At 57.3% G+C, this 55,358-nt stretch carries 59 protein-coding genes and 1 tRNA gene (2 of these 60 only partly in view); 24 read left to right on the forward strand and 36 right to left on the reverse strand.

Annotated features, from left to right (window positions below):
• The 5 genes from G482_RS0114185 to G482_RS20500 form a co-directional block, all read left to right on the forward strand.
• On the forward strand, positions 1–1,225 hold the 3' portion of the coding sequence (locus G482_RS0114185; RefSeq protein ID WP_028450582.1) for a GGDEF domain-containing protein. 80 nt of this gene lie to the left of the window's left edge; the window shows 1,225 of its 1,305 coding nt (coding positions 81–1,305); the start codon falls outside the window, past its left edge; its stop codon occupies positions 1,223–1,225.
• 84 nt (positions 1,226–1,309) lie between these two features.
• The gene (locus tag G482_RS0114190; protein WP_028450583.1) at positions 1,310–2,950 is read left to right on the forward strand and encodes an NAD(P)/FAD-dependent oxidoreductase; all 1,641 of its coding nucleotides are present in this window, start codon (positions 1,310–1,312) and stop codon (positions 2,948–2,950) included.
• A 264-nt stretch (positions 2,951–3,214) separates the two neighbouring features.
• Positions 3,215–4,060 (forward strand): hypothetical protein, encoded by an 846-nt coding sequence (locus tag G482_RS0114195; RefSeq protein WP_028450584.1) that lies wholly within the window; start codon positions 3,215–3,217, stop codon positions 4,058–4,060.
• Between the two features lie 137 nt (positions 4,061–4,197).
• Positions 4,198–6,312 carry a M13 family metallopeptidase gene (locus G482_RS0114200; RefSeq protein WP_034619755.1) on the forward strand — a complete coding sequence of 705 codons (2,115 nt, stop codon included), beginning with the start codon at positions 4,198–4,200 and terminating at the stop codon, positions 6,310–6,312.
• Positions 6,313–6,386: 74 nt separating this feature from the next.
• Positions 6,387–6,947, forward strand: coding sequence for a hypothetical protein (locus G482_RS20500; protein WP_211227634.1), 561 nt, complete (start codon positions 6,387–6,389; stop codon positions 6,945–6,947).
• 96 nt (positions 6,948–7,043) lie between these two features.
• Here the strand turns inward: G482_RS20500 and G482_RS0114210 are convergent, their stop codons facing one another.
• The 4 genes from G482_RS0114210 to queE all read right to left on the reverse strand — a co-directional run bounded on the left by G482_RS0114210 (position 7,044) and on the right by queE (position 9,683).
• Complete coding sequence (locus tag G482_RS0114210; protein WP_028450586.1) at positions 7,044–7,856, reverse strand: hypothetical protein; 813 nt, start codon at positions 7,854–7,856, stop codon at positions 7,044–7,046.
• A 290-nt stretch (positions 7,857–8,146) separates the two neighbouring features.
• Positions 8,147–8,223: transfer RNA gene (locus G482_RS0114215), tRNA-Gln, on the reverse strand.
• A 73-nt stretch (positions 8,224–8,296) separates the two neighbouring features.
• The gene (queC, locus tag G482_RS0114220; protein ID WP_028450587.1) at positions 8,297–8,980 is read right to left on the reverse strand and encodes a 7-cyano-7-deazaguanine synthase QueC; all 684 of its coding nucleotides are present in this window, start codon (positions 8,978–8,980) and stop codon (positions 8,297–8,299) included.
• 58 nt (positions 8,981–9,038) lie between these two features.
• Positions 9,039–9,683 (reverse strand): 7-carboxy-7-deazaguanine synthase QueE, encoded by a 645-nt coding sequence (gene queE / locus G482_RS0114225; RefSeq protein ID WP_028450588.1) that lies wholly within the window; start codon positions 9,681–9,683, stop codon positions 9,039–9,041.
• Positions 9,684–10,005: 322 nt separating this feature from the next.
• Between queE and G482_RS18880 the strand changes: the two genes are divergently transcribed.
• Entirely contained in the window at positions 10,006–11,208 is a 1,203-nt protein-coding gene (locus G482_RS18880; protein ID WP_034619756.1) for a Bcr/CflA family multidrug efflux MFS transporter, read from the forward strand.
• Positions 11,209–11,277: 69 nt separating this feature from the next.
• On the opposite strand, the gene G482_RS0114235 is transcribed toward G482_RS18880, so the two are convergent.
• The 16 genes from G482_RS0114235 to G482_RS0114315 all read right to left on the reverse strand — a co-directional run bounded on the left by G482_RS0114235 (position 11,278) and on the right by G482_RS0114315 (position 23,864).
• The gene (locus G482_RS0114235) at positions 11,278–11,562 is read right to left on the reverse strand and encodes a GlsB/YeaQ/YmgE family stress response membrane protein (protein WP_051259056.1); all 285 of its coding nucleotides are present in this window, start codon (positions 11,560–11,562) and stop codon (positions 11,278–11,280) included.
• Positions 11,563–11,599: 37 nt separating this feature from the next.
• Positions 11,600–11,977 carry a hypothetical protein gene (locus tag G482_RS0114240; protein ID WP_028450590.1) on the reverse strand — a complete coding sequence of 126 codons (378 nt, stop codon included), beginning with the start codon at positions 11,975–11,977 and terminating at the stop codon, positions 11,600–11,602.
• A gap of 26 nt (positions 11,978–12,003) precedes the next feature.
• Positions 12,004–12,648: a hypothetical protein gene (locus tag G482_RS0114245; protein WP_034619757.1), complete on the reverse strand. Its 645-nt coding sequence runs from the start codon at positions 12,646–12,648 to the stop codon at positions 12,004–12,006.
• 48 nt (positions 12,649–12,696) lie between these two features.
• Positions 12,697–14,166 (reverse strand): N-acetylglucosamine-specific PTS transporter subunit IIBC, encoded by a 1,470-nt coding sequence (nagE, locus tag G482_RS0114250; RefSeq protein ID WP_028450592.1) that lies wholly within the window; start codon positions 14,164–14,166, stop codon positions 12,697–12,699.
• Between the two features lie 60 nt (positions 14,167–14,226).
• The gene (locus tag G482_RS0114255; RefSeq protein ID WP_028450593.1) at positions 14,227–14,619 is read right to left on the reverse strand and encodes a hypothetical protein; all 393 of its coding nucleotides are present in this window, start codon (positions 14,617–14,619) and stop codon (positions 14,227–14,229) included.
• 169 nt (positions 14,620–14,788) lie between these two features.
• Positions 14,789–15,418 (reverse strand): LexA family transcriptional regulator, encoded by a 630-nt coding sequence (locus G482_RS0114260; RefSeq protein ID WP_028450594.1) that lies wholly within the window; start codon positions 15,416–15,418, stop codon positions 14,789–14,791.
• Between the two features lie 209 nt (positions 15,419–15,627).
• Positions 15,628–16,371, reverse strand: coding sequence for a tol-pal system protein YbgF (ybgF, locus tag G482_RS0114265; protein ID WP_034619759.1), 744 nt, complete (start codon positions 16,369–16,371; stop codon positions 15,628–15,630).
• Between the two features lie 121 nt (positions 16,372–16,492).
• A complete protein-coding gene (pal, locus tag G482_RS0114270; RefSeq protein WP_028450596.1) occupies positions 16,493–17,035 on the reverse strand; it encodes a peptidoglycan-associated lipoprotein Pal in 543 nt (180 codons plus the stop codon).
• A gap of 45 nt (positions 17,036–17,080) precedes the next feature.
• On the reverse strand, positions 17,081–18,358 hold the full coding sequence (tolB, locus tag G482_RS0114275; protein WP_028450597.1) for a Tol-Pal system beta propeller repeat protein TolB: 1,278 nt from the start codon (positions 18,356–18,358) through the stop codon (positions 17,081–17,083).
• A 41-nt stretch (positions 18,359–18,399) separates the two neighbouring features.
• Entirely contained in the window at positions 18,400–19,272 is an 873-nt protein-coding gene (gene tolA / locus G482_RS19805) for a cell envelope integrity protein TolA (protein ID WP_028450598.1), read from the reverse strand.
• A complete protein-coding gene (locus G482_RS0114285; protein WP_028450599.1) occupies positions 19,269–19,685 on the reverse strand; it encodes an ExbD/TolR family protein in 417 nt (138 codons plus the stop codon). Before G482_RS0114285 ends, tolA begins: the two co-directional genes overlap by 4 nt.
• Before the next feature lie 12 nt (positions 19,686–19,697).
• Positions 19,698–20,372, reverse strand: coding sequence for a protein TolQ (tolQ, locus tag G482_RS0114290; RefSeq protein WP_441302973.1), 675 nt, complete (start codon positions 20,370–20,372; stop codon positions 19,698–19,700).
• A 208-nt stretch (positions 20,373–20,580) separates the two neighbouring features.
• Positions 20,581–21,630, reverse strand: a complete 1,050-nt coding sequence (ruvB, locus tag G482_RS0114300) for a Holliday junction branch migration DNA helicase RuvB (RefSeq protein WP_028450601.1) — start codon at positions 21,628–21,630, stop codon at positions 20,581–20,583.
• A 62-nt stretch (positions 21,631–21,692) separates the two neighbouring features.
• A complete protein-coding gene (gene ruvA / locus G482_RS0114305; RefSeq protein ID WP_028450602.1) occupies positions 21,693–22,286 on the reverse strand; it encodes a Holliday junction branch migration protein RuvA in 594 nt (197 codons plus the stop codon).
• Positions 22,287–22,467: 181 nt separating this feature from the next.
• Entirely contained in the window at positions 22,468–22,998 is a 531-nt protein-coding gene (ruvC, locus tag G482_RS0114310; RefSeq protein ID WP_028450603.1) for a crossover junction endodeoxyribonuclease RuvC, read from the reverse strand.
• Positions 22,995–23,864, reverse strand: a complete 870-nt coding sequence (locus G482_RS0114315) for a cell envelope integrity TolA family protein (protein ID WP_051259057.1) — start codon at positions 23,862–23,864, stop codon at positions 22,995–22,997. The genes ruvC and G482_RS0114315 overlap by 4 nt, the downstream gene beginning before the upstream one ends.
• A gap of 133 nt (positions 23,865–23,997) precedes the next feature.
• Here G482_RS0114315 and G482_RS0114320 point away from each other — a divergent pair, with 133 nt between their 5' ends.
• From G482_RS0114320 to aroG, 4 genes are all read left to right on the forward strand, one after another.
• Positions 23,998–24,303 (forward strand): c-type cytochrome, encoded by a 306-nt coding sequence (locus tag G482_RS0114320; protein ID WP_028450605.1) that lies wholly within the window; start codon positions 23,998–24,000, stop codon positions 24,301–24,303.
• A 150-nt stretch (positions 24,304–24,453) separates the two neighbouring features.
• Positions 24,454–24,870: an RNA polymerase-binding protein DksA gene (gene dksA, locus G482_RS0114325; RefSeq protein ID WP_028450606.1), complete on the forward strand. Its 417-nt coding sequence runs from the start codon at positions 24,454–24,456 to the stop codon at positions 24,868–24,870.
• Between the two features lie 9 nt (positions 24,871–24,879).
• Positions 24,880–25,296, forward strand: a complete 417-nt coding sequence (locus G482_RS0114330) for a Fur family transcriptional regulator (RefSeq protein ID WP_028450607.1) — start codon at positions 24,880–24,882, stop codon at positions 25,294–25,296.
• Positions 25,297–25,577: 281 nt separating this feature from the next.
• Positions 25,578–26,648, forward strand: coding sequence for a 3-deoxy-7-phosphoheptulonate synthase AroG (gene aroG / locus G482_RS0114335; RefSeq protein WP_028450608.1), 1,071 nt, complete (start codon positions 25,578–25,580; stop codon positions 26,646–26,648).
• Between the two features lie 144 nt (positions 26,649–26,792).
• On the opposite strand, the gene G482_RS0114340 is transcribed toward aroG, so the two are convergent.
• The 3 genes from G482_RS0114340 to G482_RS0114350 all read right to left on the reverse strand — a co-directional run bounded on the left by G482_RS0114340 (position 26,793) and on the right by G482_RS0114350 (position 29,418).
• Positions 26,793–27,410, reverse strand: a complete 618-nt coding sequence (locus G482_RS0114340) for a chemotaxis protein CheD (protein WP_169721085.1) — start codon at positions 27,408–27,410, stop codon at positions 26,793–26,795.
• Positions 27,411–27,467: 57 nt separating this feature from the next.
• Positions 27,468–28,688 (reverse strand): zinc metallochaperone GTPase ZigA, encoded by a 1,221-nt coding sequence (gene zigA, locus G482_RS0114345; RefSeq protein WP_028450610.1) that lies wholly within the window; start codon positions 28,686–28,688, stop codon positions 27,468–27,470.
• A gap of 136 nt (positions 28,689–28,824) precedes the next feature.
• Positions 28,825–29,418 carry an FMN-dependent NADH-azoreductase gene (locus tag G482_RS0114350; RefSeq protein WP_028450611.1) on the reverse strand — a complete coding sequence of 198 codons (594 nt, stop codon included), beginning with the start codon at positions 29,416–29,418 and terminating at the stop codon, positions 28,825–28,827.
• A gap of 104 nt (positions 29,419–29,522) precedes the next feature.
• Here G482_RS0114350 and G482_RS0114355 point away from each other — a divergent pair, with 104 nt between their 5' ends.
• On the forward strand, positions 29,523–30,422 hold the full coding sequence (locus G482_RS0114355; protein WP_034619760.1) for a LysR substrate-binding domain-containing protein: 900 nt from the start codon (positions 29,523–29,525) through the stop codon (positions 30,420–30,422).
• On the opposite strand, the gene G482_RS0114360 is transcribed toward G482_RS0114355, so the two are convergent.
• Both G482_RS0114360 and G482_RS0114365 read right to left on the reverse strand, forming a co-directional pair.
• Positions 30,423–31,403: a TDT family transporter gene (locus tag G482_RS0114360; RefSeq protein ID WP_028450613.1), complete on the reverse strand. Its 981-nt coding sequence runs from the start codon at positions 31,401–31,403 to the stop codon at positions 30,423–30,425.
• Between the two features lie 169 nt (positions 31,404–31,572).
• Positions 31,573–31,776 carry a DUF2061 domain-containing protein gene (locus tag G482_RS0114365; protein ID WP_028450614.1) on the reverse strand — a complete coding sequence of 68 codons (204 nt, stop codon included), beginning with the start codon at positions 31,774–31,776 and terminating at the stop codon, positions 31,573–31,575.
• Positions 31,777–31,988: 212 nt separating this feature from the next.
• Between G482_RS0114365 and G482_RS0114370 the strand changes: the two genes are divergently transcribed.
• The gene (locus G482_RS0114370; protein WP_028450615.1) at positions 31,989–32,714 is read left to right on the forward strand and encodes an MgtC/SapB family protein; all 726 of its coding nucleotides are present in this window, start codon (positions 31,989–31,991) and stop codon (positions 32,712–32,714) included.
• Positions 32,715–32,780: 66 nt separating this feature from the next.
• Here the strand turns inward: G482_RS0114370 and G482_RS0114375 are convergent, their stop codons facing one another.
• Both G482_RS0114375 and G482_RS0114380 read right to left on the reverse strand, forming a co-directional pair.
• Positions 32,781–33,389: a nitroreductase family protein gene (locus G482_RS0114375; protein WP_028450616.1), complete on the reverse strand. Its 609-nt coding sequence runs from the start codon at positions 33,387–33,389 to the stop codon at positions 32,781–32,783.
• Positions 33,390–33,393: 4 nt separating this feature from the next.
• A complete protein-coding gene (locus G482_RS0114380) occupies positions 33,394–34,209 on the reverse strand; it encodes a sugar phosphate isomerase/epimerase family protein (RefSeq protein WP_028450617.1) in 816 nt (271 codons plus the stop codon).
• A gap of 116 nt (positions 34,210–34,325) precedes the next feature.
• Here G482_RS0114380 and G482_RS0114385 point away from each other — a divergent pair, with 116 nt between their 5' ends.
• The gene (locus tag G482_RS0114385) at positions 34,326–35,210 is read left to right on the forward strand and encodes a LysR family transcriptional regulator (protein WP_169721086.1); all 885 of its coding nucleotides are present in this window, start codon (positions 34,326–34,328) and stop codon (positions 35,208–35,210) included.
• A gap of 196 nt (positions 35,211–35,406) precedes the next feature.
• Here G482_RS0114385 and G482_RS0114390 read toward each other — a convergent pair whose 3' ends face one another.
• Positions 35,407–35,793 (reverse strand): VOC family protein, encoded by a 387-nt coding sequence (locus G482_RS0114390; RefSeq protein ID WP_028450619.1) that lies wholly within the window; start codon positions 35,791–35,793, stop codon positions 35,407–35,409.
• A gap of 180 nt (positions 35,794–35,973) precedes the next feature.
• Between G482_RS0114390 and G482_RS0114395 the strand changes: the two genes are divergently transcribed.
• Entirely contained in the window at positions 35,974–36,861 is an 888-nt protein-coding gene (locus tag G482_RS0114395; RefSeq protein ID WP_028450620.1) for a fructosamine kinase family protein, read from the forward strand.
• A 65-nt stretch (positions 36,862–36,926) separates the two neighbouring features.
• On the opposite strand, the gene G482_RS0114400 is transcribed toward G482_RS0114395, so the two are convergent.
• Positions 36,927–37,571 (reverse strand): NAD(P)-dependent oxidoreductase, encoded by a 645-nt coding sequence (locus G482_RS0114400; RefSeq protein WP_028450621.1) that lies wholly within the window; start codon positions 37,569–37,571, stop codon positions 36,927–36,929.
• A 113-nt stretch (positions 37,572–37,684) separates the two neighbouring features.
• Here G482_RS0114400 and G482_RS0114405 point away from each other — a divergent pair, with 113 nt between their 5' ends.
• Entirely contained in the window at positions 37,685–38,566 is an 882-nt protein-coding gene (locus tag G482_RS0114405) for a LysR family transcriptional regulator (RefSeq protein ID WP_028450622.1), read from the forward strand.
• A 902-nt stretch (positions 38,567–39,468) separates the two neighbouring features.
• Here the strand turns inward: G482_RS0114405 and G482_RS19810 are convergent.
• Both G482_RS19810 and G482_RS0114425 read right to left on the reverse strand, forming a co-directional pair.
• The gene (locus G482_RS19810) at positions 39,469–39,828 is read right to left on the reverse strand and encodes a hypothetical protein (protein WP_051259060.1); all 360 of its coding nucleotides are present in this window, start codon (positions 39,826–39,828) and stop codon (positions 39,469–39,471) included.
• 211 nt (positions 39,829–40,039) lie between these two features.
• Positions 40,040–40,981, reverse strand: coding sequence for a phosphotransferase (locus G482_RS0114425; RefSeq protein ID WP_169721087.1), 942 nt, complete (start codon positions 40,979–40,981; stop codon positions 40,040–40,042).
• A gap of 107 nt (positions 40,982–41,088) precedes the next feature.
• Here G482_RS0114425 and G482_RS19815 point away from each other — a divergent pair, with 107 nt between their 5' ends.
• Genes G482_RS19815 through G482_RS0114450 form a run of 5 tightly spaced genes read left to right on the forward strand, consistent with a single transcriptional unit; the run spans position 41,089 to position 46,404 of the window.
• A complete protein-coding gene (locus G482_RS19815; protein ID WP_028450625.1) occupies positions 41,089–41,979 on the forward strand; it encodes a helix-turn-helix transcriptional regulator in 891 nt (296 codons plus the stop codon).
• 8 nt (positions 41,980–41,987) lie between these two features.
• Positions 41,988–42,767, forward strand: a complete 780-nt coding sequence (locus G482_RS0114435; protein WP_028450626.1) for a sterol desaturase family protein — start codon at positions 41,988–41,990, stop codon at positions 42,765–42,767.
• Positions 42,757–43,638: a fatty acid desaturase gene (locus G482_RS0114440; protein WP_034619761.1), complete on the forward strand. Its 882-nt coding sequence runs from the start codon at positions 42,757–42,759 to the stop codon at positions 43,636–43,638. The genes G482_RS0114435 and G482_RS0114440 overlap by 11 nt, the downstream gene beginning before the upstream one ends.
• Positions 43,622–45,523, forward strand: a complete 1,902-nt coding sequence (locus G482_RS0114445) for a StlD/DarB family beta-ketosynthase (RefSeq protein ID WP_028450628.1) — start codon at positions 43,622–43,624, stop codon at positions 45,521–45,523. The genes G482_RS0114440 and G482_RS0114445 overlap by 17 nt, the downstream gene beginning before the upstream one ends.
• A complete protein-coding gene (locus G482_RS0114450) occupies positions 45,520–46,404 on the forward strand; it encodes a DUF6999 family protein (RefSeq protein WP_028450629.1) in 885 nt (294 codons plus the stop codon). The genes G482_RS0114445 and G482_RS0114450 overlap by 4 nt, the downstream gene beginning before the upstream one ends.
• Here G482_RS0114450 and G482_RS0114455 read toward each other — a convergent pair.
• Positions 46,360–46,845: a biotin/lipoyl-containing protein gene (locus G482_RS0114455; protein WP_084414723.1), complete on the reverse strand. Its 486-nt coding sequence runs from the start codon at positions 46,843–46,845 to the stop codon at positions 46,360–46,362. The two genes, G482_RS0114450 and G482_RS0114455, sit on opposite strands and share 45 nt — an antisense overlap.
• A gap of 159 nt (positions 46,846–47,004) precedes the next feature.
• Between G482_RS0114455 and G482_RS0114460 the strand changes: the two genes are divergently transcribed.
• From G482_RS0114460 to G482_RS0114470, 3 genes are all read left to right on the forward strand, one after another.
• Positions 47,005–48,192 carry an acetate/propionate family kinase gene (locus G482_RS0114460; RefSeq protein WP_028450631.1) on the forward strand — a complete coding sequence of 396 codons (1,188 nt, stop codon included), beginning with the start codon at positions 47,005–47,007 and terminating at the stop codon, positions 48,190–48,192.
• A 204-nt stretch (positions 48,193–48,396) separates the two neighbouring features.
• Positions 48,397–49,212, forward strand: a complete 816-nt coding sequence (locus tag G482_RS0114465) for a BPSS1780 family membrane protein (protein ID WP_028450632.1) — start codon at positions 48,397–48,399, stop codon at positions 49,210–49,212.
• A complete protein-coding gene (locus G482_RS0114470; RefSeq protein WP_028450633.1) occupies positions 49,209–49,580 on the forward strand; it encodes a diacylglycerol kinase in 372 nt (123 codons plus the stop codon). The genes G482_RS0114465 and G482_RS0114470 overlap by 4 nt, the downstream gene beginning before the upstream one ends.
• A 62-nt stretch (positions 49,581–49,642) precedes the next feature.
• Here G482_RS0114470 and G482_RS0114475 read toward each other — a convergent pair whose 3' ends face one another.
• From G482_RS0114475 to G482_RS0114485, 3 genes are read right to left on the reverse strand one after another with little or no spacing between them, the layout of a single operon-like run.
• Entirely contained in the window at positions 49,643–50,059 is a 417-nt protein-coding gene (locus G482_RS0114475) for a DUF2721 domain-containing protein (RefSeq protein WP_028450634.1), read from the reverse strand.
• Complete coding sequence (locus tag G482_RS0114480) at positions 50,049–50,822, reverse strand: LytR/AlgR family response regulator transcription factor (protein ID WP_028450635.1); 774 nt, start codon at positions 50,820–50,822, stop codon at positions 50,049–50,051. Before G482_RS0114480 ends, G482_RS0114475 begins: the two co-directional genes overlap by 11 nt.
• Positions 50,788–51,798 (reverse strand): sensor histidine kinase, encoded by a 1,011-nt coding sequence (locus G482_RS0114485; protein ID WP_051259062.1) that lies wholly within the window; start codon positions 51,796–51,798, stop codon positions 50,788–50,790. Before G482_RS0114485 ends, G482_RS0114480 begins: the two co-directional genes overlap by 35 nt.
• 90 nt (positions 51,799–51,888) lie before the next feature.
• On the opposite strand from G482_RS0114485, the gene G482_RS0114490 reads away from it, so the two are divergent.
• Complete coding sequence (locus G482_RS0114490; protein WP_028450637.1) at positions 51,889–53,382, forward strand: YifB family Mg chelatase-like AAA ATPase; 1,494 nt, start codon at positions 51,889–51,891, stop codon at positions 53,380–53,382.
• A 462-nt stretch (positions 53,383–53,844) separates the two neighbouring features.
• Here the strand turns inward: G482_RS0114490 and parE are convergent, their stop codons facing one another.
• On the reverse strand, positions 53,845–55,358 hold the 3' portion of the coding sequence (gene parE, locus G482_RS0114495) for a DNA topoisomerase IV subunit B (protein ID WP_028450638.1). It continues 460 nt past the right edge of the window; 1,514 of the gene's 1,974 nt are visible here — the last part of the coding sequence; the start codon falls outside the window, past its right edge; its stop codon occupies positions 53,845–53,847.

The raw sequence follows: 55,358 nt of genomic DNA on the forward strand, positions 1-55,358 counted from the left end.
GGGCATGAATAAAGTCTTGCTGATCGATGTGCGCACGCCGTTTCCCGTCAGCGTGGCGGATGATCGTATCAATGGCGGCCTCTCTCAGGCACAGCTGATCCGCACTCCCGATGCCCTGCGCCTCGATTGCGAGCTCGCGGATAAATACGAATGGCCATTTTGCGAGCTCGGTATCACGCTGGGCAAAGTCCCGCATGGCTTAGATCTCACCAATTACGATAGCGTGCGGCTGAAATTCAGTTACAAAGGGCCGGGCAAACATCGGGTGCGCTTCTTTTTACGTAACTACAACCCCGACTACAGCAACCCGCAAGAAAGCACTACTTGGAAGCTCAACGAAATCCAGTTCATCGTGCCCGATGGGGTTGAGCAGACCGTACCGCTGAAAAACTTCAATGTCGCCTCATGGTGGCTGGCCGACCGCAATATCCCGCTTGAGCATTTCGGTGTGGATTTGCGCAATGTGCCCTTGCTGATTATCTCAACCGGGGGCGAGCGCGAAGCTGGCCATCATCAGATTGATGTGCACCAGATTGTGTTTGAAGGCAAATGGGTCAGCCTTGAACACATGCTGATTTTTATCCTTTCGCTGTGGGGGCTGATGGCGCTGGGGGTGAGTATTAATCTGCTCTATAAATTGCACCTGCGCCTGAATGTCATTCGCCAGGAAGCGTCGCAGCTGGTCATGGCCAATGAATCACTGCAGGCCGAGAAAAAACGCATTGCCGATCAGGCCAAGATCGACCCACTGACCCAAGTACGCAATCGCTCCGGCATCCGCAACGACATTGCCCGCGAAATGGCCAATGCCACCGATTTCTCGCCACTGGCGATGATTATTTGCGATATCGATCATTTCAAAGCGGTGAACGACACCTATGGCCACGGGGTGGGCGATGAGGTACTGGTGAAATTTGCCCGCCTGCTCAGCACCCATGTGCGGCATGGCGACTATGTGGTGCGCTGGGGCGGCGAGGAATTCGTGCTCTTTCTGCCTAACGCCCGACTCGAGCACGCCCAGCAAATCGCCGAAAACCTGCGCCAAACCGTGGAAGAAACCCGCTGGCCCAAGGCCATCGCCCTCACGGCCAGTTTTGGGGTGACGGTGATTGGCGAAGATGGTTTTGCCCGCGCATTGGAGCGGGCCGATGCCGCGCTGTATCGCGCCAAGCAAGGTGGGCGCAATCGGGTGGAAACCGGCGAACACGGCCAAAGCGCCGACTGAGCGGCGGCGGTTTTCCCCCCAAGCCGGTGGCAAAGCCCTACAATATGCCCCGTGTTGAATAACCACCAACCCTGAGCATTATTTATGTTACGTATTACCGAACTCAAACTGCCGCTGGATCACAGCGACAGCGAATTACGCGCAGCCGCCTGTCAGCGCCTGGTTATTCAGGAACAAGACCTACTGGATCTGCTGGTCTTCAAGCGCAGCTACGATGCGCGCAAGGGCCAGATGATGCTGACCTATATCCTAGATCTCACCTTGCCGGCCGCCCTGCTGGCCAAGCTCTTGCAGCAAAATGCCAACGATCCGCATATTCTGCCCACGCCTGATACCAGCTATCACTTTGTTGGCCAAGCCCCGGTACAGTTGGCACATCGCCCGATCGTGATCGGCTTTGGCCCCTGCGGGATTTTTGCTGCCCTGCTGCTAGCGCAAATGGGCTTTAAGCCGATTGTGTTGGAGCGGGGCAAGAAAGTACGCGAACGCACCCAAGACACCTGGGGCCTGTGGCGTAAAAATCAGCTCAACCCCGAATCGAATGTGCAATTTGGTGAGGGCGGCGCGGGGACATTCTCCGATGGCAAGCTGTATAGCCAGATCAAAGACCCGCGCCATCTGGGCCGCAAAGTGCTCACCGAATTTGTGAAAGCCGGCGCGCCCGAAGAAATCCTGTACGTGGCCAAGCCGCACATTGGTACTTTCAAGCTGGTGGGCATGGTCGAAAAAATGCGCGCCGAGATCGAGGCACTGGGCGGCGAAATTCGTTTTCAGCACCGCGTAACCGATCTCTTGCTCGAGCCAATGGCCAATGGCCAGCAGCAATTGCGCGGGGTACGCGTCGAAGCTACCCATGCCGATGGCAGCAAACATCACGAAGAATTGCGCAGCGAGCACGTGGTGATGGCGCTGGGGCATAGCGCCCGCGATACCTTCAGCATGCTGCATGAGCGGCAAGTGTTTATGGAAGCCAAGCCATTTTCGGTAGGTTTCCGGATCGAACACCCACAATCGCTGATCGACAAAGCCCGCTGGGGCAAATACGCCGGTCACCCGATTCTGGGCGCAGCCGATTACAAACTCGTACACCACGCCAGCAATGGCCGCGCGGTGTATAGCTTCTGTATGTGTCCGGGCGGCACTGTGGTGGCCGCCACCAGTGAAGAAGGGCGCGTGGTGACCAATGGCATGAGTCAGTATTCGCGCAATGAGCGCAATGCCAATTCGGGCCTGGTGGTGAGTATCAATCCGGAAGACTATCCGGGCGGCGCACTGGCCGGCATTGAATTTCAGCGCCAGCTGGAAAGCCACGCTTATGTGCTGGGTGGCAGCAATTACAACGCGCCGGCGCAATTAGTGGGCGACTTTATTGCCGGGCGCGCATCCAGCAGCGTCGGCAGTGTCGACCCCTCGTACAAGCCGGGCGTCAACTGGACCGATCTGGCCACCAGCCTGCCTAGCTTTGCCATCGAAGCGGTGCGCGAAGCGCTGCCCGCCTTCGGCAAGAAAATCCACGGCTACGATATGCACGATGCAGTGCTCACCGGCGTAGAAACCCGCACTTCATCACCGCTGCGCATTACCCGCGGCGACGATCTGCAATCGCTGAACGTACGCGGTCTGTATCCGGGCGGCGAAGGGGCAGGCTATGCCGGCGGGATTTTATCCGCCGGGGTCGATGGCATTAAAGTGGCCGAAGCCGTGGCGCTCGACATGCTGCGCTAAGGGGTATCAGGCTGCAAGCCTTTTATTTTAAAGCCTACATAGCAATACGGCGGCGGGTATATCCCGCCGTTTTTTATGCGCGCTTAATCCCGGAAATTGGCAATTTTCACTCTTTGTAATACTAAGTGGAACTTTTGCACAAACTACGTAGTAATGTTACTTTTTGGCATGACGTTGTGATTTCGCCGGCGTAATCTTCATTCATGCAATGCAGCAAGACAATTTAATTTCCAATTAAGTTTAATTACGTCATAGGTGAATCAAATGTCAATTCAACACACAATCAGCTGTCGCATTACCACCCTCGCCGTAGCCAGCGCTATTGCTTTTAGCTCAATGACTGCCGGCGCCGCCAATAATGAATTTCAATACCTCACCAATAATGGCATCCAGAATAGCCATAATGCCTTAGAAGGCCGCGGTTATCAGCAAGTGCATAGCGAAATCAATAATAATCAAAATCAAGTCGTATGGTGGAATAGCCAACAAAAAGATTGTGTGGTCACCAATGAACGCTTTGGCAAAACCACTTCTGTTTATGATGTCTCTAAAAGCGATTGCGACCCTTATATTCGCAAAGAATCCGGCATGAGCCCGATGGTAGGTTTATTGGCCGGTGCGGCCGCCATTGCTGGGATTGCCGCCATTGCCAATCACAATAAACATAAACAAGAAGCGCGCGATAATGAAGCCCGGAATAACGAAGATTACGAACAAGGCTATCAAGATGGGCTTGAACGCTATCACCGTTATGGCAGCCATTCAGATGCCTACAATAATGGCTACGAAACCGCCCGCCGTGAACGCGAAGAACGCGCCTCATCACGCTACAGCAATAACTACAATAATTACCACAACGATTACAACCATCACTTTGGCGCCCCGCATGAATCGCGCTATGTCAAAGTAGCCGATTTGTACAATCTGCGCGCCTCAGCCGGGGAGCAAGAATTGATCAATCGCGGTTTTCACGCGATTGATGGCGCCAAAGGCTGGCGCAGCAGCAGTGTGCTGTGGGTGAATGAAGATGCACAAGAGTGCGTGAGCGTCACCACCAAAGATGGCCGTTTCCAAATGCCGGCGATCGTCGCCATGAGTCAGTGTGCTTAAACACAATCGGCTGGTAGCTGGGCGTTAAATTGTCATCTATTTGACCTAGCATTAATCGCGGCGTTAAATTGCAAAGCTCGTCAGGTTTGCCGCAAAACGCCCAGCTGCAGCACCTTCAAACGCCATCGGAGCGAGTGATGATGACCCATCGCAATACCGCCTTCCCCCTGCGCCAGTTGAGCCTAGCACTCACCGTGCTGGCTACGCTGGGGATGCAGGGTTGTAGTAGCGTTCCCCCGCAGCAGGCCATGGGCCCCGCGACTATTGATAACAACTTCGGCCTGCCGGTCGGCTTCTCGACCCAGAAAATGGATCTGACCGCCGACCCGCGTGTGGATTTTGCCCGCTATGCCGGCGGCGGCTTCCTGGCCGCGGCGCAGATTCCCGGTGATTTGCCGCGCATTTCCAGCTTTGATGTCCTTGCGCGTCGTACTGACCGGCAATTACAAGCGCTCATCGAGCAAGCCAGCCAAGTGAGCGCACAAGCCAGCAAGGGCAGTGTGCTGCAACAGGTTGGCGATTTTTACGCCTCAGGCATGAATGAAGCCCAGTTGCGCAAAAACGGTAATGCGCCGCTGCAGCCGTATTTCCAGCGCATCAATCAGGCCACTGCGGGCGCTGATTTTGCCCGCATGCTGGCCGAATTCACTATCACGCTGAATGATTCATTCATGTTTGCCACGCAGGTGGCCGGTGATACGGCCGATCGGCAGCGCAATGCGATCTACTTTGCCGACGGCGGGCTGTTGCTCAGCAGTGATAATTATCTCAAGCCCGACAATGCCGCGATCCGCAGCGCGTATGTGAATTACATTCGTGACAATCTGCAGCTGGCGGGTATCAGCGCCACCGAGGCGCAGCAGCAAGCCGAGCAGATTTTAGCCATCGAGCGTCAGATTGCCGCGAAAAAACTCACCCCAGTGCAAAAGCGCGATCCAAACCTGCGCTATAGCAAAATGCCGTATCGCCAATTGCAGGCTGAACTATCCAATTTTGATCTGGACGCATTTTTCCACACCTTGGGCTTGCCTACCGATCAAGACGTGATTGTGGTGGAGCTGCAGGCGCTGCGCGAACGCAATGCTATTTTGCAGCAATATCCACAAACCACCATTCAGGCCTACCTGCGCTGGGAATTCCTGCGCCATACCAGCGCCTTCCTTGATCCGGCGTTTGATCAGCCACGGCAAGCCTTTAGCGATGCGCTGTATGGCCCTAGCGTTGCGCCAAGCCGCGCCGAGCGCATAGCCCGCTTGCTACCCGCCCAACTGGGGCATCCGCTGTCGAAGCTATATGTCGATCGTTATTTCCCGGCGGCCAATCAGCGCGCAGTTGAAGAAATCACCACGCTGATCAAGCAGGAATACCGCCAACAGCTGGTAAATAATGATTGGCTCAGCACGCAAACCCGGCAAAACGCGCTGGATAAATTCGACCAGATCACGCTGAAAGTGGGCTACCCCAGCCATTGGATCGATTACAGCTCAGTCGAAATTCGCCGGGATGATTTCTTTGGTAATGTGTTGCGCATCAATCGCTTCCAAGCGTTACGCAATCTGCGCCAGTTCAATCAGCCGGTGACGCAAGATGAATTTGCGATGCCTGGGCAAACACTGCCGATCGACATCAATGCCGCTTATGACTCGTCGCGCAACGGCATCGAAATCCCGGCCGCCTTCCTGCAAGCGCCGCTATACGATGCCAAAGCCGACCCGGCGGTGAATTTCTGCGGTATGGGCGCGGTGATTGGCCATGAGCTCACGCACGGCTTTGATGCCACCGGCCGCAATTATGATGGCGGCGGCAATGTACGCAACTGGTGGAGCACGCAGGACGTGCAAAACTTCGTGAGCCGTACGGGCAAGCTCGTGCAGCAAGCCAATCGGTATTCGGCTGGCCCCGGCTTGCAGATCAATGGCGAGCTAGCGGTAGGCGAAAACCTCGCTGATGCCGGCGGGCTGGCGCTGGGCTACCGTGCGCTGCAAACCTATCTGCGCGCGCACCCAGAGCAAAACCGCAGCATTGATGGCTTTACGCAGAGCCAGCGCTGCTTCCTTGCCTGGGGGCAACTCTGGGCATCCAAAGCCAAACCGGAATGGCTGAAACAATCACTGGCAACCGATCCGCACCCACCGGGTAACTATCGTAGCTACGCCCCAGCCCAGCATCTGGATGCCTTCTATCAGGCTTTTAACATTCAGCCCGGCGACCCGATGTGGCTCAACGAAGCTGACCGCGCCAAGGTCTGGTAAACCCCGCTTTCAGGCCAGCACCTGCGGCTGGCCACTTTTTGCAGCACCACGACTTCAATGACAAGGAAAACACCATGAAAACACTACTTCTCGCTAGCGCCGCTATCTTGTGTGCCGGTATCGCCCACGCCGAAATTCCAACCATGAACTACAGCTGCCCGACCGGCATTGAGTTGCATGTCGACCAGGGTGGCTATGCCTACCTGAACGGCAAAAAAGCCAAGCTAAAAGTGACCAGCAAAGATTATTTCACCGTCAGCGGTAATGGCGTGTCGGTGGATGTGATGACCAATCCGGACGGCACCCGCACCGTCAGCTACACCGGCAAACATGGTGCCAATGGCATGTGTTCGGAAGCCAATTTCAGCGCCGCAGCCGCCACCACCCCAGCACCGAAAAAAGCCGGCCCGATGCCAAAAAACATGCCTGCCTATTGCAAAGGCGAAGCCGCTGGCCAGTTTAATACCAAGCCAATTTATATTCAGGTGGGCAAACCTTTTGCCACCGCCACCGGCTACGCCATTAAAGGCACCGGTGATTTAGGCAATCAGGGCAAAAAGCCATTCCAGTGCAATTTTGACCAGAACGGCAAGCTGCAAAATTTTCAATCACTGGTGAATGAAGGCAGTCTGTAAGAGCGTATTGCCTGCAAAGGAAAACAAATAAAGCCCTACAAAGCAATACAGCGGCGGGTATAGCCCGCCGCTGTATTTTAAGGCGCTGGTAAATGCTTATTGTACGGCGGCGACTTTCTGCTCAGCACTTGGGGCACTGGCAGCTGGCGCATTGGCTTTTAGCTTGGCGCGTTGCCATGCCGCCAAGAGCTCGGTGTTGATTTTATCTGCATGCTGCCGTAGCTGACGCTGCGCCATGGCCGGTACTTTCTCCGCATCGGCCAACACCCCAGCCCAGGTCATATAAGTTTCTTCTTTGGCGGGCTGAAACGTCACCAGCTCCTGCCCCAACACAACCCGCGCGGGATTGCCCACCTGCACGCTGTATTTGGTGATCACAATCGGTTTAAACGAATCAGTGGTACCAACTGCGCCATACCCAGTCACGGATTCCAACTCAACCCGCGCCTGCTTATCAGCCAAGGCAGCTGGCGCCGCCGCGCCTGAAGCGGTGCTGGCGCGTGCAAGCAGTTTTACTTGTGCGCCGGTTTCCTGGGCAATCTTGGCACCGATGTATTCAGCCTGCACGCGGTTTACATCCCAGTCGGCCGCTTTGCCTTTAATGGTTTTATCCAGCGCCTCGGTGCGCTCGAGATTTTTCGACGCGACACCGGCTTCCACCGCCTGATCAATGGCTACCGCGGCTAACAAGCCCAATGGCCCTAATAAGCCGCCCAAATTACCCAAGCCAGTGGCCCCACGGCCCGTATATTTGGTGACCAAGGCATAATTAGTGGGCGTATAGCTGATCACCACTTCATTAAATGGCTCAATGCTGGGTTCTACTTTGGCAGTCGGCTTGGTGGATGTGCTCGCACAACCCACGAGCGTGATAGCAAGGGCGGCGGCAGTCAACAGTTTGCAGTTCATAGCAGGTACATCTTTCCCAATAGATTGTTCGTAAGCAAAATGAAATTTTGTAGAGGCAATACATTAGCACAATCTAATATTCAAAAGGGGTAAAAACCGCCGAATTGCTGACAAGGCACGACACTTATCGCATAGCGCAAACGCGCTCATCGTCGCAGCGGGGCCGAACGAAAACAGAAGAAATGCGGTGTACGGAGAGGGCGCAGCACACTAACGGTGCCGCCAAGAGAAGCCAATGCAGGCTGGCGATCGGCAACAAAAAAGCCGCTTCGCAGCGGCTTGTTTGTGAGTGGCAGGGGAAGAAGGATTCGAACCTTCGCATGCCGGAATCAAAATCCGGTGCCTTAACCAACTTGGCGACTCCCCTACACAGGCTGCGCAGTATATATAGCCTAATTCAGCTTGGCAAGCCTTTTTTGAAAATATTTTTGCCCGGCGGTTTAGGCCGCGCGATAACGGGTGGGGTCGGCCACGCCGGCGGCGGAAAAACCGGCGGCGCGCAGGCGGCAGGCATCACACAGGCCGCACGCTTCGCCGGCCTCATTCGCCTGATAGCAGGTGGTGGTGAGGCTGTAATCCACGCCCAGTTTCAGCCCTTCGCTAATGATCTGCGCCTTGGTCAAGCGAATGAGCGGCGTGTGGATATGCAGCGCCGAGCCCTCTACGCCCACCTTGGTCGCCAAGCGTGCCATGGCCTGAAAGGCCGAAATGTATTCGGGGCGGCAATCAGGGTAGCCGGAATAATCCACGGCATTCACGCCGATGTAGATGTCATCGGCTTTCAGCACTTCGGCCCAGGCCAGTGCAAACGACAGCAGCACGGTATTGCGCGCCGGCACGTAGGTCACCGGGATTTCATCTTCCTGCACGCCACTGGTGGGCACTGCGATATTGCCATCGGTGAGCGCCGAGCCACCAAAAGCCGCCAGATCGATTTTCACCACGCGGTGCTCAATTGCCCCGAGGCTCGCGGCCACGCGCTTGGCGGCGGCCAGCTCGGCGTTATGCCGCTGGCCGTAATCAAATGACAGGGCATAGCAGTCAAAACCGGCGGCTTTGGCCATGGCCAGACAAGTGGCCGAATCCAGGCCACCCGATAATAAAATAATCGCTTTTTTGTTCATGTTTGGCTCCTTAGCATGGGTATAGTTGGCAAAGCTAATTAATAAAATACTTAGCGGTCTATACCCCCGGTTTTTCACCCCAAAGGATTTTGTGCAGCTGCACTTGCACGCGCACCGGCAGCTTGTCGGCGATCACCCATTCGGCCAGCTCCACCGGCTTGAGGCTTTCCCATACTGGCGAGAAAATCACCGGGGCTTTGTGATGCAGGGATTGGGTCAGCACCAGCTCGCGCGCCCATTCGTAATCACTACGATCCACCAGCACGAATTTAATTTCATCGTGCTGGTTCACGGCTTCCAGATTGGCCCACAGCATATTGGGCAGTTCGCCGGATTTGGGGGTTTTGACATCCAGAATGCGCGATACACGCGGATCGACGCAATCAATCGGCTGGCCGCCGCCGGTTTCGGTGCTGACGCTATAGCTGGCATCGCATAGGCGCTTAAACAGCAGATGCACCGGCTTTTGCGCCAGTGGCTCGCCACCGGTCACACAGACGGTAGGACAGCCATAGCTTTCCACCTGCGCCATGATGTCATCCAGGCTCATGGTTTTGCCGCCGGTGAAGGCATAGGCGCTATCGCAGTAGGTGCAGCGCATCGGACAGCCGGTGAGGCGGATAAACACGGTGGGCAGGCCCATCCGGCTGGTTTCGCCCTGCAGTGAGTGAAAAATCTCGGTAATACGCAAACTTTCGCGCATAAACACTTCGTCCTTTCCAGAAAAACAGTCTGGGGGAAGCAAACAAAAAAGGCATTGAACGAGGCAATGCCGCAGGCTGGCCGGCAGGCGAATCCCACCCCAGTATGCTCGGCATTTTATACCTGTAAGCGAACAAGATACAGGCAGGATTACCCTAGCCGGCGCCAGGCAGACGACTGTCGGCTGGGCGGTGCTGTATGGATTTTTACACTGGTATGCGCCCGGCATTCGGCGTCTAATAGAGAACCACTCTCATTTTCTCTGCCGCACCACGGGATAGCCCCACTGGCTCTCACCTCCCCAGCCGCGGCAGCATAAACGTATGACCACAACGACCCCACCGCACAGCCGCTTTGCCGGCTGGATTTTATTGCTGGCCGCGCTCACCGCGCTGGGCCCGCTATCGATTGATATGTATTTGCCGGGCTTGCCCGCCATCGGCCATGAGCTGCACGCCGGCGATGGCACGGTGCAGCTCACGCTCGCGAGCTATTTTATTGGCCTGGCTATCGGGCAGATTTTGTATGGGCCGCTGTCCGATCATTACGGCCGCAAACCGCCGCTGTTACTCGGCCTCGGCGTCTATCTGCTTGCCTCACTGGGCTGCGCGCTGGCCAGCAGTATCGAAGCCTTGGTGGCGCTGCGCTTTTTGCAGGCGCTGGGCGGCTGCGCCGGGATGGTGATTGCGCGGGCCGTGGTGCGCGATCGCTGCGACCCGCGTAGTGCAGCGCAGGTGTATTCATCATTGGTTTTGGTGATGGGGATCGCCCCGATTCTGGCACCGCTACTGGGTAGCTGGGTGGTCACCACGCTGAGCTGGCGGGCGATTTTTGGCTTGCTAGCCGGCTTTGCGCTGCTGTGCCTGCTGGCCATGCATTACCTGCTGCCAGAAACCCGCCCCGCCGTGCAAGGGCAGCGGCTCGCACTGGGCGATACTTTGCGCGCCTATCGCGGCTTGCTGCGTGATCGGCATTTTATGGGCTACGCGCTCACCGGCGGGCTGGCGGTCGCCGGCTTGTTTGCCTACATTACCGGCTCGCCGATTGTCATGATGAAGGTGTATGGCCTGAGCCCCACGCATTACAGCCTGACCTTCGGCAGCATCGCCGCCTGCTACATTCTGGCCAGCCAACTGAATGCCCGCGCGCTGAAAACCAGCTCGATTGATCTGCTGCTGCACCGCGCGAGCTTGGCCCTGGGATTGGCCAGCGGCACCTTGCTGGTGTCCAGCCTGATTACACATCCACCGTTCTGGTTGGTGGTGGGCTGTATTTATCTGTATCTGCTGGCGCTGGGCTTTGCCGCCCCCAATGCCACGGCCGGGGCACTGGCTCAGCATGGCCAGCAAGCGGGCCTGGCCTCGGCGCTGATGGGCACGCTGCAGTTTGGCATTGCCACGCTAGCCGGCGTACTAATGGGGGTATGGCACGATGGCAGCAGCCTGCCCTTGGCGAGTACTTTGGCGGTATGCGGCATCGGCGCGCTGCTGGCTTATCGGCTGGTAGCCATCAAATTACAGCCGTAAATGCGACTTAGGGGTATTGCTCTCAAGTCAAATAATATCAATTCTTGCACAGCAATACCCACCAAGAAACTAACGGCTCAGTTGCCGCTGTTGCTGAACTCGACGCCACAGCAGCAGCAAACCCATCGCCCCCAGCACCGCGGCCACCAGTTGCAACACGCCGCCGTGCAAGCCCAGTAATGCGAGCAAGCCACTGGCCAACCAGCTACCGGCAAGCCCCACCAAACAGGTGGCCAACCAGCCGCCCGGATCGCGCCCTGGCAGCAACCACTTCGCCACAGCGCCAATCAGCAAACCTATCAATGCGGCAAAAAATACCCCCATGACACTACCCATTACGATTGCTGTTTCCATGATGCACTCCTTCGATTCGAGCAATTAACAACGAAAACTACCTCTCACTGGTGAATAACCACCAGGTCACCAGCCCCGCCACCAGCAGCACGGCCAGCTGTAATAGCGGCAAAATCACCAAAACAATGGGCCCCTGCGGATCTGGATTGAGATACACCACATCCAGCAGCACAATCGGCCCTTGCACGGCGGCAAGGCTTGCTGCGACTTGCCACGCGCCCCGCCCCTTTGCGCCAATGAAACGCACGCCGGCCAGCATCAGCAAATACGGCCAGCCCAACCAGCACCACCACCCCAGAGGATAATGGCCCAGCTGCGCGAGCAAATATCCAGTCGCACCACCGGTGGCAAGAAGCCAGACACCGCAGCCATACCGGGCCGCCCAACTCTCATCCGGGCTGATCAAGATCCGCATCTGAGCCTCCTTCGTCGCCACCGGCATTACAGGCAGGCACTGTTATCCACCACATTGACATCGCTATACCGCCCCTGCCGGGTAGTCACTTGCACACATTCGCGGGCAGCGCCGTTCCACCACGTGGTGTAGCTGCGATGCCAGCCTTTTTCGCCATCCACATTGTGAAAACCACGCGATTGCAACTCGGATTCACCATAGGAAGCCCGGATGCCTTGCAAATCTTCAACATCCACAAAGTACCGATGCTGTTGCTCATTCATGTCGTCATGTTGATGCTTATGCCGCTGATGATTAATCAAGGCAGCAACGCCGACCGCCGCAGCGACGCCCAATCCGAGGGCAACGGCGTTGCTTTTCGAGCCGCCGCCATCGGCGTATTTTTCGCAATCCGCACGTGGGGTATTGCGCAGCGATTGATAGGTGTAGCCGGTTTGATAGGCGGTGATGCAATCCTGCGTACTGGCATTCCACCAGGTATCCCATTTGTCATCGCCCGAAGTTTCGGTATGCACTTGGCTATAACCCGCCTGCGCTAATTGATCGGCCACTTTGCGATTATCTCGCCCAGCCAGATAGCTAAAATCACGTGCTTGGGCCTGAGCCAGCAGGAATGGATTGGCGAGCAACGCCACCAACAAGCTACTAGCAATCGAGGAGTAGGTTTTCATTTTGATCTCCTTGCTTGAGAACATAGAACTAGCAATGGGTGTGGCAACTTAGCGCGATTCGCCCACGGTCAATAAGGCTTTCATTTCGGTAGCAATCAGCTCGGCCAATGGGCCCAACACAATTTGGATGTGCTGCTGATCGAGCTTGATCACGCCAGCGGCGCCCAAGGCTTTCAGCTGGGCTTCATCAATCTGGGCGGTGTCGTTAACGGTGAGGCGCAGCCGGGTAATGCAGGCATCAATTTGCTGCAGATTCGTAGCCCCACCTACCACGGCCAGATAGGCCATTGCCAGCGCCGTTTTGTCATTACTGGCTGGTGCGCTGGGCACCACTTCTTCGGCTTCCCGCCCCGGGGTTTGCAAGTTAAAGCGCACAATGGCCCAGCGGAAAGCGGCAAAATACAGCCCAAAAAACACCAGCCCCTGCAGCAGCAACATATACCAGCCCGTGGCGAGCGGATTCTGGCTCGACAACAAGAGATCAACGAAACCCGCGCTAAAACCAAACCCCGCCATCCAGTGCATGCTGGCCGCGATATACAGGGAAAGCCCTGTCAGCACAGCGTGCAACACATACAGCGGCGGCGCGGCAAACATAAAGGCGAATTCCAGCGGCTCGGTAATTCCAGTAAAAATCGATGACAACGCCGCAGTGGCCATGAGCGCCCCGACTTTGGCACGGTTTTCCGGTTTTGCACTCTGGAAGATCGCCAGTGCAGCGCCGGGCAGGCCAAACATCATGATGGGAAAAAAGCCCGCCTGGTACATGCCGGTAACCCCTGGAATAGCGCGGCCTTCGGCAATGGCCCGTGCCCCGCCCAAGAAGTTGGGAATATCGTTAATCCCGGCCACGTCAAACCAGAACACCGGATAAAACGCGTGGTGCAAGCCAATGGGAATCAGCAAGCGATTGATCAGGCCAAATAAGCCCGCTCCCACTGCGCCGAGGCTACTGATCTGCTTACCGGCACTGATCAAACCTGCAAACAGCCATGGCCAGATCACCAGTAGCGGCAGGGCCAGCACTAACATGGCCAGCGACACCAGGATGGGTACTAGACGTTTGCCAGAGAAAAAGGCCAAACCCGCTGGCAACTCGGTTTGAGCAAAGCGGTTATACAAGGTCGCCGCAATGACCCCACACAAGATCCCAATGAATTGATTATTGATTTTGCCAAAGGCCGGCGAGACTTGCGCCAGCGGCTGGCCCTGGATCAGAGCCACGGCATGCGGGCTGAGCAAGGTAGTTAGCACCAGAAAACCTACGACCCCGGCCATCGCGGCTGCGCCGTCTTTGTCCTTGGACAGACCATAGGCCACACCAGCGGCAAACAGAATGCTCATATTATCGATAATGGCACTACCGGCCCCGCCCAGCGTGCTGGCAAACGGATGGTCACCCCCACTGGCCGACTGTAGCCAGTAGCCAATCCCCATCAGAATGGCCGCAGCGGGCAGAGTGGCCACGGGCAACATCAACGCCCGCCCGATTCTTTGCATATATCCAATGATATTCATGATGAACTCCTCAAGCGCTTAAGGCAGACGGCTTGACTTAGCCTTCTGCCAAATTTGGTCTTAGCGCCGACACAAGGTACTGAGATTGCGACCCGATGCCGGATTCATCGGTGTGCCATTGATGCGATTCACGATGTGAACGGTATCGGGCTGATCAGTGAAGTAATACGCGCCTACGCCTTCAATCCAGCGGGCGTCGTTGTTGCGGCAATCCACTTCATAAGTACCGATGGTAATAAAGCGCTTGCCATTGAAGTCCCGGGTCACCGCCCAATCTTCAACTACCACGCCGTTGTCCCGTAGATCAACCAGCCGGACAAACTCTTTGTCACTGATTTGGCGCATATCCCGCTCGATACTGCGGGTATTGAAGGTTTGCCCCGGGTAATACTGCATCGCGCTGGCGCCAAATGAAGCCAGACCCAAAACGGCGGCTAAAAGTAGCTGTTTCATGCTGAATTCTCCTGTGTTGTGAATTGACAGAGACATAATATGCCGATCGAAAATTCACTTCAATACACAAACGAATTGTTTTGCATGTAAAAATTGCACAACCACCACGTTGCAGGTAATAAAAAAGCCAGCGCTTTGGCTGGCTGATCTGGCTATCTACATCAAATACTTAACTCAAGGTGCCGCCCCGCCAGACCACGAGGCCCAGCACCAGCAAACTGGCCTGCGCCGGCAGCTGCACTGCAAAGTAGCGGCTGTGGTCGGGATTATCCGGCTGCAGCGTAATGTAATCAGGGCTCAGCCCGATCCGCCGAATCATCACCGCCCCATCCATCGCCACCGCAAAAATCTGTCCAGCACAGAGTTCGGTCCGCGCGCGGTCGATGAGCACCCAGTCGCCTTTTTGAATCGTGGGCGCCATCGACTGATGGGGCGCCACTGCCGCGATCAAAGTAGCCGGATCAGCAGCCAACTGACGGGCTAGCACCGCTGAAAACCCCAGCCCCTGCGCCGCAAAGTGCGGCTGTGTATCCACAAAACCCTCAATGACCGGGATCGCCACCAGCGTTTCTACCGCCGCTTCGGCCACTGCCCGGGCACCTGGGCCGGCCTCGAACTCGCTCACACTAAGCCCCAGTGCATCAATCAACTTGCGCAAGGTTGCCGCCCGCGGCGAGGCAGTATCGCCAGACAAAATACGGTGCACTGTTGGCTGTGGCACACCGGCCCGCTCACCCAGTTGAGCCTGGCTAAGCCCAAAATGTCGCATCCATTGTCGTAATGCTTCAGAATTATTCATTTTCGTATAATCGATGTATTTTCAAACATATTAATACATTTTTCACGCTGCAGGATAACAACCTGCCGTTTATGCCACGTGCCCCCTATCCCGCGCCACCTCTAGATCATCCCCATGCTCAGTGCCCACACCCAAACATCGCCCATAAAAAAGATCGCCCGCAGGCGATCTTTTTTATGGCAGCGGCTTGCCCATCGGCACGCCAATGCTTAGTTCGGCGCCGCCAGTGCCTTTTTGGCCTTGGCTGCCGCTTCGGACTGTGGATAACGCTCGATGATATTGATCAGGTAGCTGCGCGAGCCCTTTTTATCGCCGGTTTGCGCGGCGACCGAGGCAAGGCCCAGTAGCGCATCGGGGGCTTTGGCGTCGTCTGGCGCGTTTTCGACCACGTTTTTAAACGCAATCGCGGCAGATTTATAGTCTTTGTTAAAAGCGTAATTCATGCCCATCCAATACTGCGCGGCCGGCATTTTGTCGCTATTGGGAAAGTCGGCCACAAATTTGGCCCAGGCGGCGCCCGCTTCTTTGAATTTCTTGCCTTGTACCAGCGCGACGGCGGCGTCGAAGCTTTCTTGCTCGGTGGCTTTAACTTCGGCTTTGGCCTCGGCCTTGGCTTGCTCCAGCGCACGCAGGCGGGCATCCAGATCGACATATAGGTCTTTCTGGCGTTTTACCGCTTCTTCGAGGCTGAATTGCAGGTTTTCGTTCGCCCCACGCAGCTGGGCGATTTCGTCTTTTTGCTGATCCAGCTGGCGCACCAGATCGAGTACGCGCTTATTACTGGCCTCGAGCTGCTCCAGCCGTTGCTGGTTTTCCTGCTGCAGTCGGGTCACATTATTGGTTAAATCAGTGATCTGCTGACGAGCCACATTATCGTCAAACAGACCAGCCTGAGCCTGCAGCGACAAGCCAGCCAGAATCAGGGCCATCAGGCTACGTTTCAGCATTTGCATGATTCAAATCCTTCAGACAATAAACACAAACCCCGCCAGGCGGGGTTTGTTTGGTGCAATACGCCCCAGCACAAACATTAGGCAAGAGCGTAGGGCAGGCGGTCAACTCAGGGCAAGCCCCTTATTTGCTTTGTTCGCCGTTATACACAATTTCCGCGCGGCGGTTACGTTCCCACGCTTCTTCGGTATCGCCATTTTCCAGCGGACGCTCTTTACCAAAGCTCACCGCTTCGATCTGGTCGGCATTCACACCCAAGGCGCTCAGCATTTTAGCCACGGCTTCGGCCCGTTTCTGACCCAGCGCCAGATTGTATTCGGCAGTACCACGATTGTCGGTGTGGCCTTGCAGAATGATCTTGTAATCACGGTTCTGCACCAGGAATTTAGCGTGAGCCTGCACCATTTCGTCGAAGTCTTTCTTCACGGTGTATGAATCGTAATCGAAGTACACGCGACGTTGTGACAGCACATTGTTTGGATCAGTCAGGCGTGGATCCAGTTTCACCCCGGTGGTGCCGGTGGTATCCACGGTTTTGATCTCGCTACCGGTGTTAGCACTTGGCGCTGGGGTGGCGGCGGTGTTTGGCGTCGTCACAGGAGCAGGGGTAGTTGAACACGCTGCCAGCAGGGCAGTCATCAATACACTCAGGGCAATCTTTTGCATCGCACTATTCCTCATTATTGAAAAGACAAAACACACTCGAACCACTTACCGCAGCATTGGCCCCCAGGCAGGCTGGCGCACTTCGCCGCCCTGCGCTTTTAGCCGCTGTTTCACCCGGCCATCGGCCGAAACAATCGCCAGCTGGCCACGACGACCCACATCGGTTTCGTACAGAATCATCTGGCTATTGGGTGCAAACGATGGCGAATCATCGGCATTGGTATCGGTCAACACCATGCTCTGGCGGCTGGCCAGATCCATAATCGCCACCCGATAGCCATTGCTGCGGGTGATATAAGTCATCGAACGACCATCCGGCGACAACTTGGCGCTGGCATTGTAGGGGCCTGAATTGGTCAGCCGTACTACATCACCACCGCTGACTGACATCCGGTAAATCTGCGGGCTACCACCGCGGTCCGAGGTAAAGATGATGTTCCGACCATCCGGGGTAAAAGAAGGTTCCGTATTAATTTCACCGGTCTGGGTCAGGCGGCGCGGATTGGTGCCATCAACGTTCACCAGATAAATCTGGCTGCCGTAATCTTTGGTCAGCACCACTGCCAGCTGGCGGCCATCTGGTGACCAGCCCGGCGCGGAGTTAGAGCCTTTGAAGTTAGCCGCTTGCCAGCGTTTGCCTGTCGCCAGCTCATGCACATACACCACCGGCTTTTCGTTCTCGAACGAGACATAGGCCAGTTTGCTGCCATCTGGAGACCATTTGGGCGACATAATCGGCTGGCGCGAAGCCAACACGGTTTGCGCACCATAGCCATCCGAATCGGCCACTTGCAGCTGATGACGGCCCGGGGTTTTCAGTACATAGGCGATGCGTGAGGCAAAGCTGCCGTTTTTACCGGTGAGCTTGGCGTAGATCATGTCGGCGATCTGGTGCGCCAGCCGGCGGGTTTGCGCGGGATTACCGCGTTTTTCAAACGCGATCAGCTCTTGCTTGGTGGCCAGATCGACCAGCCAGAAACGCACCACCACTTGCCCAGCATCGGGCACGATCTGCCCTACCAGCGCGGTTTGCGCACCCTTGGCCTGCAACGCGGCATAGTTGATCTCGCCCGAGCTATACGGCAGTGGCGCCACATCGCCGGCACCAATCACCTTGAATAAACCGCTATTGGTCAGATCAGAGCCCACCACCGGGGTGATTGGCTGCTGCATGCCAATTTCGTTTTTAAAAGGCACGATGGCGATGGGGTATTGCTGGCTGCCGACCCCCACTACTTCAATGGTCATATCGGCACGCGCAGCGCCACCGAGCAGCAAAGTGGCCAGCAGCAGGCTACGTACAAACAGTTTCAGCATCTTCATCTTGTCTCACTCATCACAAGGTGTTGCAGCGTTTTGCCCGCTTAATCCAGGCGGAATTTAATCGTCCAAGTGCGCAGCGGGCCACTGAAAGTCTGCCCATCTGGCAATGGCGGAAAGCGCCCCATGCTCAGAATCGCCCGCTTGGTGGCCTCGGCATAGGCCGGATCACCAGTCGCATTAAGCTGCTGCAGCTGATCCTCCAAAATCGAGCCATCTGGCAGCACAATCACGCGGAATTCCGCAGTGGGGTTACCCCCCTTGCTATACACCGTACGCGATTTAATTTGCTGGATCAGCCGGCCTTTGTAGGATTCGATCCCCGACAGATTATTGCCGCTGCCTTTACCCGGCCCGCTATTGCCAGTGGCATTCGGATTAGTACCGGTACCGCCAGCTTTACCGCCGGCAACCGGCTTGCTATCACTCTTGTTGCTAGCCACTACGTTGTCGAACGACAGCGCATCTTGCAGCTCGCTGGATTTCTTCGGCGCAGCAGTCGGCTTGGCTTTCGGCTGCGGTGTGGCCTTGGCCGGCACCGCCGTTGCTTTTGGCTCCACAGTGGCTTTCGGCGTTGGCGTCGGTTTGGGCGTCAGCAGCGGGGTAGCGGTCGGCTTGGCCGTTGGTTTGGGCGTGGTTTTCACCTGTGCCGTCTGAATATCAACTTTTTCCGGCACCACTTCCGGCTCGGGCGGCGGCTGTTTCACTGGTTTGGCGTTCACCGGCTCGACCGGCGGCTCTGCCGGTGCCGCCGGTGGCGGGCCGCCCCATAGCTCAACCTGCACCGGTTGCGCCGGTTTGGTTTTCCACTGCACCGACAGCAGCAAGACACCAGCCAGCAACACGTGCATCAACACCGCTAGCACAAAGGCTAGGCCGCGTTGCTCGGCATGGGCAGGGTTATGCACTGGACTCATTGTTTCGGCTGCACCATCAAACCCACGCGAGCGATATTTTCGCGCTGCAATTGATCCATGGTTTGCACCACGACTTCGTATTTCACGTTTTTATCCGCCGAAATAATTACCGGCCGCTCTTGGCCAGCCAAGCGGGTTTTGATGCTGGCCACCAGCGCGCTGACATTCGCTTGCGGCTCGGCCTTGCTCCCCGGGGCATCCACCAGCCCCAGCGCGCCCTCGGCCGAGATTTCTACCGTTAGCGGCTTGGCATTCACTTCGGTATTGGCTTTACCCACGCTGGGCAAATTGATCACCGAGGGCTGCATCATGGGTGCCGCCACCATAAAAATCACCAGCAGCACCAACATCACATCGATGTAGGGCACCACATTGATTTCGCTTTTGGCGCGACGGGGTCGACGATTACGCATGCCACCACCGCCTTAGCGCACTTGGCGCTGCAGTACGTTAGAAAACTCTTCGATGAAGGTATCAAAACGATTGGCGAGGCGATCCACATCGTAGGCAAAGCGGTTGTACGCCACCACAGCCGGAATCGCGGCAAACAGACCAATCGCCGTCGCCACCAGCGCCTCGGCAATGTGTGGCGCCACGGTCGCCAGCGTGGCTTGGCCGACATTACCCAAGCCTTTGAACGCGTACATAATCCCCCACACGGTACCAAACAGCCCGATATACGGGCTCACCGAGCCGACCGAGGCCAGGAAGGCATTGTGTTTATCCAGGAAATCCAGCTCGCGCTGACACGAAGCCCGCATCGCCCGGCGCGTACCTTCCATCACATCCGATAATTCCATATTGCCGCGCTGGCGCAGCTTGAGAAATTCGCCAAAGCCGGCTTCAAAGATTTTTTCCATACCGATGCTGCGCGAGCGTTTAACCTGCTCATACAGTGCGGAAAGATCCGAGCCGCTCCAGAAGCGGTCTTCAAATTCTTCGGTGCTTTTTTTGGCATTGGCCAGCGTGAAATGCTTGCTGAAAATATGCCACCAGGACATGAAGGACAGCGCCAGCAGGATCACCATCACCAGCTGCACGACAAAACTCGCCTGGATAACCAGGTTGATAATCGACATATCTTCAACGCCAGTGCTCACGGGGTCACTCCAAAATCCTGAAAATTAAACAAATCGGCTGTCAAAATAGAAACTGCGGCCGGCGAAAAGTTCAGCCGGCAGCGTGGGCAGTGTAGCGCAGGGTCACGCACGGGGCTGTTAGCCAGCGCATGCTGCGACAGTGCCATGGCTAGTTATTGTGCATAAAAAATGCCCCGTCTGGGGCATTGTTGTGTGAAATTACCGTTATTTACTCGCTGTCTCCAGCAGATTTGGGCGGATTTAGCCCGAAATGCTGATAAGCCCCTAGCGTGGCCATCCGCCCGCGCGGGGTGCGCTGCAATAAGCCCTGCTGAATCAGGTAAGGTTCCACCACCTCTTCGATGGTATCGGTGGATTCACCAATCGCCGCGCCGACATTATCCAGCCCCACCGGGCCGCCGCCGAATTTTTCCAAAATTGCCAGCAGCAATTTGCGGTCCATCACATCCAGCCCGCCCGCATCTACATCCAGCATTTGCAAGGCGGCATCGGCCACTTCGCGGGTCACCAGACCATCGTGCTTCACCTCGGCAAAATCGCGTACGCGGCGCAGCAGCCGGTTGGCGATCCGCGGCGTGCCGCGAGAACGACGAGCGATTTCAAATGCGCCATCGTCGGCCATTTCCACATTCAGCAAGCTGGCCGAACGGCTGACGATGCGGGTGAGCTCTTCCGGGGTATAAAACTCCAGCCGCGCCACAATGCCAAAACGATCGCGCAGCGGATTGGTCAACATACCTGCCCTAGTCGTCGCCCCGACCAAGGTAAACGGAGGCAAATCCAGCTTCACCGAACGCGCGGCCGGGCCTTCGCCGATCATGATGTCGATCTGAAAGTCTTCTAGCGCCGGGTAGAGAATTTCTTCCACTACCGGCGAAAGGCGGTGAATTTCGTCGATAAATAGCACATCGTGCGGCTCTAGATTGGTGAGCAAGGCCGCCAGATCACCGGCACGCTCCAACACCGGGCCAGAGGTTTGACGCAGATTCACCCCCAGCTCGCGGGCGATAATATGCGCCAATGTGGTTTTGCCCAAGCCCGGCGGGCCAAACAGCAGCACATGATCGAGCGCCTCGCCGCGTTTTTTGGCCGCCTCGATAAAAATCTCCAGCTGGCCGCGCGCCTTCATTTGGCCCACATATTCATCCAGCTGCTTGGGGCGCAGCGCGCGCTCCAGCTGCTCTTCATTGCTGGAGATTTTCTGTGTGGTCACCAGCCGCTCGGGCGGGGCAGAAAACAGCGAATCGGTTTCGATCATCGTGATACCCATGCTGGTATATACACACCAGCCAGATCAGTTATAAGTTACAGAGCAATACCCTAGGCTTTAGCCAGCGATTTCAGTGCCAGGCGGATACCATCGCTCACCGACGCATCGGCCGGCAGGGTTTTCATCGCCAGATTGGCTTCGCGCTCGTTATACCCCAGCGCCAACAGCGCATTCAGAATATCACTGCGATCATCCGGCGTGGTGGCCAATGGCAACTCGCCCGGCATACTCACCAACCCGCCGGTGGCCAGCTTGCCGCGCAATTCCAGCACCAGCCGCTCGGCCGTTTTCTTGCCGATGCCCGGCACGGCCGACAAGCGTTTGATGTCTTCCGAGGCCACCGCCAGCGCCAGCTCATCGGCGGTCATACCCGATAACACCGCCAGCGCGATCTTGGCACCGATGCCGGTGACTTTAATCAGTGAGCGAAAGGCATTGCGCTCTTCGCGCGTCGCGAAGCCGTACAGCAGCTGCGCGTCTTCACGCACCACCAGATGGGTAAAGAGGGTTGTCGCTTCGCCCAGATGCGGCAGCACATAAAACGTGCTCATCGGCACATCCACTTCATAGCCCACGCCGCCGACATCCAGTAGGATTTGCGGCGGCTGTTTTTCCAGCAGTTTGCCCGTCAGGCGACCAATCATGATGAGACTCTGCGCCAAGCGCCAAGGTGAACGAACGTACAGTATACCGGCCACAAGGCAAAAACCAAACCGGTGCGGCGCGCGCTGCGGCATTCATGCGTAGCCAGCAGTGTTACCGGCCAAATTTACAGCAGGGTATAGCGCCAAAAACCAATTAGGATAATGCCTACATGGCAATACCCTAGGCCATGCGCCCACGCTTCATCGACATCCGATAAGCCGCCAGCTGCTTGGCCGCGCCCCCTTGATGCTGGGCATGGGTAAGGGCCACCCCGAGGGCATCGGCCGCATCCGCTTGTGGCACGCCGGACAGGCGCAGATGGCGTTGCACCATCAAGCCCACTTGCTCTTTATCGGCATGGCCATTGCCGACCACCGCCTGCTTGACCTGCAAGGCGGTGTATTCCGCCACCGGCAAGCCCGCCAGCACCAGCGCGGCCACACAGGCGCCCCGCGCTTGCCCCAGCATCAGCGTGGCGGCCGGGTTTACATTGACAAACACTTGCTCGATGGCCGATTCGCTGGGCTGATAGGTGGCCACAATTTTCTCGATACCATCCAGAATAATGCGGATACGGTCGGCCAGCGCGCCGCCTTGGGTTTTGATACAACCCGAGGCCACATAAATACGCTCTTGGCCCACCACATCAATCACCCCAAAGCCGGTGGTGCGCGAGCCGGGGTCAATGCCGAGGATGCGGGCGCGACTCATTCGCTGGTGAGGGTTTGCCGCTCGAAAGTCCAGGTGCGGGTAATGACCAGCACTGTCGCCGGCTTGCCGCTGGCGTCGAGCATATCGGGTGGCAGGCGCGAGAAAGGTGCCGCCATTTTGAGAATACGCAGTGCAGCGGCATCCAGCTCGGCATTGCCTGAGGACTTATCAATCTGCGAGCTGAGCATTTGCCCATCCGCGCCGATCTCAACCGTCACGCGCAGCTGGCCGTAAATCTTGCGCCCGCTGGCATCCACCGGATAGGCCATGGTGCCGATTTTTTCGATTTTTTGCCGCCAGCCATCCATATACATGGCCACGCTGGTTTGCTTGGCGCGGGCGCCAACAAAGGCTTTGCGCGGCTTGCTTTGATAATCGTGATTTTGCTTGGCGATCTGCGCAGCCAGCGCGGCGATTTCCTGCTGGCGGCGGGTTTGTTCTTTCAGGGTTTCCAGATCCAGCGGCGCTTCCGGCGCGGCTTCGCTGTTTTTTTGCTGGCTGGGGGCGGCGGGCGCCGGTTTAAGTTGCGACATCAGCCGCACATTTTGTTCTTCCAGCTGCTTGAGCTTGGCTTCCACTTGCTCCAGCTCAGGGTCGCTGGGCTTGGTTTTGGCCGGCAGCGCCGATTTCACCCGATGATTGGCCGCATCGGTATTACCGCCGCCATCCAGATCAACCTGGGCCTCTACTTCGGCATTGCTGGGCTTGGTGGTGGTTTTTTGATTCACCAGCACCACTTCCAGCGGATTTTGCGACAGCAATTGGCGTGGCGAGGGCAGCACAAATTTGATGCCGAAAATAGGAAAGGCGTGCAGCACCAGCGATATCAACATCGCGGTGACCATAAAACGTTGCCCCCGATCCATTTAGCTCTTCCCGCATCCGATTTTGCACAATCGCGCGAGTGTAGCACAGCCATCCCCGCCGCCACTGTGGCGGGCGCAACTTGGCTAAAGCGGAGTAGAATGAAAGGAAGGAAAACGACACGGATTGATGATTATGCGCAACACTTTGATGCTGATGCTGCTGTTAGCCTGTGGGCTAAGCCACGCCGCCGAGGATGGCGCAAAAGTAGCCGCTAAATATAACTGTCTGGGCTGTCATGCCGTGGATAAGAAAATCGTGGGCCCAGCCTATAAAGATGTCGCCAAACGGTATAAAGGGCAGAAAGACGCCGAAGCCATGCTGATGGCCGAAGTGCGCAAAGGCCTGCCGGGCGGCAAGTGGGGGCAGATCCCGATGCCGGCCCAGCAAATCGAAGATAAAGATTTACGCACGATTATCCGTTGGGTTTTGGCACAGTAGCCCCCATATAGCGAAATCGGCAGGGTGTAGATTTAACGGGATTGTCATTCAGGCCGTATTGCCATCCCAACCCCAGTTAGATTAAGCTGCCCCTCCTATTGGGTTTGCTTAGTTTGTAAGCGGACAATTCAAAGAAAAGCGAGAAAAATCATGGCAAAACTCACGGAACAAGACATCCGGAACTGGAATGGTCCCGAAGATGACTACATGAATGCGGCTCATCTCGAGTTCTTCCGCGAGCGTCTGTTGCAGATGAAAGCCGAGCTGGTTGCCAATGCATCGCAAACGACCAACCACCTGCAAGAGCAGGAAGCGACGCCTGATCCGGCTGATCGCGCCACGCTGGAAGAAGAATATGCACTGGAATTGCGCACACGCGATCGCGAACGCAAACTGCTGCTGAAAATCGATTCGACGCTGCGCAAGATCGACGAAGACAACTACGGTTACTGTGAAGACACCGGCGAGCCAATCGGTTTGCTGCGTTTGCTGGCCCGCCCAACGGCTTCATTGTCGCTGGAAGCGCAAGAGCGTCGCGAGCGGCAGAAAAAGCAATACGCTGACTAAGGCTGGCGCATGAACGACGCCACGCTGGCGCAAGCCCGCGAGCTGCTTAGCAAAACCCGCGCCCGGCAAACCCCGGCGCGGGTTCATATTTTAGCGACCTTGCTCGGCGCGCAGCGCCCGCTGTCGCACCAAGATGTGCAAGAGCTGCTAGAGCCGAGCCTCGATCGAGTCACCGTTTATCGGGTGCTCGACTGGCTTACCGCTGAAAACCTCGCCCACAAGCTAGCGGGCGATGACCGGGTCTGGCGCTTCTCCGCCGCCAAAGCCCCGCACCATCACGCGCATTTTCACTGTCAACAGTGCGGTAAATTCTACTGCCTGGAAGACATTCGCACCGATTTGCCGATGGCCCTGCCCAAGCATTTCGTAGCCGACTCGGTGGAAATCACCGTCAAAGGCCTGTGTGCCAGCTGCCAAACCAGCTAAGCAGCGGCAGCCTGCGCCGCCGTTTGGCTTGCCGCCCGGCGCGTAAGACGCTAATCTGTTCCCTTTAAGAGATACAGGCAATCACCGATTGCATCTGACTGCTGACTGTTGATCTACTCAGCCACAGACGCGCCGCGATGACCACCGCGGCAGTCAACGACACACCACCGTGATGTTGAGATCGCGCCCCAATATACCGTACCAGGGTATCTTGCTATAGACCAAGGGCGAGCAGCACTCTAAGACAATACTTCGATTGCAATTTTGCCGCAGGGACGACCATGCATTACCAAACCGACGACGTACGCATCCGCGAAATTAAAGAATTACTGCCCCCGGTGGCGGTGATTGAGAAATATCCTGTTAACGAAACCGCGTCGACTGCCGTGTTTGAAACCCGGCAGGCGATTCACCGCATCCTGAACGACGAAGACGACCGCCTGCTGGTCATCATCGGCCCCTGTTCGATTCATGACACCAAATCAGCGCTGGAATATGGCGAGCGCCTGCTGAAACTGCGCGAAGTCTACAAAGACCAGCTGGAAGTCGTGATGCGCGTGTATTTCGAAAAACCGCGTACCACCGTGGGCTGGAAAGGCCTGATCAACGATCCGTTCCTCAATGGCAGCTTCAATATCAACGAAGGCCTGCGCATTGCGCGCAAATTGCTGGTAGATCTGAACAACACCGGCCTGCCAACCGCCGGCGAATTCCTCGACATGATCACCCCGCAATATGTGGCCGATCTGATGAGCTGGGGCGCGATTGGCGCGCGCACCACCGAATCACAAGTGCACCGCGAGCTGGCGTCTGGCCTGTCTTGCCCGGTAGGCTTTAAAAACGGCACCGATGGCAATCTGAAAATCGCCTTCGACGCGATCAAATCAGCCAGCCAGCCACACCATTTCCTGTCGGTGACTAAATACGGTCATTCTGCGATTGTGGCCACCGGCGGCAACCCGGATTGCCACGTGATTCTGCGCGGCGGTAAAGAGCCTAACTACGACGAAAACCACGTGCGCGCCGCCACGGCCGATCTGGCTGCCGCCGGTCTGGCACAGAAAATCATGGTCGATTTCAGCCACGCCAATAGCCGCAAAGACTATCGTCGCCAGATGGAAGTGTGTAACGACGTTTGCGCGCAAGTCAGCGGCGGCAACGAGGCGATCTTTGGTGTAATGGTAGAAAGCCATCTGGTGGAAGGCCGCCAGGACGACAACAGCGGCAAAGAGCTGTGCTACGGCCAATCGATTACCGATGCCTGCATCGGCTGGGCCGACACGGAAAAACTGCTGGCCGATCTGGCCAATGCCGTGGCCACCCGTCGCGCACTGAAAAAAGTGAACGTGTAAGCGCTCCGCGCCATTCGTTCATCAAGGGTATTGCCCGCCAAGCATTCATTTGCAAGGCGCACAGGGCAATACCCTTTTATTTTTTAGAACTTACCGCACCATCTTACTGCGCAGAAAAAGCCAATCCGGGCTGGCCAATCCACGCTAGAAATAATCGATCCGTGGCTGCGTTTCGGCCGCCAGCAAACGCTCGGCCAGCGCTTTTTCGCGCGCCGCCAGCGCCTGCATATTGTCGCGCTGGCCCACGGCCAGCCGCTGGCAATACACATCGCCATGCCGTGGCTCCAAAATCACCTTGCGCGCCCATGCGCCGCCCCAGTCACACGCCACCAGCGGAATCTCTTCCGCCGCCAGCCAGCGCTCGGCAAACAGCATATTTTTACGCCCCATACTGAATTGCAGCGAGAGATTGAGCAGATCACCACCGCCAAAGGCCTTGGCCTGCAGCCGCGTGCGCATGGCGCCAGCTTTGAGCATGGCATTGAGCAGCACTTCCATCGAGGTCAGCCCCGACAGATAGCCGGCTTCATCATCTTGGGAATGTTTCAGGGGCACCAGAAAATGATTCATCCCGATCAGATGCTGCTCGGGGTCGTGCAAACAGACGGCCACGCACGAGCCGAGCGTGGTCTTGATCGGGTGATGGCGGTGCACGGCCACTTCGCCGGCCAGCAGATTATGCGCCCGGATTTCCAGCTGGCGCAGATCGCAAGCGCGCTGGTCGACCGTTTCACCGGGCGTATCGTAATGAACCCATTTCATTGGCGGCATACGGGTGGGAGAACCGCTTTACTATAGGCCAACCCACCCAGCCTTGCCTTAGGCGAGCGCCGGCGCTGTCTCGGCGGTTGCGTCGCTCACCTCGCCCCAGCGCGGGAAGGGGTCGGGCAGGGCACGCCAGCTGCCGCTGCTCAGCTCCGCCGGGGTGAGCAGGCAAGCATCCAGTTGCTCACGCAGCGCGGCTTCATCCATACCACAGCCAATCAGCACCAGCTGCTGCCGGCGATCGCCATACAGCGGGTCCCAGTTGGCGCGGATTTCGGCCTGGCTCTCTTCATCGCTGGGCCAGTATTCTTCTGGCGTGGCCGCCCACCAGTAGCCGCCGGCGCCATGCCGGCAAGCCCCGCCCGCCTGCGACCAGCTCCCGGCAAATTCAGGCCGGCTGGCGAGCCAGAAAAAGCCCTTCGAGCGAATCACGCCCGGCCATTCGTGATTGATCAAGGCCCAGAAGCGCTGCGGGTGCAGTGGGGCGCGGGCGTTCCAGACAAAACTACTGATGCCGTATTCCTCGGTTTCTGGCAGATGTTCGCCGCGCAGCTCGGCCAGCCAGCCGGGGGCGTTTTCGGCTTCGGCAAAATCAAAGCGCCCGGTGCCCAAAATCGCCGGTAGCGGCACTTGCCCTTGCTCGGCCACAAGCTGCACCGCGCGCGGGTTCAGCGCCGCCAGAATGCCCTGCAGCTGGCCCAGCTGCTCGGCGCTGACCAAATCCGGCTTGCTGATCACCAGCACATCGCAAAACTCCACCTGCTCGATCAGCAGATCAACCAGCGTACGGTCGTCGTCTTCGCCGGCGCTGCCGCCGCGTTCTGCCAACAGCTCGCTACTGGCGTAATCACGCAGAAAATTAAACGCATCCACCACGGTGACCATGGTATCGAGCTGGGCCAGATCGGCCAGCGATTGGCCTTGTTCGTCGCGGAAGGTGAAGGTTTCGGCAATCGGCAGCGGCTCGGCAATGCCGGTGGATTCGATCAGCAGATAATCAAAGCGGCCATCGCGCGCCAACTGGGCCACTTCTTGCAGCAAATCTTCGCGCAACGTGCAGCAAATGCAGCCATTGCTCATTTCCACCAGCCGCTCTTCGCCACGGCGAAAGCCGCCCTGATGGATCAGCTCGCCATCGATATTCACATTGGAGAGATCATTCACAATCACCGCCACCCGCAAACCTTCGCGGTTGCGCAGCACGTGATTGAGTAAAGTGGTTTTCCCGGCGCCCAGAAAGCCGGATAAAACGGTGACCGGAAGTTTTTGCGACATGGCGGTTTTCCTGTTGCACTGAAAACGGCCATCATAATTAAACGCAACTCAGTTGCGCAACTATGTTGCATATAGAGCAAAAAAAATGGCCGGTGGGCAACCGGCCAAAACAGGGAGGATTTTCGACAACAATCGATTACAGGGCGCCGATTTGCTGGCGGGCTTGTGCCAGCGCGGGGTCACGCACATCCGGGCCCATCGCCAGGCCTTCGGCGGTGATGACGCGAATATCGGTGATGCCCAAAAAGCCCAGCAGCACGCGCAGATAATCCACATGGGCAATCCCGGTAGGGGTGCCGGCATGCTGACCACCGGCGGTAGCCACGATCACGGCGCGTTTGCCACCGGCCAGGCCTTCCGGGCCATTGGCGCCGTATTTAAAGGTCACGCCGGCCACGCTGATCATATCGATCCAGGCTTTGAGCTGGCTGGGGATCGAGAAGTTGTACATCGGCGCGCCAATCACCAGGGTATCGGCCGCCAGAAACTCGGCCATGACCGCTTCGGCTTCACGCACTTGCGCGGCTTGCTCGGCGCTACGGCTTTCGGCCGGCGTACCTTTGGCCGCCAGCAGCGCGCCATCCAGTTGCAGCGCATGCTGAGCCAAATCGCGGTAAACCACATTCACGCTGCTTTCTGCCAAGCGAATGCTTTCTACGACTTCGCGAGTCAGTTGGCGCGAAACAGAATGGTCGGCCAGGATGCTGGAATCAAGATGCAGGATATTCATGGTGGTGTCCTTTGCGCGGGGCGCATTCAAGTTTTGATGGACACAGAATATATTCGATGCAAAATTGGCACTAGTTAGTGAATTTGGGAAGGATTGTTCTATCTATGCAACCAATCTGTGCCGACTTTAATGATTATGTGTATTTCGCCCGCGTGGTGGATTGCGGCGGGTTTTCCGCTGCGGCACGCCACATTGGCATCCCCAAGTCGCGGTTATCGCGGCGCATTGCCGCACTGGAAAGCCGGCTTGGGGTGCGGCTGTTACAGCGCAGTACGCGCAAACTCACGCTCACCGATGTGGGGCAACAGTTTCTCAGCCATTGCCAAACCATCTTGCGCGAGGGCGAAGCCGCCGAGCGGGTGGCCGCCAGCTTGCTCGCCGAGCCCGCCGGACGGGTGCGGCTATCGGCGCCGGCCGAATTACTCAATCGCCTCACCGAAATGCTGCAGCGCTTTATTCTGCAACACCCCAAAGTGGTGCTCGAAACCGTGGCCACTGCGCGGCGGGTCGATCTTCTGGAAGAAGGCATCGATGTGGCGCTGCGGGTACGCACTACCGATGATGAAGACCCCCAATGGGCCACCCGACGCCTACGCCCGGCCTATGCGGTGCTGGTGGCCAGCCCCGCGCTGGTGCAGCAGCTGGGCGGCATACTCACCCCCGGCGCGCTGGCGATGGCGCCGGCTTTGGGCGTGGTGGGCGCGGATCAGCGCATTCACTGGCGGCTGATGAATGCCCAGGGCGAAGTGCGCGAATTCAGCCTGCCGCCCCGCCTAGTTACCGAGCATTTTGGCTTGCGCCGGCAGGCGGCGCTGGATGGCCTGGGCGTGACCATGATGCCGCGGGAAAACGTTGCGGCCGAGCTGGCCGCCGGTACGCTGGTGGAAGTTTTACCCGACTGGCATTTCCCGCCCAGCTATTTGCAGGCGGTGTATGTCAGCCAGCGGGGCTTATCGCCCGCGGTGCGGGCCTTGCTCGATCTGCTGGTAGAAACGCTAGGCTAATTACTGCGCGGCCCCGCGCAGCTTGGCCAGCCAAATGGCATAGCGTACCGCCACATAGCTAATCACCACGGTGGCAATCGCCAGCTCGATCCGCGCCAGCGTTTGCACTTGCAAGATAATATCGCCCGGCAGAGCCCAATCGATAAAAAAGGCCTGCACTTTAAACAGCGCGGTAGCGCCAATCGCCAGCGGGAAGGTCAGGGCGGCAAAGCCGGGGCTAAACGGCAGGCGCAACAGGTGCAGCAGGGCCACATACACGATCAGCGTCATCGTCACCGCCACTCCCAGCAAGATCATCACCAGCAGCGGGCTAGGGTCGGTGGCAACGCGCAGATAGGCCGCCAGGGTGAGGCTAGCTGGCGCGGCCAAGATGGCAATCGTGGGCTGCGCGCCTTCGGGAATCGTGGGGTGAAAAATCAGCCGGTAAAACATCCACGGCAGCATGATGGCATAGCAGGCCAGCGCAAACGCCATACAGCCCCAGGCCAGCAGATAGCTCCAGCTACCCACGGTGCCCGACCAGCTCACCGCCGCCACGGCAATGCCCACCGGCGGCACAAACCAGCTTGGCACCATATGATGCATGGCGAATTCCTGCCGGCGGTGGCGGATAAACTGCGCCAGAAACCAGCCATGCAGCCCAATCGCCAGCACCCACACCGCCGTGCCTAGATCGGCATGCAGCAGGCTTAGGCCATGGCTCACCACCATCAGCGCCATCGCAAACGTGGGCACCACGCTGCCCACCACCGGGTGGCGCAAATCATTGCCCAGCGACGGCAAATCCAGCGTAAAGCGCGTGGCGAGTGCCAGCAGCAGCAGTGCGGCCAGCGTCATCGTCACCAGCTCGAGCCGCCCATTGGCCTGCAGCACAAAATCCAGGCACATGCCCAAGCCGCTGATTCCCAGCGCCAGCCCGGCCAGTGGGGTAGGTAATTGCCGGCACCAGCCACCGGCTTGTTGCGAAAGTTGCAGCGCCATAATCATCTCCAAAACAGATTGATAATTTATTATCTATCTATTATGACAATATATCGATGCAACTATGCACAATTCGCCAGCAGCCAAAATACCGCCAAGGGTATAGCCAGCTAAGCACTATCAAATAATGATTAGTTGGCTATACCCTCAGAAAAATCGCCACATCGCCTTAACCCAGGCGCAGGCTGCGGCCCACGCTTTGCGCCGCGCGGTACGCATCCCAGGCTTTTTCGTGGAAGAAATACGCCACGGTATTCACCATCGGCTCGATTAAGGCCAGCGCGCTCGCCACGCCCCAGCTGCCGGTCAGCAGATAGGCCACGGTGAAAGCCACACTGAAATGCACAATCGCGAAAGTAATGGTTTTAAGCATGATGCGCTCCTTGCGGCCGCTCGGCCAATGTCTTGAGTTGAAGTAATGATAATGAGTCGCAAACAATAGATCTAATTGATTGTTTTTCTGATCACGATAGCCATTGGCAATGCGCGGTAAAACTGCCGCGCCGCCACGCCCCACGCCCGCTACACTGACGGCCACGCACGCCAAGTCATTGTTTTGCCATTTGTTACTGATAAGGTGAGGGTATGCACAGCATTTTGAATCTGGATTGGGCATCGCTACTCGATAGCCTAATCAGCCTTGCCACCGCGTTTATTCTGGGCGGCCTTGTGGGGCTAGAGCGCCAAGTGCGCCAGCGCACGGCCGGCCTGCGCACCAATGTACTGGTCTGCGTGGGCGCCGCCATTTTTGTGGATATCGCCATGCGGTTTCACCAGCTGTATGGCGGCTCGCCCAGCCCGCTGCAGGTAATCGCCTACGTAGTATCTGGGGTGGGCTTTCTGGGTGCGGGCGCCATCATGCGCGAAGAAGGCAATGTACGCGGCATCAACACCGCCGCCACCCTGTGGGGCTCGGCCGCCATTGGCTGCGCCGCCGGTGCCGATCTGATCGCCGAAGCCATTCTGGCCACCGGCTTTGTGCTGGCCGCCAACACACTGCTGCGCCCGATGGTGAATCGCATCAACCGCCAGCCGCTCGATACCGAAGTGGAAGCCACCTACACCGTGCATGTCATCGGCCCGCGCCAACAGCGCAAAGAGCTACTAGCCCAAATCAAATACGCCTGCGCCGCCGCCCAGTTTCCACTGCATGATGTGGATATCGCCCCCTTTGATGGCGACGAAATCGAAATCGAAGCCGTATTGCTCCCCACCTCACTGGATAGCCGCGAGCTGGATCAGCTGGTGGATACCCTCAGGCTTGATCCGCAGGTGAAGCAAGCGTTCTGGAGCTTGAGTACGATTGATTAAATAGACAATACCTACACCAGGTATTGCACCAAGCCGTCTTCAAATAAAAAGCTTCATGGCAATACCCTAGACCATCAGTAGCACCTCAGCCACAGTCTTACGTGGTTTTCGCGGCCAATTGCCCGCGCCAGCGCGACCAACCGGCAACAACATCACCGGCACTTCATGCTCCGCCAGACCGAATTCAGCACTTACCCCGGCCGCATCAAAACCGATCATCGGGCAGCTAGCCCAGCCATGGTGCTGCGCCGCCAGCATCAATGCCATCGCCGCCAACGAGGCTGAACGGATGGCTTCATCGCGCTGCAACTGCGGCTGTGCCTGATAGCCCTCGGTGGCATAGTGCACCATCATCTGCTGCAGCTCGCTGCTCAAAATACCTGCCGCAACGGCGGGTTGCAGCGTGGTGGCCAGCTCGGTATGAAACCCCATTTGCCCGCAAATAATAAAGGTAACCGCCGCATCAGCCACTTTCTGCTGGCCGTAGGCTAGGGGCAGGAGCCGCGCCTTGGCCGCGGCGCTCTGCACAGCAATAAAGCGCCAGTTTTGTGCGTTGTAGGCACTGGGTGCCTGCGTAGCCAGCGCAATCAATGTCTGTAGCTGGACGGGGCTCAGTTCGAAATCCGGGTCAAAATAATTGCAGGAAATACGCTCTTGCAGCAGGGTGAGCAACATGGTTTTACTCCGTGATGGTGTGGGTGGATAAACACTGCCGTAACCAGTGCTGTACGGCGCGTGCTTGGGTGTGCAATTCAGCGGGGGCGCCAGGCGTTAGGCATTCCAGATACAGCCGGCCGCCATCAGCAAGTGCCTGCCATTGGGTTAGTAGCGCAGGAAAATCCACTATCCCGTGCCCCGGCTGCACCGCCACATCGGGGCCACGAGGGCCAAACTGACAGTCTTTCAGGATGAAGTGATCGATGGCCGGAGCCAGCTGCTGCAGATACGCTTGCAGCGGCACGTCCGCTCCGCCGTAATACAGCCAGTTGCCCGGATCAAAACTAAAGCGAAAGGCTATGCTGCCCAGTATGTCGCGGAAGCTCAATAGATCATTGACTGTCTGACTAATACCCCCGTGGGGCTTAATGGCAATCACAAGCCCAGCCGCTGCGGCCAGCGGCAACACGGACTGCATCAGCGCCAAATAGGCTGGCCGCAGCGCTGGCTCGCAACCCAAATCCAGCAGCGTGCTAACACCCAACGCAGCGGCATGCTCGATCAATCGGGCATAGCGCAGACTGGCGGCCGCCAGACCCAATTCCAGCCGCGTTTCAGCCAATAGCAGCGGCACTTGCAAGCCCGCATCAGCCAACAGCTGCTGCACCGCCCACCGCTCTCGCTCACTACTATCGCCATGCACCGGCACTTGCCAACCTTCAGCACTCGCCTGGTACATGAGGCCCACCTCAGTAAAACCGGCAGCGGCAATCGCCGTCAGCGCCGCAGGCAAGGGCAGACTCTGCCACGGTCGGGTGGTACAGGCCAAAGTAAACATAACAGCACTCGTGGATGGAATGTGTGCAGTATTCTCCAAACAAAAACCTGAATAAATATCGGTATAATTTGTTGATTACTTATTTTTGGTTAGTAATTGTGGACAAATTGCGCGCAATGGCAGTGTTGGTTAGCGTGGCCGAAGCTGGCAATTTCACCCTGGCAGCTGAGCGGCTGGGTATCTCGGCGGTGATGGTAGGTAAACATATTCAGCAGCTAGAGCACGCACTGGGCGCAGTGTTGATCGAGCGCACTACCCGCAAACAGCGCCTCACTGCACAGGGGCAAAGCTATTACCAGCAGTGCAAGCTCGTGCTGGCGCAAGTGCAGCACGCCGACCAGCTACTGGCGGCACATCAAATCCAGCCCAGCGGCCGCCTGCGCATTAGCGCGCCACGTACACTGGGCAGCCTGTGGCTGGCGCCACGGATCATGGCGTTTATGGCGCAATATCCACAGCTCAGCCTTGATCTGCAGCTCAACAACCGACCGGTAGATTTACTGGAAGAAGATTTTGATTTGGCAGTGCGCATCGGCCCAGTGCACAACAAGGCGCTCATTGCCCGCCGGCTGGGCGACTATCAATTGGTGCTAGCCGCCGCGCCCAGCTATCTAGCTCAACACGGTATGCCAAGCCATCCATCCGAGCTGAACCGCCACCAATTAATGCAACATCAAGTCTGGGATGAGCGACCGCACGATGTGCAAATTACCCTGCGCGATCACCAGCGCTGGCCGGTGCAATCCCGGCTCTGCAGCAACGACAGCCAGGCCCTGCGCACCGCAGCTCTGGCTGGGCTAGGGCTGATTTTTCAACCCGCACTACTCCTGAGCGACGTACTCGCCAGCGGCGAGCTGATCCCAGTCCTGCCCGAATATTGGCCGCAGCCATGGCCGATTCATCTGCTCTATCGAACCTCACAGCGAGGCAGCGTAAAAATCGAACGGCTGGTGAGCTGGTTGCAGCAAACAGATGCCAAGGCGGAAGTGCCAGAAAATTAATAAGCCTGCGAAGGGTATCTCGACTAAAACCAATTCAAGCTTGGCTTACAGAGCAATACATAGGCACGTATAGACAAACAGCTCCGGGCGGGGAAGAAGCGGCAATAGGCAAGCGGGCGCGATGTTGTTAAAGCCCGCCGCCTTTCCGATTGTCCGCAGCGATGTGCAACAAAGCCTCGGGGCATAAGAAATGCACTTATTGCATTGAATGAAGGCCAATCATATTGCCTTCGGTATCGACCACCATCGCAATAAAACCATGCTCACCAATCGACATTTTGTGCTTGAAGATTTCGCCGCCGTTGGCTGCTGCTCGTTCGGCCTCCACGGCACAATCCTCACACGCGAAATAAACCATCGTGCTGCCGCCAGATGGGCAGCCCGCCATTTTTACGAGTGCGCCAGCGGCACCAGAGTCTTCCATTGACATTGGAAATGCCCACATTTCCATCTCAGGAAACCCTTCGGGATCAGGATTCTTCAATTCCTCCAATGGGCCTTGGAATACCGCTTCGTAAAATGCCTTGGCACGGCCCATGTCTTGAACATAAATTTCAAACCAAGCAACTGGATTACTTTTCATTCGATTTTTCCTTTTGAATACCAATAAAGCAGAGTCAGCGAACGGTAATTATGAGTGGGCGCACATGTGAAAAACAAGGTTTGCCGTGCGATTTATCCCCACTGCTTAGCCTGACGCAAAAACCGCTCAATGCTCTCGCACTACAATCAAGGCCTCCACCTTTTGTTGGAAGTGAATAGCATGCCCAATTTGATTACTGCGATCGAATCCGCCATCACCGCCACCACCGGCCAGCCGTTTCACGTGAAACAGCAGCGCAGCGTGGGTGGGGGCTGTATTAATCAGGCGCTAGTATTGAGCGATGGGGCTGTGGGTGGGCGGCAGTATTTTGTAAAGCTCAATCGCGCCGCGCTGCATGGCATGTTTGTGGCCGAGGCGGCAGGGCTGGCGGCGCTCAGCGCGGGGATACGCGTGCCGCAACCCATTGCGCATGGCGTGTGTGATGGGCAGGCTTGGCTGGTGTTGGAATATTTGCCGCTCAGTGGCGCACCCGACCCCAACGCCATGGGGCAGGCGCTGGCCCAACTGCATCGCATTACCCCAACTGGCGCACCGAGCTTTGGTTGGGAGATGGATAACACCATCGGCAGTACTCCGCAAAGTAATCGCTGGCGCGAAAGCTGGGTGGATTTTTGGCGCGAGGAGCGCCTGCTGCCGCAGTTCAAATTAGCGCGGAAAAATGGCTGTGATTTTGGTGCGGCGGGCGCACAGCTGCTGGATAAACTCCCAGAGTTTTTTCGCGATTACACGCCGCAGCCGAGCTTGCTACATGGCGATTTGTGGGGCGGCAATGCGGCGGGGCTGGCGGATGGTACGCCAGTGATTTTCGACCCCGCATGTTACTTTGGCGACCGCGAATGCGATTTGGCGATGACCGAGCTATTCGGTGGCTTCGGCCCACGCTTTCTCGCCGCCTATCACGCCGCATGGCCGATAGATGCCGGCTACGCGCAGCGCAAAACGCTGTATAACCTGTACCACATCGTGAACCATGTGAATTTATTCGGCAGCGGCTACGCAGGGCAAGCGCGACAGATGATCGCTAGCTTGCTGCGGATGGCGGCATAAGCCGCGCAGTGCATAAAAAAACGGGGGCAATGCCCCCGTTTTGCTTGATGACTAGCTTAGCCTGATTAGACACTGGCCACAGTAAAACGCTGGCGGCTGTGTTTTGGTGATTCGATTTCATCCACAATCGCCACCGCGAGGTCGGCTACTGAAATGCCGGCAGGCTGCTCACCGGCGAACAAGACGTCATCGCCCCCCAAGCGGTATTGGCCGCTACGCTCGCCCGGAGCAAGGAATACGGGTGGCGATACAAAGCGCCAGTTCAGTGCGGTTTCTTCGCGCAGCAGGTTCAGTGCTGTGCGGGCACCCAACGCGCCTTCTTTCCATTCGGCCGGAAATTCGGGCGTATCAATCAGTTGCAGGCCTGGCGCGATATACAAGCTACCGGCGCCGCCCACTTCCAGAAAGCTTTGCACGCCGGCGACTTTAACACCCGCCACAATCGCATTGTGGCCTTGCACAAACAGCGCCTGAATATCGTCCTTGCCCCAACCTGGGTTAAAGGCCGAAATCACGGCATCGTGGCCGGCCACGGCGGCGGCAATGTCAGCCGCATCATAAGCGTTGCTTGCGCGGGCATTCACACCCGGCAGCGCTGGCACTTTGGCCACATTGCTCACCAGCGCGGTGACGGTATGCCCGCGTTGCGCCAGTTCTTGCAATACTGCCGAGCCAACAAAACCAGTTGCACCAATCAAAGCGATTTTCATTGTGTTTCTCCAGATCAATTAAACAGTGCGCCCATCATATTCCCTTGCTAATCCGCTGATAATCCGTCAAAAATAGCATTCATTATTTAGTTAATCTAAACAATAGGCCCAATATGGAAGCATTACGCCGCATGGCGATCTTTGCCCGCGTGGTTGAGCTAGGCTCGATGAATGCCGCCGCCAAGGCGCTGGGGATGACGCCCTCGGCGGTGAGCCAGCAGCTGAGCAAGCTCGAAGCGCAACACAATGTCACGCTCTTACATCGCACCACGCGCAAGCTCACCCTTACCGAAGCGGGCAGCGTGTTTTATCGGGGCTGCGCCGATATGCTGGCGGCAGCACAACTGGCCGAGCAGCGGATTAACGAGCTGCGCGATGCGCCGGTGGGGGAGCTGCGCCTGTCTGCGCCCACCGGTTTTGCCGGCCCATTAATCAGCCAGGCGCTGGCGCCGCTACTGAAATTGCACCCCAAACTATCGCTGCGGCTGTTTTTTCATGACGAGATGATTGATCTGGTGGCCAACCGCATTGATCTGGCGCTACGCGCGGGCGAGCTAAAAGACTCTAGCCTGATCGCCCGCCATCTCACCGACTGGCCCAATGTGCTGGTGGCTGCGCCGCAATATCTGGCGCGCCAAGCGCCGATTCAGCATCCCGATCAGCTCAGTCAGCTCGATTGGATTGCGATTGAAGCCGGGCGGCATGATTTTGCGTTCTTTCACCCCGATGGGCGGGTAGTGCAGCCGACGCTCACGCCGCGCATTCGCAGCAATAACATCGTTTCGGCACGTGAATTTGTGCTGGCAGGCATGGGGATGGCGATTCAGCCTGAGCCCGAAGTGCGGGCGGCGATTCAGGCCGGGCGCCTGAGTGTAGTGCTGCCGGAATGGCGTTTACCCGCCATTGCCATCTATGCCGTTACGCCGCGACGCGAGGCGCAGCCGGCCAAAGTGCGCTACGCCATCGAGGCGCTGCAAGCGCAGTTGGCTCAGTAATGCGCTAAAGCCCTATATTGGCGAGACTTTTTATCCACAAAACTTATCCACAACCAGTGGAACTGGCAACAGCTAACTCGCTAAATGCAAAAAAACCAAATTCCACGCCAGCAAATTCGAGGCTTTTTTAGTCTAGGCCCACGATTTAGAGCCACGCGAATCACGGATTTGCTTGGCCGGCGGGCCAGATCAGCCAAGGCAGGCGCTTAAACTCGTTCGCTTGCCCGCAGTTATAGACCGCTAATGGATTTTTGCCAGCCGCAAATGCGCAACGATCGGCGCATGGCAAAACTCGCTAAGGGTAGGGGTAAAGTTGCCCCACCCTTGCTATGGATAATTTTGTGGGCAAGCTATTAACAAGCTGTGCGCCTACTGTGGTTCTGCTGTGTATCTAACGGGGAAATCCGGTGAGTATCTCGGTATAAGGCGACTGCCCATACTCGATAAACCACTCAATCGCCCAAGGGCAGCGGGGTAAGGCTAAGCCAAACCATCCGCCGCTCAAGCTGTGGAAAAACGGAAAGCCAAGCTGGGCATCTCGGCCAAATGCATCCGCAACCTGCAAGCAACAGCGATATACCCCAGCATGTATAGACTGCTGAAATAGATCAGGAATAAGCTTGCCGGCTATACCCCTGCCAAACCAGACCGAATCGACCCACGCCTCCGCCTGCTCGGCCCAGCGCACGGCATCGCCCACCACCCGGGCAGAAGCCGCTTGCGCCGGCCCAACTAAAGCGCCGCCGACCTGCGCGGCATGGTGCGCAGCGCGCCCACCCAAGGGATGATGAATCTCAGCTAAGCAATAGTTAGTGGCTAACTATGTAGCGGTCGCCCGCCCATCCATTGTGGATAAGTAGCAAAAGCCGCGGATTTCAGGCCCGCAGGTAGAGGTGACAGCCTTATGCCGCGACCCGCCGCCAGATTTCGAATTCCAGCCGCTCGCCTTGCTCGCCAAAGCGCTCGTTCTGCCATTCACCCGTGGCGGTGAGCTGGGCGCGAAAGGCAAACTGGGTGCCCGCAGTGGCGCCCCAGCTGGCGAGCGCAATGGTTTCGACATAATGGCCATCTTGCAGCGTATAGCTGCCACTGCCAGCGCTATAAAACTGCCCATCTTGCAGGGTGATAAAGGCAAAACCGGTGGCCGAGAGTACTTTGCGCGCGCTAAGGCGCTGCATATCGTAGGGCTGCGGCGCCTGACCGGGCTCGGCGATTTCGCCACGTACCAATTCCCAAGTACCTGCCAGTGAGATAGTTTGCATGGGTTTACTCCTTTTGAGTAAAAAACAGCGGATTAACCCGCCACAGATTGATGACAAACCCCACTCGCAAAGCGAGACTCCCCTCAAGGAGGGGACGGGAGGGGTGGGAATAAAACATAAAGGCTGCTAGTTTCACGCCCTTATTTCCTAGGCTCGGCTTTGCCGAGACTTGAAAATCGTGGTTTTCACTTTGTCAGCAGCCTGCAGCGGATTAACCCGCCAGGGCGAGATCCGCGCAGGACTGCTCGTAGCGGGCCAGTTTGTCGGCAAACCACGCTTCGTCGTACCACTGCAGATTCTGGCTGTGCTTCACGTCATCCCACAGCGAGAAAAACCAGCGCCGCGCTTCAAAGCCGGCTGGCGGGGTGTATTGGGCTAAATACGCCTCCAATAAGCCCAGCTGCGGCGCCACATCGGCGAGGTGGAAAATATCTTGCTCACGATGTCGGTACGCCACATCGCACGGGTCTAACGCCGCCAGCAGCTCCCCGCTGGTGGGCGAGAACAGAAAATTCCCCGCATGCGGGTCATCGTGCACCAAGCTGGAGGGCATACCGGCCAGCGGCGCCAAGATGGCCGCGCGCTGCGCCCAAAGCGCCAGCAAGGCTTGCCGCTGCGCGGGGGTAAACGGGGAATGTAGGTCGGCCACATAAGCAGCCAGCGGCGCGGTCCAGGCCTCGAAGGCCGGCAACAGCGCGGGATAAAACTCGCCAGCGGGGCCTTCAAAGCCGCGCGCATCGGTCTGGGCATGCCACGCCGCGAGTAAGGCGACCACCGCTGCAGCGGCGCGCTCAGGTTGCGGCCAGGGGCTAGGCACATCCCACGGGGCAACACCGGGCAGGCGGTTAAGCAGCAGGGCTTCGCATTCGCGCTCGCCCACCGCCAACACGCCATGCCATAGCGGCGTGGGCATCGCGACAGTTGCGTGGGGCGTCAGCCGCGCCAGCCCGCGCAGCTCTTTGGCCACCCGGCCGGGCTGCCAGCTGAATTTGAGCACCACTTCGCCAGCCGCACCGGCCAAGATCACGGCACAACCATAAAAGCCCTGCACCGCATGCACTACCTGCGCCTCAGCACCATACAGCTGCTGGTAATGCGCCTGCGCAACGTGGGCATAGGCCGCCAAGGCGGCATCAAGCTCAGGAACTGACATCGGCATGACCTCGAACTGAATCAATCAATTTAAACAGCTTGCCAGCCCAGCGGGAATGCTCGAAGATCACCTGCGATTTGTCCAAAAATCACCTGCGGGGCGTGGGGATGGCATTGATTTACTACGAGCGGTTTGATTGTGACGACCAAGGCTGGAACCGCCTGGTGGGCGCGCACGTGTTTCATCAGCCATCGCACCCGCCCATGCGCGAACGTGGGCTATTTATGTGCGGGATTTCCGAAGCGCGCGGCCATACCGAAATCGAGCGCATTGATGCCAATTTTCATGTGCTGCTGTTTTGCCTTGGTGGCAGTGGCGAATTATTTGAAGGCGACCACACCTGGCCTTTTCAGGCTGGCGAGCTGGCAATGCAGCCCGCCCGCGGGCAGCGCGGTTTTCGCCGTACCGGCAGCGAGCCGATGCATCTGGTGTGGTTTCTGCTGCGCGATGAGCCGCGCTGGGCACATCTGAATGCCGCGCACTGCTACGTTAAACCCAACCCGCATGGCTGGGCGTTGCACGATGCTGTATCCATGTATCAGCGTGAAGCCCAATACAGCAATGACCGCCAGAGCTATACCCTGGTGATGCCAGCGCTAGAGTTGCTGTGCCAGCAGCTGGAACGTGCCGTGGGCCCGAGCGAAGCCAGCCCCGGCTGGCCGCAGCAGCTGCAAGCTTTATTCAACGCCGTAGCGCGCGAGCTGGCCCGCGATTGGCCGCTGGATACGCTAGCCAGCCAGCTGCACATCAGCCCGGCGCATTTGCACCGCCTGTGTCTGCAGCATCTGGGCATGCCGCCTGGGCAACAGGTGTTTGTGTTGCGCATGCAAAAAGCCCGTGAGCTACTCGCCAGCGGCCTGCCGGTGGGCAAGGTCGCCAGTCTGGTTGGCTATCAGGAAGTAGCCAGCTTTTCGCGGCGGTTTCGCCAGTATTTTGGCTATTCGCCCAGCCAGAGCCCGCAGCAGAAACCCAGCCGCGCCCCTACCGAAGGATCGTAATACCCGGCATGACTGCGTTCTTTTATGACATTAGCTGGTACGGCATGATGGCCGTGGGGGTGCTGTTTTTTGCGGCACTGTATTTGGGCTTTGGGGCGCTCAATCACGCCCTAAGCCAATGGCTGCTGCCTGCGCTGGGCTACGGCGGGCGGCTAGACCCGCGCCCAATTCCGGCCGGGCAAATCCGCCGTGAGCTGCGCCATTCGGCCCTGGTGGTGTTGCTGTTTGGGGTGGGGATGGTGTTTCCGTGGGGACTGCTGCAGCTGGGCTGGGCCCGGCTGGCGCCACAGGCCAGCGCCGGGCAGATTGCGCTGGAAATGCTGGCGCTGATTATCTGGAACGAAATCCATTTTTACCTCAACCACCGGCTGCTGCACACCCGCTGGCTGCAGCACTTTCACTTACCACATCATCGCTCGGTGGTGACCACGCCGTGGGCCACCTACAGCCTGCATCCGCTGGAGGCCATGATGCTGGGCAATGTGATTTTGCTGCCGATGGTGGTGCATGATTTCAGTGTGTATTCGCTGATGATGGTGCCGGTATTCAGCATTTTTTTTAATAACATCGGCCATTCCAATTACGATTTTCTGCCCGATTACCAGCATGACCGCTGGTGGCTCAATGGCGCCCGCCGCCATCATCTGCACCACGCCTGCTACCACGGCAATTACGGCTTTATGTTTCCGTTTATGGATCGCTGGCTCGGCACCGATTTGCCGCCCGATGCTGCTGCCGAGAAAATCCGCCGTGCGCTGGCCAAAGCAGAGCAGGGCGATGCTGCTTAATCGGCGCGATTCGCAGTCTGTGGCCTATCTGCTCGCCCAGCCGCTGCTGGTAGCACTGCTGTGGCGTGTGCCCATGCACTGGGCGCTCACGGCGGTGGTCTATGGGCTGGTGCTGTTTCTCACTCTCGGGGTGGGGGTGATTCACCATAATCACACCCACCGCAAAATGTGGCGCAGCAAGCGCCTAAACCGTCTGACCGATCTGTGGATAACCGCCCTGCAGGGCCACCCGACCTTTGTGTTTTACCCGGCGCATATCGCCAACCACCACCGCTACCATCATGGCCCGCAAGACGTCGCCCGCACCTATCGTTTTGGCGGTGATACCAATCATTTACTGGGCTATTTGCTGCATCCGCTACAGGCGGGCTGGGTGTTGTACCCCTTGTTTATCCGCTGGCTGCGCCAGCTGCAGCAGCGCCATGCCGGCGCATTTCGCTATTGCCTGCTGCAATACGCCATTGTGCTGCTGCTGTGGGGCACGCTGGCGCTGATCGATGCGCAAAAAATGTTCTGGCTGGTGGTGCTGCCGCAACTGCATGGCCTGCACTGGTTACTGGCCACCAATTACCTGCAACACGCGCATGCCGATGGGCATTCAGCGCTGAATTTCGCCCGCAATTTCGAGGGCTGGGTGAACCCGCTGCTGTTTAATATCGGCCTGCACACCGCCCATCATCGCCACCCGCGCGCGCATTGGTCGAGCCTGCCGCAGCTGCATGCCCAATATCGCCATCACATTCACCCTGCGCTCAATGCCGGCCCTTTGCTGGCCTATATGGGGCGCACTTATCTACTTAGCTTGCTGCACCCCCGCTGGCGCAGCCGCAGTCTGATGACCACAGGAACACCGCATGCCGATTCAGTTTGACCACGTTTATCTGGCCGCCGCCAGCCATTTTCTGCCGGGTGAGCCGGTGGATAACCAGGCGATGGATGCCTATATCGCCCCACTAAACCGCATTTCGGGGCGAATCAAGCAGCGTATTTTGGCCGAAAACGGCATTCAAACCCGGCACTACGCCATTGATGCCAACGGCCACACCCGCTTTAGCCACGCCCAGCTGGCCGCACAAGCGGTGCAGGCTTGCCTCGCCCAGTCGAACACCCCCTTAAGCGAGATTGGCTTGCTCACGATGGGCTCATCGGGCGGCGATGCGCTGATGCCGGGCTTTGCCAATATGCTGCAGGGTGAGCTGGGCGCGCCACCGATGCAAACACTTTCCAGCCAGGGCGTATGCGCCGCGGGGGTGAGCGCGATCGAATTTGCCGCGCAGCAAATCGAGCTGGGCGCGCAGCAACATGCGCTGGCGGTCGCGGCCGAAATGCCGTCGCGGATGTTCAAACGCTCGCGCTTTGCTCCGCGCGGCTATCAAAGCGATTTTGATGCACATTTTTTGCGTTGGATGCTCTCAGACGGCGCCGGCGCGCTGCAGCTCTCCCGCCAGCCCTTTGTGCATCAGGGCAATTTGCGCATCAAGCTGAAATGGATCCACCAAAAGAGTTTTGCCGGTGATTACCCAGTGTGTATGCAGCTGGGGCTGACCGAAGATCGCAGTAGGTCGTTTCTGGATTTTCCATCGTCATCCGAGGCCGAAGCCGCGGGGGCGCTGGCTTTGCGCCAGGATATCCGCCTGCTGCCGCATCTATTTGATGTTTGCATTCATGAATACGTCAAGCTGGTTGACCAGGGCTGGATCCACTCGACGCAGGTCGATCATTTCCTGTGTCATTATTCCTCGGCCAAATTTATGCCGGTGGTGGAAGAGCTGCTGGCCAAGGCGGGCCTCACCATCCCAGCCGAGCGCTGGTATAGCAATCTGAGCAGCCGTGGCAACACCGGGGCGGCCTCGATCTTTATTATGCTGGCCGAGTTTTTGCAGCAAAAAACCCTGCGCGCTGGTGAGAAGATTTTCTGCTTTATCCCCGAATCGGGCCGCATTACCGCCGCGTTTATGCTGTTTGAAGTCGAAGACGCCGGCAGCGACACCAATACCCATCCCAAGTATCAATCTACAGCCAATATATTAGAATCATCCCAGCCATATACCCCAAACATCCAGGCGCCACACAATCCGAGCGAGGCGCCCGAGCCCTTGCAGCCATTACTCGGCCGGCTGGCTAGTTTGTGGCAGGACTATCGCTCATCAGTGTGGCGCACACCGGTGATTCATCAACTGGTGAGCGGGCGCTTTGATGTGGCGGCCTATCGCAACTGGACTGCGCAATGGGTACCGCAAGTGCGGGAGGGCAGCCTCTGGATGCGCGAAGCAGTGGCCTCGCTTGACGGTGATTTTGCCGCGTTGGGCGCGCTGATTGATCTGCACGCCAGCGACGAGCAAAATGATTTCCAGATTCTGTATCAGGATTATCAAGCCGCTGGCGGTACTCAGCCATTAGATGCGCTGCGGCGTAATCCCGGCGGCGAGGCGCTCAATAGCTATTTGCACGCGCTAGCTGCCACGCCCAATCCAGTTGGGCTACTGGGGGCGATTTATATCATCGAAGGCACCGGCCAGCGTATTGTGCCGGCGCTATTGCCGCTGTTGCGCCAGCAAGTGGCGCTACCGCCGCAAGCCTTTCGCTTTTTGGAATATCACGGCGCCAATGACGAGCACCACTTGGCACGCTGGCTGGCCGCGGTGGAGATCACCCTGGCCTTAGCCCCCGAGGCCGCTGACGCCATCTACGCCACGGCGCGCCGCACCGCGCAGCTGTATTTAATGCAATTTGACCATATTCAGGAGCCGGTATGAGCCATTTTCTGGATGCACCGCACGACCCCCGCGACCCTAACCCCTGGCAGGCCTTGTATCTCGACCAGAGCACCCCGTTGCCCGAGCCGGTTAAGCGCGCCTGGCTGACGGATTCGGCCTCGCCCTCGCGGCAATATCTACTGCCACTGGTGCGGCCATTGGCACGGCTGCTGATCATTGTGATTCAGCTGTGCAAAATTGTACTGCCGAAAAAATGGGCCGCCTCCAAGCTCTTGCACCGCATTCTGGTGTGGGGGCTGAAGGGTTTTGTTTCACCCGAGGCCAACTGGCTGATCTTGCGCCATTTTCACCTTGGCGCGCAGATCATCGAGTTTGTGGCCCGCAATGCGCCGGTGGAAGTGCCCCTATCGCCACTCAAGCCCGCTGACATCGATGCGCTGGAAGATGAGCTGTTTCTCAAGCACGACCTGAACCTATTCAATTTTGTGATTCGCTTAAATCAGGCGCTGCAAGCCAGCGGCCAAACGCTGGCGCCAGTAAATCCGGTGGATTTCAGCATGATTAGCGAGCCGCCGCTGGCGCTGGCCGATATGCCGCAGGGGCGGCTGAATGGGATTGATCTACAAACGGCTATCGAGATTTTCACCCCGGTGTATCAGCTCTTTCTGACTGACAATGATTTCTGGCGCGCGGCCAATTCGCTGCAGCTGGATGAAACCATGGGCGTGTATGCCGCCACGATTCTCAATACCCCCCAACACCTGCTGCTATTGAATAACAAGCATCCGCTGGTGCCGCTATCCACCCTGCGCGCCGGCCACCGGCTGGTGCTGCATGGCTTATCCACCGAAATGTTACACTGCCTGCTCAGCCGGCTACGGGCGGAGCAAGAGCTGGCGCAGGCGGGCGAGCAGGGCTAATTCCTGCCGCGCAAAGGCATATACCGCAGCTTCATCAATCACGGCCACGCCTTGCAGCTGGCTCAAATCCAGCCCCAGCTTGGCCGCCAAGGTGGCCGCAGCGGGGCTGACCGCCAATAGCGGGGGGCTGGCGGGCGCGGCGCTTTGCGCTGCATCAGGTTCATCGGCGGGCAGGAGTAAATCGCCGGTAGGCAATTCGGCGATTTCCATCATCAGCAATAAATCATTGCTGTTCACGAAATCGCCATACTCGACCATCAAACTGCTGACTTGTCCGGCCTCGGGCGCCAGCACCGGCCATTCCTGATCGGCAGCCAGCAAGGTGATCAGGCAGGTATCCGCAGCCACTTGCTGGCCCGGTTTCACGTGAAACACGGCCACTTCGGCGGCTTCGGGTAATTCTGGGGCACAAATCAGATGCGTGGTGTAGCGCATTGTCATTATTTACTATCCAAGGCTTGATATTCGCCAATACGATGTCGGCCTTTGCCGACTAGACTATGCTGCACATAGTCGTCAGGCAGTATTCATTAAACAATCCTGCGCCGGCAAGGGCCAACCTGCGCCGACGTCGTTTTTCCGCCTTTGAGGAGTTCGTTCATGAGCGATTTGGTCTTGGTGATTAATGCCGGTTCGTCGAGCATTAAGTTTTCACTGTTTGAAACGACGGCGGCTGATCCACAAGTGCTGTACAAAGGCCAGATGGAAGGCCTGTATGTTGAGCCCAAATTCAGCGCCAAAGATGCCAACGACGAGAAAGTCGCCAACGAAACACTGCCTGCCGATGTGCCTAAAAACCATGATTACGCACTGCGCCATATGCTGGCTTGGCTACAGCAACGTTTGGGCGGCCGCCAGATCAAAGTCATTGGCCATCGCGTGGTGCACGGCGGTACGCAGTATTCTAAACCAGAGCGGGTTACGCCTGAGCTGCTGGCTGGCCTTGAAGCGCTGATTCCACTGGCGCCATTGCACGAGCCGCACAACATCGCGCCGATCAAGATTCTGCAAGACTTGCTGCCCGATGCACCACAAGTCACCTGCTTCGATACCGCATTCCACACCACCCAGCCTGAACTGAACCAGATGTTTGCGCTGCCGCTGGATTTTGCCCAGAAAGAAGGCATCCGCCGCTACGGTTTCCACGGTTTGTCGTATGAATATATCGCCAGTGTCCTGCCACAGATCGATACCCGCGCCGCTGAAGGCCGCACTGTAGTTGCGCACTTGGGCAATGGCTCATCGATGGCCGGCCTGCTGGGTGGCGCCTGCCAAGCCACCACCATGGGCTTTACCGCACTGGAAGGTCTGCCAATGGGTACCCGCTGCGGTAGCATCGATGGCGGCGTGTTGCTGCATCTGATGAACCATCTGAAGATGGATGCCAAACAGATCGAAACCCTGCTGTATAAAGAATCTGGCCTCTTGGGTCTGTCAGGGATTTCTAGCGATATGCGCGATCTGCACGCCTCGAGCGATCCACGCGCTAAATTTGCCACCGACTACTTCGCCCGTCGCGTAGCACGCGAAACTGCTTCACTGGCCGCGGCCATTGGTGGCCTGGATTGCCTGGTATTCACCGCCGGGATTGGCGAAAACGACGACATTACCCGCGCAAATGTATGTCACCAGCTGCGCTGGCTGGGTGTTGAGCTGGATGAAGCCGCCAACGCGGTGCGCTCTGGCGAACCACGCCGCATCTCGCTGGCCGACAGCAAAGTAGCGGTATATGTAATCCCGACGAACGAAGAGCTGATGATTGCCCGTCAGGCACTGGCCGCGCTGTAATTCGCGTCCAAGCTCAACCCTCAAAACCGCGCGGCAAGGCGCGGTTTTTTCATGCCCGGAACCGGGTGCGGGGATTTAAGTCTGAGTTAATATTCCCACGCTAAGCTGCGATCCTGTCATGGCGCTGTCATCATGCCGATGAAAAATAGCCGACACTGGGCCTTGCTGCTAGCATTAGCGTCAATCAAGACTATTGGATGTGAAATGCACGATCAGAATGTGATCATTGATCTGGCCCTTGAGCCACGCAAACGACCGCTCGCGGCCGGCTGGGCTTGGCTGCAGCGCTCGTATCAGCTTTACCGGCAGGCCCCAGTGCCATGGTTAAAAATTAGCACGCTGTTTTTTGGGCTGATGCTGCTGACCGGCTTGCTGCCTGTGCTCGGCTTTGTTGTAAGTGTGATCATCGCGCCGATTTTCCTTGGCGGCATTGCGGTGGCAGCCCAGCGTACGGTAGCTGGGCAATTACCGCCGGTGGAAGATCTATTCCTCGGCTTTAAAACCAAGGCCAGTGAGCTAGCGAAAGTGGGCGGGTTTTATATCCTCGGCGGCTTTGCGGTAGTCGTGGCAGTATCGATGCTCACGGGCATCCTGCACAGTATCGGCCTCATTGGCGCCTTGCCCGAAAAGCTGGAAAGCCTGCAACAAATCCGGCATTTGTGGCCAATTGGCGTACTGCTGCTGATGGGTTTGCTGGGGGTATACAGCGCCTATTTTTATGCGCCGATCTTGGTGATGCTGGATCAGCTATCCGCTGGTGAAGCGATGAAAATGTCTTGGGTCGGCTTCTGGCGTAATTGGCTGCCGCTGATGATGATGTCTTTGCTACTGGCCGTAATCCTGTTTGCTGCGCTGATGTTAGGTACCCAGCTAAATCAATTGTTGAGCGGCATTCCCTTGCTGGCCGATTTGCCGATGTTTGTGGTTTGGTGTTTATGCATGCCGCTGGTGCTGATTAGTAGTTATGTGTGTTATGCCGATGTGTTTGTCTCTACAACCCCCACTGGAGATCATTTGTGAGCGAAAGTCCATTTAAAGGTAAGACTGGGATCAAGCGCGTATTCAACGCCTTGGGCTACTCGCTAGATGGCCTCGCGGCCGGCTGGAAAAATGAAGCGGCATTTCGCCAAGTTACCCTGCTGGCTTTGGTCGGGATTCCGATCGCGCTGTTTTTACCGGTGCCGGTCTGGGGTAAAGCCTTGCTGGTCGGCAGCCACCTCGCTTGCGTGATTGTCGAGCTGCTCAATTCAGCGGTGGAAGCCGCGGTTGACCATACATCGTTGGAAAAACACATTCTGGCCAAACGCGCGAAAGACTTAGGCAGTGCCGCACAGTTGGTAGGCTTACTGAACCTCAGCGCCATGTGGGCGCTGGTGTTGCTGGCCTAAAGCACACACCACAGACGCAAAAAAACGGGCCTCGGCCCGTTTTTTATTGCCCACATTGCTGCTTACGACTGATGTTGGCGAATATCGTCTTCCAGATCCGACATCAGAATTTTCAGCGCGGCATCTGACACCATCACTTCCATCAGACACAACAGCAAAGAGCCCACCATCATCAAGAGGCTGGCAAAAAACAAGCCTTGCGCCCAGGCATTGTGTTCAAGCGAAACCAGCACCATCGAGATAATGCACATCAGCAGGCTGCTTACCCCAAACGCCTGCATATAGCGGATCAACCAAACCCGCATTTTCAGGTTTTTTAATTGCCGCAAAATATTAACGTGGGGGGTGGCGCGGTGGTGTTCGTACAGCTGGCGGATGATGCTGGACAGGGCCAGAAAGCGATTGGTGTAGGCCAGCATCAACAGGGAAATAGCGGGGAAGAGCAGTGAAGGGGTATTGATACTAAAGTTATCCATCATGACCTTTCTTGAATTCTTTGATCACGTGCTGTTGCCGACGGCTGACCGCCAATCGCTCGGGCACATCACGCAATACCACCACCCAGTGCGCCTCGCCGCCATTCACTGCGGCGCGCTCGAATCCGGCAATACTATCGCGCGCCACCAAGCAATTGCGGTGAATTCGCACAAACTTTGATCCAAATTCATCTTCCAGTTTGGTGAGGGAGTCTTCCAGTAAATATTCACGGTCATGCGTGCGCAGGGTAATGTATTTCTGCTCAGCTTTCAGAAAGCGCGCCTCAGACACCGGGATCAAGTGCACACGGCCACGCTCTGAGACACTGAAATGGGTGCGGGCGCCTTCATTAGCCGGCGTCACTTGAATAGGCTCGCCAGCGTGCTGACGCAGTTCCAGCGCGCGGCGCAGTGCCGCCAGCAGGCGCTCGGTGCGAATCGGTTTGAGCAGGTAATCCACGGCGCGGACATCAAAAGCCGCCACACCGTAGTCTTCAAAGGCAGTAGCAAAAATCACGGCTGGTGGTTTGGCCAGCTGCAGCAGTTTGCGTGCCACTTCAATCCCGCTCATTTGCGGCATCTGGATATCCAGAATCACCAAATCAATGTCGTGTTCAGCGATTTGCGGCAGCGCCGCAATCCCATTGGTGGCGGTGCCCACCACGGTATGCGGACACTCGCTGGCGCAATCGGCCAGCAGATCTTGCAAGCGGGCAAGAGCCGGTAATTCATCATCGACTAAAAACAGACGCAGCGGTTTGCTCATGCTTCAGCTCCCGAAAAGGCAGCACGATATGTATTTGATAATAGTCATTTCCACGCTGAATGCTCAGATTTGCCTCAGCATCAAAGTACAGCAGCAATCTTTCTCGCACATTATCCTGGGCCATGCCATTACCGATTCTCTGTACGGCACTGGGCACCAAGGGATTGCGGATATCAATGTGGACCTCGTTGCGGACCCGAAAAGCGTTGATATGGATCGTGCCGGTTTCGATACTGGGTTCGATCCCGTGGTAGACCGCATTCTCAAGCAACGGCTGCAAAATCAGTGGCGGAATCAATGCCTTTTTCGGCATTTGCTCGATGTGCCATTGCACATCCAGTCGCTCACCCAAGCGGGCTTTTTCGATTTCCAGATAGCCGCGAGCGAGTTCGATCTCCCGCTCCAGCGTTGATAGGCCCTGTTGCGTCCCCATCGCCACCCGGAATAATTCGGACAGATTTTGCAGTAGCTGCTCCGCTAATTTGGGCTGGCTACGAATCAAAGATAGCACTGCATTCAAACTATTGAAGAAAAAATGTGGGCGAATCCGTGCCTGCAACGCCACCAGCCGTGCTTCAGCCAGCCGAGGCGAGAGGGTTTTCAGCCACAATTGGTAATGCCACAACAGCAAAGTGGTCGATAAAGCGGCCAACAGCAACATTTGCCACGGATCAGGCTGGGGCAATTCCAGCAGCAAGCCCCCCAACAGTTGCTGCAATAGCCACGTCCAGCCCAGCACCACGCCATACACCACCGCCACGGCTCGGCGGTAGGGCCAGCGGGATAGCCAAGGAGCCAGTGCTCCTAGGCAGGCCAGTGCCCCCAGCAAAACCGGCTCGACCCAGAAAGCGGCATCCGTCAATCGGCTTGACCATTCATTCCAATGGGTCAAGCTACTTAACACATACATCAATAGCCCCACATGGGCGAGCAACAGTGCGCGGAAAACCACGCCAAAATTCCGAAAGTCGGGCATTACAGGTGCTGCGTCGTGCATGGGTTTGCCAAATCCTGAATCTGTCTTCTTAAATGGTGAAGATCAGCATAGCATCGACTCGGGTCCACCATGGGATTGGCAGTACTGTATTCGCGCGCTTTAGACGGCATGCACGCCACCCCGGTGACGGTGGAAGTCCATTTGTCCAATGGCTTGCCGGCCTTCAGCCTCGTGGGCCTCGCCGACACTGAGGTGCGCGAAGCCCGCGAACGCGTGCGCGCGGCCATCTTGGTAGCCGGCTTTGAATTTCCGATGCAGCGCATAACCGTTAACCTCGCGCCGGCCGATTTACCGAAGGGGGCAGGGCATTTTGATTTGGCGATTGCGCTGGGCATACTGGCCGCAAGCGGGCAAATTCCTGCCGAGCGCCTGGCCGAGTACGAATTTGCGGGCGAGCTCGGCCTGACCGGTGAATTGCGTGCGGTGCGTGGCGCACTGGCGCTGGCGGTAGCGGCGAAGCAGGCTGGGCGGCAGCTGATAGTGAGCGCTGCCAGTGCCGCAGAAGCTGCTTTGATTGCTGAGGCGCTGGTCTTGAGCGCCGAGCATTTACTGGCGGTATGTCGCCATTTGCATCAACAAGGCGACCTATTGCCCGCCAAGCCAACCGCCACAAGCGCTGGCGAGATATACCCCGATATGCAGGATGTAAAGGGCCAACATGCGGCGCGGCGTGCTCTAGAAATCGCCGCCGCCGGCGGGCATTCATTACTACTGATCGGGCCACCGGGCACCGGCAAATCGATGCTGGCCCAGCGCCTACCCGGCATCCTGCCCCCGCTCACACCGCAAGAAGCCCTCGAAGCCGCCACCATTCAATCCTTAGGGCAGCAGGGGCTAGATGCGCGCCGATTTGGTCAACGTGCTTACCGTAGTCCACACCACACCGCCAGCAGCGTGGCACTGGTAGGCGGTGGCAGCACGCCGCAGCCGGGCGAAATCTCGCTGGCGCATCATGGCGTGTTGTTTCTCGATGAATTACCCGAATTTGATCGCAAAGTGCTGGAAGTGCTGCGCGAGCCACTGGAAAACGGCCGCATTCATATCTCGCGCGCCGCTCGACAAGCCGAGTTTCCAGCCCGTTTTCAGCTGATTGCCGCGATGAATCCCTGCCCTTGTGGGTATCTGGGGCATCCGCATAAATCCTGCCGCTGCACCCCAGAGCAAATCGCCCGTTATCGCGGCAAGATTTCTGGCCCATTGCTCGATCGGCTGGATTTGGTGGTGGAAGTCGGAGCGCTAAGCGAGAGCGTATTAACCAGCGCGCAAACCGGCGAGCCCAGCGCCGCCATTCGCCCACGGGTGCTGCGGGCGCGAGAAACCCAAACCAGCCGCCAAGGCCACGCCAATGCGACGCTTAGCGGCCCCGCCTTAGATCAGTGTTGCCAGCCGGATGCTGCAGGCCTTGCCCTGCTGCAAAAGGCGATTCAGCAGTGGCAATGGTCTGCGCGCGCCTATCACCGCGTATTACGCGTAGCTCGCACCATCGCCGATTTAGCGGCGTGTACCGATATTCAGCCCCAGCATGTGGCCGAGGCGATCCAGCTACGCCGCACGCTAGAGTAAAAAACTATGGACAACGTAGCAACAATCAATTTCAGCAATCAAGCACCGCCCATTAGACTGAAGCAAACCTAAGGAGAAGCGCCATGACCCCACTCAACGAAATCTGGCAAATCCTGCTTGAAGTTAGCGCCGATTTTGCCGCCAGCCACGCCTAATCTGCAGGGGGTATAGCCTGCCAAGCAAGCTCCATAAATGCGTACAAGGCAATACCCATTGTCTTTTATTTAGTCAACATCGCTGACGCTTCACAAAAAGACCTGCCTAGCAATGAATAATTGCAGGCGAATCGTGCAAGCGCCGACGGGATAGAGCACGGCATCGTTACCGCACAGCGGCAACGATGCGCAGCTAAAGCTCACATCGCAAGCATAAAAAAGGCGGCCCAGATATTGGCCGCCCTTTTATTACCCGGGAGGGTATAAGCTGAAACGCGATGACCAGCAAAGCCTAGACAACAATACCCTACAGATCTGCCTCGACCTCATTGCCGCGCGCTTCCAACCATGCGCGTCGTGAGCTCGCTTCGCCTTTGCCCATCAGCATGTTCATCACATCCTGCGTATTGCGCTGCACATCATCCGGCACCGCCACTTTCAGCACCCGGCGCGTGTCCGGATTCATGGTGGTTTCAAATAACTGCTCGGCGTTCATCTCGCCCAGACCTTTGAAGCGGGAAATACTCCAGGCCCCTTCACGGATTTTTTCTGCCCGTAGCTTATCAAGGATGGCGGTTAGCTCGCCGTCATCCAGCGCGTAGAATTTACGGGGTGGTTTGCCCTTGCCACTGCCGGACACATCCACACGGAACAGCGGCGGTTGCGCCACATACACATGGCCATGGCGGATCAACTGCGGAAAATGCCGGTAGAAGAGGGTAAGCAGCAGCACCTGAATATGCGAGCCATCCACGTCGGCATCCGACATGATGATGATCTTGCCGTAACGTAGGCCCGAGAGATCAACTTCGGCATTCAGTGGATGTGGGTCCACCCCGATGGCCACCGCAATATCGTGCACTTCGTTATTGGCAAAAATCTGGTCTTTATCGACTTCCCAGGTATTCAACACCTTACCGCGCAGCGGCAAAATGGCTTGGAAATCTTTATCACGCCCCAGCTTGGCCGAGCCGCCGGCCGAATCCCCCTCGACGAGGAAAAGCTCGCAGCGCTCGTATTCATCTGAGGCACAATCGGTGAGCTTACCTGGCAAGACCGCAACGCCCGATGATTTTTTCTTTTCGACCTTTTGGGCGTTTTTTTGCCGAGATTGCGCGGCTTTAATCGCTAATTCGGCGAGTTTCTTGCCAAACTCCACATGCTCGTTCAACCATAATTCGAATGGTGAGCGCACCATGGTTGAGACCAATTTCAGGCCATCACGACTGGTGAGTTTGTCTTTGGTTTGCCCCTGAAACTGTGGATCAAGCACTTTCGCCGACAGCACAAACGAGCATCGGCTGAATAAGTCTTCCGGCAGCAGCTTCACGCCTTTGGGCAATAAATTGTGAAAATCGATAAAGGTTTTCACCACCTGAAACACGCCATCGCGCAGGCCGGATTCATGTGTGCCGCCCGCTGGTGTTGGAATCAGATTCACATACGATTCGCGATTAACCAGGCCATCTTCGGTCCAGGTCAGCGCCCAGGCGCAACCCTCGCCACGGCTAAAGGTATCGTCTTCGCCATCGATGTATTTTTCGCCGCGGAAAATCGGCACGATTTGGGTATAGCCGGCCACTTGCTCAGCCAGATAGCCAGTCAGGCCATCGGGATAGCACCAGCGTTTTTCCTGCAGCTCGCCATTGGCTTGCTCCACCCACAAAATCACCACCAAGCCGGGCAAGAGCACGGCTTTGGATTTGAGCAAATGCTCCAGCTCGGTTTGCGGGATCGTAGGGCTATCGAAATATTGCGGATCGGGCTGCACAAACACCCGGGTACCGGTGTCTTTCTTGGCGCAAGTGCCGATCACACTCA

Source organism: Chitinibacter tainanensis DSM 15459, assembly GCF_000429785.1.
In the GTDB taxonomy this organism is placed as follows: domain Bacteria; phylum Pseudomonadota; class Gammaproteobacteria; order Burkholderiales; family Chitinibacteraceae; genus Chitinibacter; species Chitinibacter tainanensis.

Excerpts from the sequence above, each read along its gene's own strand:
- G482_RS0114190 (WP_028450583.1), top strand. The coding sequence starts at position 1,310 with ATGTTACGTATTACCGAACTCAAACTGCCGCTGGATCACAGCGACAGC.
- G482_RS0114195 (WP_028450584.1), top strand. The coding sequence starts at position 3,215 with ATGTCAATTCAACACACAATCAGCTGTCGCATTACCACCCTCGCCGTA.
- G482_RS0114200 (WP_034619755.1), top strand. The coding sequence starts at position 4,198 with ATGATGACCCATCGCAATACCGCCTTCCCCCTGCGCCAGTTGAGCCTA.
- G482_RS20500 (WP_211227634.1), top strand. The coding sequence starts at position 6,387 with ATGAAAACACTACTTCTCGCTAGCGCCGCTATCTTGTGTGCCGGTATC.
- G482_RS0114210 (WP_028450586.1), bottom strand. The coding sequence starts at position 7,856 with ATGAACTGCAAACTGTTGACTGCCGCCGCCCTTGCTATCACGCTCGTG.
- queC (WP_028450587.1), bottom strand. The coding sequence starts at position 8,980 with ATGAACAAAAAAGCGATTATTTTATTATCGGGTGGCCTGGATTCGGCC.
- queE (WP_028450588.1), bottom strand. The coding sequence starts at position 9,683 with ATGCGCGAAAGTTTGCGTATTACCGAGATTTTTCACTCACTGCAGGGC.
- G482_RS18880 (WP_034619756.1), top strand. The coding sequence starts at position 10,006 with ATGACCACAACGACCCCACCGCACAGCCGCTTTGCCGGCTGGATTTTA.
- G482_RS0114235 (WP_051259056.1), bottom strand. The coding sequence starts at position 11,562 with ATGGAAACAGCAATCGTAATGGGTAGTGTCATGGGGGTATTTTTTGCC.
- G482_RS0114240 (WP_028450590.1), bottom strand. The coding sequence starts at position 11,977 with ATGCGGATCTTGATCAGCCCGGATGAGAGTTGGGCGGCCCGGTATGGC.
- G482_RS0114245 (WP_034619757.1), bottom strand. The coding sequence starts at position 12,648 with ATGAAAACCTACTCCTCGATTGCTAGTAGCTTGTTGGTGGCGTTGCTC.
- nagE (WP_028450592.1), bottom strand. The coding sequence starts at position 14,166 with ATGAATATCATTGGATATATGCAAAGAATCGGGCGGGCGTTGATGTTG.
- G482_RS0114255 (WP_028450593.1), bottom strand. The coding sequence starts at position 14,619 with ATGAAACAGCTACTTTTAGCCGCCGTTTTGGGTCTGGCTTCATTTGGC.
- G482_RS0114260 (WP_028450594.1), bottom strand. The coding sequence starts at position 15,418 with ATGAATAATTCTGAAGCATTACGACAATGGATGCGACATTTTGGGCTT.
- ybgF (WP_034619759.1), bottom strand. The coding sequence starts at position 16,371 with ATGCAAATGCTGAAACGTAGCCTGATGGCCCTGATTCTGGCTGGCTTG.
- pal (WP_028450596.1), bottom strand. The coding sequence starts at position 17,035 with ATGCAAAAGATTGCCCTGAGTGTATTGATGACTGCCCTGCTGGCAGCG.
- tolB (WP_028450597.1), bottom strand. The coding sequence starts at position 18,358 with ATGAAGATGCTGAAACTGTTTGTACGTAGCCTGCTGCTGGCCACTTTG.
- tolA (WP_028450598.1), bottom strand. The coding sequence starts at position 19,272 with ATGAGTCCAGTGCATAACCCTGCCCATGCCGAGCAACGCGGCCTAGCC.
- G482_RS0114285 (WP_028450599.1), bottom strand. The coding sequence starts at position 19,685 with ATGCGTAATCGTCGACCCCGTCGCGCCAAAAGCGAAATCAATGTGGTG.
- ruvB (WP_028450601.1), bottom strand. The coding sequence starts at position 21,630 with ATGATCGAAACCGATTCGCTGTTTTCTGCCCCGCCCGAGCGGCTGGTG.
- ruvA (WP_028450602.1), bottom strand. The coding sequence starts at position 22,286 with ATGATTGGTCGCCTGACGGGCAAACTGCTGGAAAAACAGCCGCCGCAA.
- ruvC (WP_028450603.1), bottom strand. The coding sequence starts at position 22,998 with ATGAGTCGCGCCCGCATCCTCGGCATTGACCCCGGCTCGCGCACCACC.
- G482_RS0114315 (WP_051259057.1), bottom strand. The coding sequence starts at position 23,864 with ATGGATCGGGGGCAACGTTTTATGGTCACCGCGATGTTGATATCGCTG.
- G482_RS0114320 (WP_028450605.1), top strand. The coding sequence starts at position 23,998 with ATGCGCAACACTTTGATGCTGATGCTGCTGTTAGCCTGTGGGCTAAGC.
- dksA (WP_028450606.1), top strand. The coding sequence starts at position 24,454 with ATGGCAAAACTCACGGAACAAGACATCCGGAACTGGAATGGTCCCGAA.
- G482_RS0114330 (WP_028450607.1), top strand. The coding sequence starts at position 24,880 with ATGAACGACGCCACGCTGGCGCAAGCCCGCGAGCTGCTTAGCAAAACC.
- aroG (WP_028450608.1), top strand. The coding sequence starts at position 25,578 with ATGCATTACCAAACCGACGACGTACGCATCCGCGAAATTAAAGAATTA.
- G482_RS0114340 (WP_169721085.1), bottom strand. The coding sequence starts at position 27,410 with ATGAAATGGGTTCATTACGATACGCCCGGTGAAACGGTCGACCAGCGC.
- zigA (WP_028450610.1), bottom strand. The coding sequence starts at position 28,688 with ATGTCGCAAAAACTTCCGGTCACCGTTTTATCCGGCTTTCTGGGCGCC.
- G482_RS0114350 (WP_028450611.1), bottom strand. The coding sequence starts at position 29,418 with ATGAATATCCTGCATCTTGATTCCAGCATCCTGGCCGACCATTCTGTT.
- G482_RS0114355 (WP_034619760.1), top strand. The coding sequence starts at position 29,523 with ATGCAACCAATCTGTGCCGACTTTAATGATTATGTGTATTTCGCCCGC.
- G482_RS0114360 (WP_028450613.1), bottom strand. The coding sequence starts at position 31,403 with ATGGCGCTGCAACTTTCGCAACAAGCCGGTGGCTGGTGCCGGCAATTA.
- G482_RS0114365 (WP_028450614.1), bottom strand. The coding sequence starts at position 31,776 with ATGCTTAAAACCATTACTTTCGCGATTGTGCATTTCAGTGTGGCTTTC.
- G482_RS0114370 (WP_028450615.1), top strand. The coding sequence starts at position 31,989 with ATGCACAGCATTTTGAATCTGGATTGGGCATCGCTACTCGATAGCCTA.
- G482_RS0114375 (WP_028450616.1), bottom strand. The coding sequence starts at position 33,389 with ATGTTGCTCACCCTGCTGCAAGAGCGTATTTCCTGCAATTATTTTGAC.
- G482_RS0114380 (WP_028450617.1), bottom strand. The coding sequence starts at position 34,209 with ATGTTTACTTTGGCCTGTACCACCCGACCGTGGCAGAGTCTGCCCTTG.
- G482_RS0114385 (WP_169721086.1), top strand. The coding sequence starts at position 34,326 with ATGGCAGTGTTGGTTAGCGTGGCCGAAGCTGGCAATTTCACCCTGGCA.
- G482_RS0114390 (WP_028450619.1), bottom strand. The coding sequence starts at position 35,793 with ATGAAAAGTAATCCAGTTGCTTGGTTTGAAATTTATGTTCAAGACATG.
- G482_RS0114395 (WP_028450620.1), top strand. The coding sequence starts at position 35,974 with ATGCCCAATTTGATTACTGCGATCGAATCCGCCATCACCGCCACCACC.
- G482_RS0114400 (WP_028450621.1), bottom strand. The coding sequence starts at position 37,571 with ATGAAAATCGCTTTGATTGGTGCAACTGGTTTTGTTGGCTCGGCAGTA.
- G482_RS0114405 (WP_028450622.1), top strand. The coding sequence starts at position 37,685 with ATGGAAGCATTACGCCGCATGGCGATCTTTGCCCGCGTGGTTGAGCTA.
- G482_RS19810 (WP_051259060.1), bottom strand. The coding sequence starts at position 39,828 with ATGCAAACTATCTCACTGGCAGGTACTTGGGAATTGGTACGTGGCGAA.
- G482_RS0114425 (WP_169721087.1), bottom strand. The coding sequence starts at position 40,981 with ATGTCAGTTCCTGAGCTTGATGCCGCCTTGGCGGCCTATGCCCACGTT.
- G482_RS19815 (WP_028450625.1), top strand. The coding sequence starts at position 41,089 with ATGGCATTGATTTACTACGAGCGGTTTGATTGTGACGACCAAGGCTGG.
- G482_RS0114435 (WP_028450626.1), top strand. The coding sequence starts at position 41,988 with ATGACTGCGTTCTTTTATGACATTAGCTGGTACGGCATGATGGCCGTG.
- G482_RS0114440 (WP_034619761.1), top strand. The coding sequence starts at position 42,757 with ATGCTGCTTAATCGGCGCGATTCGCAGTCTGTGGCCTATCTGCTCGCC.
- G482_RS0114445 (WP_028450628.1), top strand. The coding sequence starts at position 43,622 with ATGCCGATTCAGTTTGACCACGTTTATCTGGCCGCCGCCAGCCATTTT.
- G482_RS0114450 (WP_028450629.1), top strand. The coding sequence starts at position 45,520 with ATGAGCCATTTTCTGGATGCACCGCACGACCCCCGCGACCCTAACCCC.
- G482_RS0114455 (WP_084414723.1), bottom strand. The coding sequence starts at position 46,845 with ATGACAATGCGCTACACCACGCATCTGATTTGTGCCCCAGAATTACCC.
- G482_RS0114460 (WP_028450631.1), top strand. The coding sequence starts at position 47,005 with ATGAGCGATTTGGTCTTGGTGATTAATGCCGGTTCGTCGAGCATTAAG.
- G482_RS0114465 (WP_028450632.1), top strand. The coding sequence starts at position 48,397 with ATGCACGATCAGAATGTGATCATTGATCTGGCCCTTGAGCCACGCAAA.
- G482_RS0114475 (WP_028450634.1), bottom strand. The coding sequence starts at position 50,059 with ATGATGGATAACTTTAGTATCAATACCCCTTCACTGCTCTTCCCCGCT.
- G482_RS0114480 (WP_028450635.1), bottom strand. The coding sequence starts at position 50,822 with ATGAGCAAACCGCTGCGTCTGTTTTTAGTCGATGATGAATTACCGGCT.
- G482_RS0114485 (WP_051259062.1), bottom strand. The coding sequence starts at position 51,798 with ATGCCCGACTTTCGGAATTTTGGCGTGGTTTTCCGCGCACTGTTGCTC.
- G482_RS0114490 (WP_028450637.1), top strand. The coding sequence starts at position 51,889 with ATGGGATTGGCAGTACTGTATTCGCGCGCTTTAGACGGCATGCACGCC.